Genomic DNA, 57,671 nt, shown 5'->3' on the forward strand with positions numbered 1-57,671 from the left:
CCCCCAACCACCCACCACCCCCTTCCACTCCACCACCCACCCCGGAACCACCCCCACCCTCAACGCCCAATACTGGTACGACAACCTCCGCAACACCGTCCAACTCCACCCCACCATCACCCACCTCCTCAACACCGGACACACCCACTACATCGAAATCAGCCCCCACCCCGTCCTCACCACCCCCATCACCCACACCATCGAAACCACCAACACCAACGCCACCACCCACCACACCCTCCGACGCAACCACGGCAACCACACCCAACTCCTCACCACCCTCACCACCGCACACACCCACGGCCTCACCACCAACCAACCCACCACCAACCAACCCACCAACCACCCACACCCCCACACCCCCCTCCCCACCTACCCCTTCCAACACCACCACTACTGGCTGGACGCCACAGCTGGACCTGGCCTTGAGGACGCGGTGTCGGCGGGGCTGGACGAGGCGTCACATCCACTGCTCGCCACCATCGTCGAACTGCCCGACGGGCAGGGTGTGGTGGCGACCGGGCGCATCGGGACCCAGACGCATGAGTGGCTGGCCGGATACCGGCTGGAGGACAGGCCTGTTCTGCCCTCCGTCGCGATCCTCGATCTGGTGTTGTCCACCGGAGAGTTGCTCGGCCTGGATCACCTCGAGGAACTGACGCTGGACAGGCCCCTCGTCCTGCCCGAAGAGGGCGGCGTGGACCTGCGCGTGCAGATCTCCGGCGCGAACGACGACGGCGACCACCCGGTCAGTGTGCACACGCGGACGGCGGGTGTGTGGACGCGCCGGGCGGTCGGCGTGCTGAACGCGTCGCCCGGCACGGCAGCGGCCGAGCGGAGCGTCGCCACAAAACCGGAGCGTGCGGGCGACGACAGCCTCGAACAGCTGGCAGAGCGGCTCAGCGCGGCAGGGTATGACCACGACGGCGTGTTCCAGAGCACCCGCTCGTTCTCCGCGCCCGGCAACGGCGTCGTCCAGGCCCGGACGGCTCTTCCGGACGACGTCGGCGCAAACGGGTTCGGCTTCCATCCGGCGCTGCTGGCCGCCGCCCTCGACGGCGCGCTGGCGACGTCGTCGAAGGAGACGCTGCTCCCGCTGCGGTGCACCGGCGTGCGGCTGCACACGACCGGCGCCACCAGCGCCTTGGTCCACCTGGCCACCCGCGATGACGGCGGGGTTTTTCTCAGCGCCCTGGACGGGACGGGCCTGCCCCTCCTGACGATCGGTTCGCTCACCACCCGGCCGCTCACCGAGGCGGATCTGGCGCTCCCGTCGGGCGGGCCGCTTCACTCGCCGCTCGCGCTGGAATGGACGGAGCTTTCCGCACCGACCGGCGCGGCGGACGTGCCCATGGTGGAGACCCTGGCCGTGGCAGCCGCCTCCGAGGCGGGGCCCGAGGCCGCGCACGCCACCGCGCTGCGGACGCTGCAGGCGGTTCAGCGGTGGCTCGAGCAGGAGCAGGCCGTCGGCGCCCGTCTGGTCGTGCTCAGCCAGGGCGCGGTGTCCGCGGGGCCCGGCGACCCGATCACGGACCTGCCCGCGGCCACGGTCTGGGGCCTCATCCGTGCCGCCCAGAACGAGCACCCCGACCGCCTGCTCCTGCTGGACCACGACAACACTCGGGCGTCCCTCGGTGCGGTGGACGCGACCGTCCGCACGGCGGTCGCGACGGGCGAGGCCCAACTCGCCCTCCGCGAGGGCCGCTGCCTCGTCCCGCGCCTGGCGCCCACCGCCGAAGGCCGAGCCGAGACGCCCCTCGATCCGGACGGGACCGTCCTGATCACCGGCGGCACCGGCACCCTCGCCGCCCACACAGCCCGGCACCTGGTCACCCGGCACGGCGCCCGGCACCTGCTCCTGATCAGCCGCCGTGGCCCCGCCGCCCCGGACGCCGCCCGGATCCGCGACGAACTCACCGCACTCGGCGCCCACGTCACCATCGCCGCCTGTGACGTCGGCGACCGCGACGCCCTGGGCGCCGCGGTGAAGGACATCCCCGGCGCACACCCGCTCACCGCCGTCATCCACACCGCCGGCGTACTCGATGACGCGACCGTCACCAACCTCACGCCCGAGCAGCTGCTCACCACGCTCCGGCCCAAGATCGACGCCGCGTGGCATCTGCACGAGCTGACCGCGGACGCCGACCTGGCCGCGTTCGTCCTGTTCTCCTCCGCCGCGGGAACGCTCGGCACGCCGGGGCAGGCCAACTACGCCGCGGCCAACACCTACCTCGACGCGCTCGCCCACCACCGCCGCGCCCAGGGCCGTCCTGCGGTCAGTCTCGCCTGGGGGCTGTGGGCGGATGCCAGTGAGATGACCGGCGCGCTCAGCGAGGGCGAGGTCGACCGGCTCAACACGACCGGCCTGCGGCCGCTGTCCGTCAGCGAGGCGCTGGAGCTCTTCGACGCCTCGCTGCGCGACGCCGACCATCCGCATCTCGTTCTGACCCGGATCGACCGGTCAGCGGTGCGGCGGCATGCTCAGGACGGGACACTCCCGGTGCTCTTCGAGCGGCTCGCCCCGGGCCGGCTGCGGCAGGCCGACGCGGGCGGCGCGGCGCTGGCCGGGCGGCTGCGCGGCCTGGACGACAAGCGCCGGACTCAGGCGCTGCTGGATCTGGTGCGCGGGCACATCGCGGCCACGCTGGGGCACGAGTCCGCCGCCGACGTCGCCCCGGGGCAGGCGCTCAAGGAGCTGGGATTCGATTCGCTCACCGCCGTCATGCTGCGCAACCGGCTGTCGGCCGCGACCGGCCTCCGGCTCGCGACCACGCTGGTCTTCGACCACCCTTCGGCCACCGCGATCGCGGACCACCTGAGCGAGCACTTCGGCGAGGAGGGCAGGACGGGGGCAGGGGTCCTGCAGCCCGAGCTGGAACGGCTGGAGACCGCCGTGGCCGAGACCGACCTGGACGACGAGGGACGTGATCGGCTCGAAGCCCGGCTGCGGGCGCTGCTGCTGCGGGTCACCGACTCCCGGACGGCGCAGGACGCGAGTGCCGACGACGACCTGGCGTCGGTGAGCGATGACGAGCTGTTCGACGCGCTCGACGAGGAGCTCGGGCTTGCCGGGCTGGACGAACGATGACACGGCGCGCCTAGGAGGGCCGGCTTTCATGGACAAGCACGAGAAGCTCACCGAGTACCTCCGCTGGACGACCGTGGAGCTGCAGAAGACCCAGCAGCGGCTCGCCGACGTCGAGGACGCCCAGCGGGAGCCGATCGCCATCGTGGCGATGAGCTGCCGGTACCCGGGGAACGTCCGGTCCCCCCAGGACCTGTGGCGGCTCGTCGTGGCGGGCGGGGACGCGGTCTCCTCGTTCCCGGGCGACCGGGGCTGGGACCTGGAGGCGCTGTATGACCCGGATCCGGAGCGGGAAGGCACCTGTTACACCCGGGAGGGCGGGTTCCTCTACGACGCCGCCGCGTTCGATCCCGCGTTCTTCGGGATCAGCCCGCGCGAGGCGCTGGCGATGGACCCGCAGCACCGGCTGCTGCTGGAGACCAGCTGGGAGACGTTCGAGAACGCGGGCATCGATCCCGACTCGCTGCGCGGGAGCCGCACGGGCGTGTTCGCCGGGGTCATGTACGACGACTACGGCGCCCGGCTCATGGAGCGCACTCCGAAGGGGTTCGAGGGGTATCTCGGCACCGGCAGCGCGACCAGTGTGGCGTCCGGGCGGATCGCGTACACCCTCGGCCTGGAGGGGCCGGCCGTCACCATCGATACCGCCTGCTCGTCCTCGCTGGTGGCCATGCACCTGGCGGCGCGCGCGCTGCGCGCCGGGGACTGTGAGCTGGCGTTGGCGGGCGGGGTGACCGTCATGGCCACACCCGGCGTGTTCGTGGACTTCAGCAGGCAGCGCGGGCTGGCCCCCGACGGCCGCTGCAAGTCGTTCGCCGCCGGGGCCGATGGCACCGGCTGGGGCGAGGGGGTTGGGCTGCTGCTGCTCGAACGGCTCTGCGACGCGCGCCGCAACGGTCACCCGGTGCTGGCGGTGCTGCGCGGTTCCGCGGTCAACCAGGACGGCGCCAGCAACGGTCTGACCGCCCCGAACGGGCCGTCCCAGCAGCGGGTGATCCGGCAGGCCCTGGCCGAGGGGCTGCTCACGCCGTCGGATGTGGATGTGGTGGAGGGGCACGGCACCGGCACCGTTCTGGGAGACCCGATCGAGGCGCAGGCGCTCATCGCCGCCTACGGCCAGGACCGCCCCGCGGGCCGGCCGCTGTGGCTCGGTTCGGTCAAGTCCAACATCGGGCACACGCAGGGGGCCGCCGGGGTCGCCGGGGTGATCAAGATGGTGGAGGCCATCCGGCACGGGACACTGCCGGTGACGCTGCACGCGGCCGAGCCGTCCCCGCACGTGGACTGGACTGCTGGGAACGTGGCGCTGCTCACCGAGAACCGCGACTGGCCCGCACTTGGCCGGCCCCGCCGCGCGGGCGTCTCCTCGTTCGGCGTCAGCGGGACCAACGCCCACGTCATCGTGGAAGAGGCGCCCGAGGACACCCGGCGGGAAGCGCCGCTCCAGGCCCCGGCCCGCCCCGTCCCGCTGCTCGTCTCCGCCCGCACCGAGGGCGCGTTGCGGCACGCGGCAGGCGATTTGGCCGCGCGGCTGGGCGGTGAACCCGCCCCGCGTCCGCTGGACGTCGCGTACTCCAGTGCCACCACGCGTGCCGCCCTGGAGCACCGCGCGGTCGTCGTCGGCTCGAACGGCGCCGAGCTGACCCGTGGTCTGGAGGCGCTGGCCCAGGGCGGTCTGCTGCCCGGCAACGTGGTGGTGGACCAGGCCGTTCCCGAGCCGGGCGCTCTGGCGTACCTGTTCACCGGACAGGGCAGTCAGCGGCCTGGTATGGGGCGCGACCTGGCCGCCGCGTACCCGGTGTTCGCGGACGCGCTGGCCGAGGTGTGCGCGGAGTTCGACCGGCATCTGCCCCGCCCGCTGCGGGCGCTGATGTTCGCGGCGAAGGATGATCCGGAGGCAGGCCTCCTCCACCAGACCCGGTATGCCCAGCCCGCGGTGTTCGCCGTGGAGACGGCGCTGTTGCGGCTGCTCGGCCACTGGGGGCTGCGGCCCGGCGTCCTGATGGGGCACTCGGTCGGCGAGCTGGTAGCCGCGCACGCCGCCGGAATGCTCGACCTCGCCGACAGCGCCGCGCTCGTGGCGGCCCGTGCGCGGGCGATGCAGCGGGCCCGGCCGGACGGAGCCATGGTCGCCCTGGAGGCGACGGAGGACGAGGTGCGTGCGACGTTGGCCGGCCGCGAGCGCCAGCTCGCGGTCGCGGCGGTGAACGGGCCCCGCGCCACCGTGATCTCCGGCGACGCCGACGCCGCGCTGGCGGTCGCCGAACACTGGCGGGGGAAGGGCCGCCGCGTCCGGCGGCTCACCGTCAGCCACGCCTTCCACTCACCGCACATGGACGACGTCCTGGAGGAGTTCCGCGAGACCGCTGCGCGGGTCAGCTTCGCCGAACCGGCCATCCCCCTGGTGTCCAATGTCACCGGCGAGATCGCGGACCCGGCCCAGATGTGCTCCCCCGACTACTGGGTGGAGCACATCAGGCGGCCCGTGCGGTTCGCCGACGGCATCCGCGCCCTGCGCTCCGCCGGGGTGACCTCCTACCTGGAGGTCGGCCCCGACACCGCCTTGACCACGATGGCGCGGGAGTGCCTGCGCGAGGAGGACGACAGCGCGGGGACCGCGATGCTGGCGCCCGTGATGAACGCCAGGCGCCCGGAGCCGCAGACCGCGCTCGTGGCGGTGGCCAAGGTCCACGCGGCGGGCCACCGGGTCGACTGGTCCGCCCCGTTCGAGGGCTCGGGCGCGGTCCGCGTCGCGCTGCCGAACTATCCGTTCCAGCACCGCGGCTACTGGCTCAACCCCGGCACCGACGGTGCCGCCGGTCACGAGGGGGGACGGCCCTCGTCCCTGGAGTCCCAGTTCTGGGCGGCGGTCGACGATCAGGACGTCGAAGCGCTCAGCGGGACGCTGAGGCTGTCGGCCGAGCAACGTGCCGCCCTCTGCGCGCTGCTGCCCGTGCTGGCCGCCCAACGGCGCCGGGCGCGGTGGCACCACACCACGATGTGGCGTCCGGTCGCCGAGGTGCCCACCACCACCGGTGCGCGCCGCCCCGTCCTGCTGATCACCGGCGACGGAAGCGCAGCGGGAGGCGAACTGACCGCGCAGGTGGCCGGCGCGGTGGGTGACGCGGCCCTGCGTGTCGTCCTGCCGGCGTCCGCCACCAGTGAGGACGACCTCACCGCGATCGTGCGCGACTCGATCCCCGGCGGAAGGGACATCGCCGTCGTCGTGTCGCTGCTGCCGCTGACCGCCGCGCTGCCCAAGGCGCTGGAGCGGGCCGGGGTGGACGCTCCGCTGTGGGTGCTGACCAGCGGCGCCGTGACGGTCGGGCGGCTCGACCCGCCCGCTGAACCGGAGCAGACTGTGGCCTGGGCCCTGGGGCGGGCACTGGCCCCAGAACACCCGCGCCGCGAGATCAAGCTGCTGGACCTCCCCCGTGTGCTGGACGAACAGACGCGGCGGCGGCTGGTCGAGCTGCTCGCCGCGGCTCCCGCCGACGACCTCCTCGCGTTGCGCGGGACAGGGCTGTTCACCGCGCGGCTGGTGCGGGTCCCCCTGCCGGAGGCGAGCGGCCGGCCCGGCTGGCGGCCGGAGGGAACGGTGCTCCTGACCGGCGGTACGAGCCAGCTGGGCGGGCACATCGCCCGCTGGCTGGCCGAACGCGGTGCCGAACGGCTCGTGCTGCCCGTCCCTGTGCACGAGGACCCGGCGGGTTTCGCCCTGTTGCGCAAGGAGCTGGCGGAACTCGGCGCCGACGTGACGCTGACCGGCCTCGACCCCGCCGACCGCGACGCACTCGCACGCCTGGTCCGCGAAACGCCGCCCACCGCGGTGGTGCACGTCGCCGAGACCACCGTGGAGGGAACCGCGCAGGCGGCCGTGGTCGACGAGGTCACGGCGCAGCTGGAGCTGTCCGCCTTCGTGGTGTGCGTCCCGGGCGTGGGCGCCCTCGCCGATGCGGGGTCCCGTGACACCGTGTCGGCCCACGCGCGCCTGGAGGCGCTGGTCCGGCGGCGTCGGGAGCGGGGCGGTCCCGCGCTGTGGCTGGAGCTGGGGGTGCCGGACTGGGACGTGGCGGCGGAGGCGCTGTCCCTGGCGTCCCGGGCCGGCCTCTGGGCGGTGACGGTGGCCGACCTCGACCCGAAGGCCGCTTGGTGGCTCCGCTCCAGCCGTCTGTTCCAGGAGCTGCCCGAGTTCGCCGGCGCCGCCGGCGCCCGGGCCACCGGGCCGGACCGGACGCTGCTCGACCGGCTCGCCGCCGCCGACCAGGACGAGCGGACCGCGATCCTCCTGCACACCGTACGGGCCCAGGCCGCCGACATCCTCGGCGTCGGTCCGGGCGACAGCCTCGCCCCGGACGCCGACCTGCTCGCCCTTGGCCTGTCGTCCTTCGCCGCGCTCGAACTGAGCACCCGGTTGCGCACGGCGGGCCTGGAGGTGTCGCCGAGCCAGATCTTCGACCACCCGACCCCGGCCCGACTCGCCGCGGCCCTGCGCCCGCAGTCCTAGATCCCGGCCCACCCACCCGGTCCTCACCGACCACCGACTCCTCAAGGGGACACTCCTATGCTTCACGACGTCGTCATCGTCGGCGCCGGACCCGTCGGACTCATGCTCGCCTGCGAGCTCCGCCTCGCGGGCACGGCAGTCGTCGTCCTGGAAGGCCGCTGTGAACCGGACGCGCACGCGCCGGGCGTGGCCATCAACGGCGGGGTCATCGAGCTGCTGGAGATGCGCGGGCTGATGGACGCCTGCCGCGCTGACGGCTTCGAGTTCCCGATGGCCCACTTCGCGCACATCTGGCTGGACCCGGCGCAGCTCGCCGGCCGCTACCCGTACAACTTCGCGATGCCGCACTCCCGCCTGATCCACCACCTCACCGAACGCGCGCGGTCGCTCGGCGCGGACCTGCGCTTCGGGCACCGCGTGCACGGCGTGGCCCAGGACGCGGACGGGGTCGATATCCGGTTCGAGGGCCCGGACGGTGAGGGAGTGGTGCGCGGCCGCTACCTGGTCGGCTGCGACGGTGTGGACAGCGTGGTCCGCCAGGCGGTCGGCATCGAGTTCGCGGGAGAGGAGCGGCCCTTCCACGGGACGGTCGCCGACTTCTCCATCGAGCCGGACAGCGTTCTGGGCCAGCACATGGGCGCGAAGGAGTATCCCGCCGGGCTCTTCGCGGTGAGCCCGATCGGCGCCGGCATGGTCCGGGTGCTGACCGGCGAGTTCGGCGTCGAGCCCCCCAGCCGGGTCGGCGCCCCGCCGCTGGCCGAGATCCAGGCCGCCGTGCGCCGGCTCGCGGGTGTGGAGTTCACCAGTGGCGAACCGGCCGGGGCCACCCGGTGGTTCGATGTGACGCGGCTCGCCGAGCGCTACCGCGCGGGGCGGGTCTTTTTGGCGGGGGAGGGAGCGCACACCCACTTCCCGCTGGGCGGGCAGGCGCTCAGCACCGGCATGGACGACGCGGTGAATCTCGGCTGGAAGCTCGCGGCGGACCTCGCCGGGTGGGCGCCGGAGGGGCTGCTCGACACCTATGAGGCCGAGCGCCGTCCGGTCGCCCAGCGGGCGTGCCTGACGGCCCGCGCGCAGGTCGCGCTGCTCAACCCGCTGACGGAGCTGCGCGAGGTGTTCGCGGAACTCGTGCGGTTCCCGGACGTCAACGAGTACTTCGTGAGGATGGTCGGGGGCACCGACACCCGCGTCCCCTTCGAAGGGGATGATCCTCATCCGCTGCTGGGCCGCCGGATACCGGGGGTGGCCGCCGCGGTCCAGGCCGTTCCCGAGCTGGCCGGGGCGTGGGCGGCCGGCCGGGGCGTCCTGCTCGACCTGAGCGACGGCCCCGGAGACGGCGGTGTGGACATCACCGGCTGGACCGACCGGGTTTCCCTGATCCGTACGAAGCCGCTCGCCAACGTCGAGGCCGAAGCGGTCCTGCTCAGGCCGGACGGCCGGGTCGTGTGGGCGGCGCGGCCCGGGGACGGCGGCGAGGGTCTCGCCGAGATCCTCACGACGCGCTTCGGCGCCCCGGCCACCGCATAGAAGTGATCACTTAGGGCTGCTTAAGCCGCGCCGTGCAGCATGGCCCTGGCAGCTGAAAAGAGGACGAGGCATGACCGTCTACCTTCACTCGGCCGGGACAGTGCTGCCCGGCCCGGCCATAGGCATCGCGTCTTTGGCCAAGAAGTTCAACCTGCCCTCCGTGTGGGAGCAGTGGGTGGAGTCCTTCATCGACACCCCGGCCCGGCACTACTCGGTCGACCTGGACTCCGGAGAGCTCCGGTTCTCCCTCGCCGATATCGCCACGACCGCCGGGGAGCGGGCGCTCGCCGCCGCCGGGACCGCGCCGTCCGAGGTGGATCTCATCATCATGGGCACCTCCTCGCCCGACATGCTCATGCCCGCCACGGTCAACGTCGTCGCCGACCGGCTGGGCATCAACGACGTGGCCACGTACCAGCTGCAGTCGGGATGCGCGGGCGCGATCCAGGCACTGGACGTGGCGCGTCGGCTGCTGGGTTCCGGCGAGCACCTCACCGCGCTGGTGATCGGCGCCGACTCCTGCGCCAAGCACCTCGACCTCTCGGTGGACGTCAGCTCACTGCCGCCCGACGAGCAGGTCAACGGCGTGCTGTTCGGCGACGGCGCCGGGGCGGCCGTGCTCGGCACCGAGCCGGGGCCGCACGGAGTCGAGCTGCTGCGGACACAGGTGCGGTGCGTCGGGCTCGGGCGCAAGCCCGGCCAGACCCTGAACTGGTTCGGCGGGGCCGACCGCCACCTGGACCGGCCCGCCGCCGTCGAGGACTACAAGGCGGTCCAGGACGCGGTCCCGCCCCTGGCCGTCGAGGCGCTGGAGGAGATGCTCCACGCGCTGGACTGGGACCGGGGCGAACTGGACTACGTACTGCCGCCGCAGCTGTCGGGACGCATGACCGACGCGATCCACGCCCGGCTGGATGTGCCGGACGCCCAGGAGGTCAGCTGTGTCCGGGAGACCGGCAACACCGGCAACGCCCTGCCGTTCTTCCAGCTGGAACGGCTGCTGCCGCGCATGATCGCCGGTGACCGCGCGGTGGGCGTCGCGATCGAGTCCAGCAAGTGGATCAAGGCCGGGTACGCGCTGGAGAAGGTGGCCGCGTGACGCTGGCCGAACTGCACACATCAGGACGGCTGGCTGCCTCCTATCCGCTGGTCCAAGGCCTGCTGGCCGATCTCGACGACGAGGAGCTGGACAGGGCCGGACGCCTCCTCGCCCGGCTCGACCCCGCCGAGGTACTGGACGCGCACCCGGCCACCCCGGTGCTCGGGGTCGCGGTCACCGGGCACCGCACGCTCGGCCCGCTGGTCGCTCCGCTCACCGCACAGCTGGCTCGCCACGGCCTGCTCATGCGATCGCACCTGTCCGACTTCGACGCCTACGTCTTCGACCTCGGCGACCCGAAGAGCACGCTGTACGAGGCCGAGCCCGACCTTGCCCTGTGCGTGCTCGACCCCGACATGGTGTTCGACGAGGTACCGGTGCCGTGGACGGCAAAGGACGCCGAACGGGCCCTGGAGGCCCTGGTCGCCAGGGTGCGGGGCCTCGCGGCCGCCTTCGACCGGCAGGCCGGGGCCACCCTGGTGCTCAACACCCTCCCGATGCCCCGGCGGTTCACCGCCCAGCTCGTCGACCACCGCTCGCGCGCCCATCTCGGCGCGGCGTGGCGCACGGCCAACATCCGGCTGCTGGCACTGGGTGAGGAGATTCCCTCGGTGATCACAGTGGACCTGGATCCGCTGCTGGCCGATGGCATCCGAGCCGAGGACGCCCGGCTCGGCCGCTACGCCAAGACCGGCCTGTCCCCCGCCCTGCTGGCCCAATACGCCCGCGAAGTCGGCCACATCGCCCGCCATCTGACGGGGCGCACCAAGAAGGCGCTGGTCTGTGACCTGGACGGCACGCTGTGGGGCGGGGTGCTCGGCGACGACGGGCTGGAGGGCATCGAGGTCGGCGAAGGGCTGCGCGGGGAGGCGTTCACCGCGTTCCAGAACGTGGTCAGACAACTGGGCTCCCAGGGCGTCCTGCTGGCCGTGGCGAGCAAGAACGACCCCGAGCCGGTCGAGGAGGCGCTGCGCCGCCACCCCGGCATGGCCCTGCGCCCCGACGACTTCGTCCAGGTGACGGCGAACTGGCGGGCCAAGCCCGACAACCTCCGCGACCTGGCGCAGGACCTCAACCTCGGCGTGGACTCCTTGGTCTTCACCGACGACAGCGCCTACGAGTGCGGGCTCGTCCGGCACGCGCTGCCCGGCGTCGCGGTCGTCCGGCTGGACGAGGAACCCGCCCGGCACATCGAACGGCTGCTGCACGACGGGTGGTTCGACACCCGCGAGCTGAACGCCGAGGACCGCGCCCGCCCCTCCCGGTACCGGGAGGAGAAGGTCCGGCACACGTTCCTCAGCTCGTTCGACTCGATCGCCGACTACCTGCGCGAGCTGGACGTCTGGGTGCGGCTCTCGCCGGTGGCCGAGGAGGAGATTCCCCGGGCGGCGCAGCTGACCCTGCGCACCAACCAGTTCAACGCGACCGTGCTGCGGTGCCGGCCGCCGCAGGTGCGTGAGGCCGCCGCCGGTCCTGGCCGGCGCGTGCTCGGCATCCACGCCGGGGACCGCTTCGGTGACCACGGCATGGTCGGGGTGATCTTCACTCGCGAAGCGGGCGACACCGTGCGCATCGACAACTTCGTCCTCAGCTGCCGGGTGTTCTCCCGCGGCATCGAGACGGCGTGCCTGAGCGCGGTGCTGGCGGATGCGAGGGCCGCCGGATCGCGCGCGGTCGAGGCGGTCTACCGGCCCGGCCCGAAGAACTCGGCGGTGCGGGCCTTCTACCCCGACCACGGCTTCGCCCTGTCCGGCGAGGAGGACGGCGTCCTCACCTTCCGGCACGACCTGTCCGACCCCGCCGGCCTCGTCGCGCCGCCCACGCACATCCGATTCACCGAGTCTCTGGGGGAGAGCCGTTGACCACCATCGACAGTTTCCTGGTCCTGGTCCGGGACGAGATCGGGCTGGACGTCGGGCCCGAACACGCGCACGTGCCGCTCGACCAGGTCCCCGGCTGGGACTCGTTGCACCTGCTGGTCCTGCTCACGGCGCTGGAGCGGCAGACCGGGCGGTCGATCTCGCTGCCGGAGGTGCTGGAGGCCGACAGCCTCCACAAGATCCACGAAGTGGCGGTGCGGGCATGACGATCAGGCCGCTCGCCAAGGAGCGACGCCCCACGCTGTACTTCCTCCGGGAGATCAGGCCGTTCGCGCCGGTCCACCTCGACACCGAGGTGGACATGACCCGGATCAAGGCCCACCGGACAAGGGCCCGTGAGGCGGGCCGCCACTACTCGTGGCTGAGCTATGTGCTGCTGGTGGCCAGCCGCGCCCTGGCGGCCCACCCGGAGGCCAACGCCGCGATCCGCGGGGGCTTCCGCCCGAAGATCGCCCGGTTTCCCTCGGTGTACGGCAAGTTCACGATGGACCACACCGTGAACGGGCAGCGGGTGGTGCTGTCGGCCGTCCTCCCGCACCTTCAGGTCACCGGCCTGGACGAGATCCAGCGGCAGGTCGACCACTACGTACGCGGTGACGCCGAGCAGCTCCCGGAGTTCGCCGGGGCCCGCCTGATCCAGCGTCTGCCCCTGCTGATCGGCGGCGCGGCGTACCGTTCACGCATCCGTCCGCTCCGTACCCGGGCCGCCACCATCGGATCGTTCGCGGTCACCTCGCTGTCGCACAGCGCGGTGGACGGGTTCCACTCCACCGGCGGGTCCACCGTCACGCTGGGCCTGGGCCGGATCGCCGACCGGCCCGTGGCGCGCGAGGGTGAGGCGGTCGTCGCGCCCGTGATGCGGCTGAACCTCACCTTCGACCACCGTGTGATCGACGGCGCCGAGGCCGCGGACCTGCTGACGGACATCAAGAAGTCCATGGAGGACTTCCGGGAGGACACGCCCGCGGGGGATCTTGGCACCAATGACGTGGGCGAGCTGAAGCAGTTCGTGCTGGCCCACACCAAGGGGCAGAAGATCCTCGGCCACGAGGACGTCCTGGCCCGCATCCGCACCGACGGAGACGGCGACGGCTCGTGGACGGCGGAGTGGTCCCGGTCCGCGGGGGAGCTGGAACGTCAAGGGCAGCTGCTGGACTCCTGCCGTCACTACGCCATGGCCCGGTTCCCGTTCGTGGACGGCCCCGCCCGGCGGCAGGCGCTGGAGGATGCCGTCCGGACGTTCGAGCAGTGGCGCCGTGCGGACCAGGACATCGAACGGCTGGAGCTCGATCTCCCGGAAGGGCGCGTCGTCGCGTGGGCGACCGGTCTGTCCGACGGGGTACGACGGCCGGTGATGGTCGTCAGCGGCGGCATCGTGACGGTCAAGGAGGCGTGGGCGCCGACGCTGGCCGCCATCCGCCGGCTCGGTATGGCCGGGATCATCACCGAGATGCCCGGAGTGGGCGAGAACACCCTGCGCTATGACAAGGACAGCTGGCAGATGCTGTCCCGCCTGCTCGACCACGTGAGCGACCGGGCCGACACGGCGAACTCCCACATGCTGGCGCTGAGCTTCAGCGGCCACATGGCGCTGCGCTGCGCGCTGGAGGACAGCAGGATCCGGGCGGTGCTCACGGCCGGAGCGCCCGTCCACGACTTTTTCTCCGACCGACAGTGGCAGGCCAGGTTGCCTAAGCTCACCGTGGACACTCTGGCGCATCTGACGGGTGAGAAGCCGGGGGCCGTGCTCGAGCGGATACGGGAGTGGGCGCTGCGGCCCGAGGAGCTCCGCGCGCTGGACATCCCGGTTCGCTACGTCGCCTGCGCGCGGGATGAGATCATCCCGGGATCGGATGTCGCCCTGCTCCGTGAGCACGTCCGCGACCTCGAGATCCTCACGCACGACGACGTGCACGGGGCTCCGTCTCACGCCGCCGAGACGCAGCTGTGGCTGATCCGGTCGCTGCTGCGGACCGTCGGCGGGAGAGCCCCCATGGCCGCCGTCATCGGCCTGCTCTACCGCCTGGCCCGGCTGCGTGCCTCTTCCCCGGGGTGAGATCCCGTGGGCTGGCGGTCTGCTTCTGGCGGCCGCCGGTTCAGCGGGCCGGTTCGGGCAGGCCCAGGGAGGTCTTCTCCAGCGCGAGGCGAATCGAGTCCGACAGCGGTGTGTCCTGCCCCGAGTCGATCCAGAACTCGATCGCCACGCGGACCGCGCTGACCACGGTCGCGGCCATCAGCCGCGGGTAGATGTCGGCGTCGGCGTCCACGCCCAGGCGTTCGGCGATGCCCGCGGCCAGCGCCGCCTCGCGCGCCGCGTGCACCTTGAGGTACTCGCTGCCCAGCGGGGAGGCCGCCACAGCGAGCCGCACCTTGCTGACCAGGTCCCGGTCGCGCGTGTCCCCGGCCATGAGGGCGCTCAATGTGGCGTTGACGACCGCGGCCCACAGCGGCTCGTCGCTCGGGCGTTCCCGGAGGTACTCCTGGATCGCCGCGGACCGGTCGAGGTCAACGCCGTAGATCGCCTCGTTCTTGCTGCGGAAGTAGTTGCTGAACGAGCGCGTGGACATCCCGGCCCTGGCCGCGATGTCCTCGACCCGGACGTTCTCCCATCCGCACTCGACCGCCAGGCTGAGGGCGGCTTCGCTCACCGCCCGACGCACGGCGGCGGTCTTGCTCTCGCGAACCGTTGGTGACACGGCCCCAGCATCCCACAGCTGTGCGGAGTGCGCAGATTCCTGCCCCGTCCGCACCGCGTTATGGTCCACGGTCGCGGCGGCGATGTGTTTTCAGTCCTCTTTTAGGGGGGTGGGGTGGACTGGGTGAAACAGCGTCAGCCATCCACGGGGGTATGCCGTGCGCGTCCTGTTCACTCCGTTGCCCTCCAAGACCCATCTTTACCATCAGGCTCCGCTGATCTGGGCCTTCCGCACCGCGGGGCACGATGTGCGCGTGGCCTCGCAGCCGGCGCTCACCCCGACGACGATCGGCATGGGGCTGCCCGCCGTGGAGGTTGGGGAAGGCTACGACTTCATGGGCGGCATGGTGAAGCTCAGGAGCGGCAACAGTTTCAGCCCGGCGCAGCTGGAGGCGATGTCCCCCGGGGAGAAGAAACGCCTCAGGGACGAGCGGTTCACGCCCGTGGTCGAGCTGGCCACCAGGATGGCGCCCGGCCTCATGGCGTTCGCCGAGCGCTGGCGTCCCGACCTGATCGTCACCGACCCGATCGTGATGGCCGCTCCCCTGGTCGCGGCGGCGCTGCGCATCCCGCTCGTGCGCAAGATCTGGGGTCCCGACATCATCTACGGCCACCCGCTGCAGGGGCAGCCCGTCGACGGCACCGAGCGCGAAGCGTGGCCCACCGGGCTGGGCGAGCTGTTCGACCGGTACGGGGTCGAGGTGCGCAACGACTACCCGCTGCGCACCGTCGACCCCTGGCCGCCCAGCCTCAAGCAGTTCGGCCGCCCCGACGGTCGCGTGCCCGAGCGCTACATCCCCTACAACGGGGCGGGTACCGTCCCGGAGTGGGTGCTTGAGCCTCCCGGGCGTCCCCGCGTGTGCGTCACCTGGGGAACGACCAACAGCGTCCTCGGCGGTGACCCCTCTTTGCTGCCGCGCGTGGTCGGCGCGCTCACCCGGCTCGACATCGAGCTGGTGGTCGCGGTCGCCCCCGCCGACCGGGCGCAACTGGGCGAGCTGCCCGGTAACGTGCGGGTCGCGGAGAACCTGCCCATCAACCTGCTGCTGCCGAGCTGTTCGGCGATCGTCAACCAGGGCGGAGCCGGGTCGGTGCTGACGGCGGCGCACCTCGGGGTGCCGCAGGTGCTCATCCCGGAGACGGCGGAGACGCCGATGATCTCGCTCGCCTTCGCCGGTGGCGGCTCCGCCACTGTTCTCGAGGCCGCCACCGTGGACGCCGACGCGATCGCGTCCGCTGTGACCACCGCCTGCACGGACGAGGTGATCGGGGCGGCCGCCCGGAAGATGCGTGAGGAGATCGCCCAGATGCCCTCGCCCGCCGAGGTCGTCCACACCCTTGAGAATCTTGTCGCGCGCTGACGAGCCCCTGGCCGCTCAGAGCCCCAGCCGGAGGAAACCGTTGCGTATCCTGTTCACTCCCGTCGCCGCCACGACCACCCCCCTCTTCCACATGGTGCCGCTGGCCTGGGCCTTCCGGGCGGCCGGGCACGATGTGCGGGTGGCCGCGCAGCCCGAACTGAGCCAGGCGATCATCGACGTCGGGCTGCCGGCCGTCGAGGTCGGTCACGGCTACGAGATCATGGACGGCGTGCTGCGGTCACGCGGTGGCCGTCGCGTGATCGAGGCGCCGGCCGGCCAGTGGGCCGACAGCGGCCTGGCGGACCCCGTCGAAGCCGGCAGGCCCCCCGCTGACGAGCACGCCGATCTGCGGGACGCGGCCATGGCCCCGCTGGTGGAGGCCGCCGCCCGGATGGCGCCGGATCTGCTGCGGTTCACCGAGCGCTGGCGGCCGGACTTGCTGGTCACCGACTCGATGGTGTTCGCGGTCCCGTTGGTCTCGGCGCTGCGGGGGGTGCCGCTGGTCCGGCAGACCTGGGGCCCCGACGTGATGCGCATGGTCAGTCAGCCGCTTCAGGGCCAGGCCGCTGGCGGCGATGTCCGCGCCGAGTGGCCCACGGGGCTGCCCGAGCTGTACGACCACTACGGGGTGGAGGTCCGCAACGACTATCCGGTCCGCACCGTCGACCCCTGGCCCAGCAGCCTCCAGTTCCCCGGCCTGAGCGGGCGGCTGCCCATGAGGTTCATCCCGTACAACGGCGCGGCCGCCGCCCCGGACTGGGTGCTGGAGCGCCCCGGCCGTCCCCGGGTGTGTGTCACCTGGGGCACCTCCACCGCCGCGCTCGCCGGTGACGAGGCGTTCATGCTGCCCCGGGTCGTCGAGGGGCTCGCCGGTCTCGATGTCGAGGCCGTGCTCGCGATCAGCGCGGATGACCGCAGGAAGCTCGGCGCGCTGCCCTCCAACGTCCGTGTGGCCGAGAACATCCCGCTGCACCTGTTCATGCCGACCTGCGACGCCATCGTCCACCAGGGCGGCACCAGTTCGCTGCTGACCGCGGCCTGCCATGGCCTTCCCCAGGTCATGATGCCGCAGACGGCCGACAATCCGTTCAACGCCGCCAACTTCGCGGCCAGCGGCGCCAGTGTCACGCTCGACGCGGCCGTGACGGGTGCCGGTGAGGTCGCCGCGGCGGTCACCGGGGTGCTCACCGAGCAGACCTGCCGGGTGGCGGCCGAGAAGGTACGCGAGGAGATCGCCCAGATGCCTCCTGCGGCCACCATCGTCCGCTCCCTTGAGGAGCTGGCCCGGACCCAGGGATGAGGAGCAGGGGGGAGGAGGGGTGCCCGAGCGTGTCCGGCACCCCTCCTCCCCCGGTGCTTCCAGGGCGCGCGGGCCGGCCTTGGCCGCGCGCCCTGCGTCAGCCGATGCCCTGCGCGAAGGTGAAGAAGCCGTGCGGGTCGTAGGTGTGCTTCGCTGTGACCAGCCGCGGGTAGTTCTCCGCGTAGTACGCCTGCCGCCAGTCCTCCAGGTCGGGGTCGATGTAGTTCTGGTAGGTCTCATGGGTCGAGTACCGGTCGGTGATGGAGAAGGCACGGTTGATCCAGGCGCGGGCCGCCGTCCGTTCCTGCTCGTTGTCCATCACCGCGGGAAGTACCGTCGCCCAGTCCACCGAGAACCGGGCGTCCCGGTGGACGTACGCGGTCGCGGTCCGTGGCACCTCGGAGGAGGCTCCGCCGAGGGCGAACAGGTGGACGAACCGGATGTGGCCGGCCCGGCGGTCGGCGTCGAAGGCACTGAGGATCTCGTCCACCCCAACGGACGGGATGTCCTCTTTGAACAGGCGTGAGCGATCGATCTGGAAGCCGGCCCTGGGCAGGGTGGCGTCGGGGTTCTGCCCTACCCGGTGGCACTGGGCGACGGTCTTGTCCGAGCACTTGAACCAGGACATCATGCCGTCGCGGAACCCGAGGTCCTGCACGTCGCGGCCGGCCGGAGCGTGGCCGATCGTCGAGATCAGGGCGTCCAGGTGCGGTTTGAGGTCCTCGGGCGAGCCGAGGAAGGTGCCGTCGGTCATCAGGAGCGGCGTGCCCTCGGGGCTCGCGTTGAAGAGCCCGAGCAGGCACCGGCCGCCCAGCTGCCGGGGTGCGCTGGGCAGCCAGCGCTGCCAGCCCTCCACCACGTCCTTGACGTGGTCCCAGGCCCAGGCCAGCGTGTAGTTGACCATCCGGGGGGTGAGGCTGTTGCGTCGTTCGTAGCGGGTGACGATGCCGAAGTTGCCGCCCCCGCCGCCGCGCAGGGCCCAGAACAGATCCGGGTTCTCCTTCTCGGAACAGTTGACCACCTGGCCGTCGGCGAGCACGGCCTGCACGGATTCCAGCGAGTCGCAGCCGAGGCCGAGCGCCCGGGTCTGCCATCCGATGCCGCCCCCCTGCAGGTAGCCGCCCATCGCCACGGTCGGGCAGATCCCGGAGGCGAGCCCGATGCCGTGTGAACCGGCGGCGTCGACGAGGTCGGTGAGCTGGGCGCCGGGGCCCACGACCGTGGTCCGCTCGCCCACCTTGATCCCGTTCAGCTTGGACACGTCGATGACCAGGCCCTTGGTGGTGGAGTACCCGCCGTAGCTGTGCCCTCCGCTGCGCGCGACCGCGGGAGTGCCGTTGTGCTGGGCGAAGGCCAGACACGTCCGGACGTCGCTGACGGTCTCGCAATAGGCCACCGCGGCCGGGTGGACCGCGTCGAACGTCGCCCGGTGCAGCTGCTTGGCCAGGTCATAGCCGCTGTCTGAGGGCAGTACCAGGCGGCCTGTCAGCCTCTTGTGCAGTCGCTCCCATTCGGTGTTCACCGCCAGGGCGCTGCCTTCGGTCCCCACGGCACCGAGGCCGGCCGCGGCCAGCGCGGCCACTCCGCCCTTCAACACTGCTCTTCGTGTAGACACGCATTCCCCCATGCTGCGTTTGGTTTGAGTGGCACTCAGTATGGGGAAGGGGGCTAAATCCGTGCTTGGGCATTCAGGCGCTCGGTGACCAGGCGCACGATCGCCTCCCGGTGGCTGGCCAGGAAGAAGTGTCCGCCTGGGTAGACGCGCAGCTCGAACCCGGCCCTCGTGTGCTGTTCCCACGCGCGGGCGTCCTCGAGCGTCACCTTGGGATCGTTTGCTCCGGTGAGGGCCGTGATGGGGGCGTCCAGCCGTACGTCCCCGGTCAGCCGGTAGGTCTCCGCGGCCTTGTAGTCGGCACGGATCGCGGGCAGCGCCAGCCGCATGAGTTCCTCGTCGCCGAGGGCGCGGGCGTCGGTGCCCTCGAGTTTCGCCAGCTCCGCGAGGAGACGGTCGTCGTCGAGGAGGTGCGCGAGCTGGCCTGCGGGCCGTGCGGGCGCCCGTCGCCCCGAGGCGAACAGCCGGATGGCCTTCGCTTCGGGAACGGCCTCGATCCGGCGCATCAGCTCGAACCCGAGCGTCGCCCCCATGCTGTGCCCGAACAGGGCCACCGGCCGGTCGAGGTAGGGGCGCAGGTTGTCGAAGGCCGCGTCGGCCAGGGCGCCCATTTCCTCGATGCACGGTTCCCTGCGCCGGTCCTGGCGGCCCGGATACTGCGTTGCCAGCACGTCCAGGCGGGCGCCGAGCGCCTGGGCGAGGGGGAGGAAGTAGGAGGCTGAGCCGCCCGCGTGGGGAAGGCACACCAGCCGTATCGGCGCCTCTTCGGACTCCGGCACGAACCTCCTGAACCAGTGTGCCCTCTGGGTGGCGGACACCGTCATCCGTTTCCTCTTCTTCCGTGTCGCTTCAGCTCCGGCCGGCGATCCCGTGTTGGTTTGGGGCCTCTTCCGCGCCTACCAGAGGGAACTGAGGCAGGTCAGCAGGCTCCGTGTCTGGACGTTGAGGTAGTTGGTGTGCAGCCGCATCGCCAGGATCTGACGCAGCGTCATCCAGCGGAAGTCCGGGTGGGGTTCGAGGGCTCCGGGGTCGTCGCATTCGACGACCATGTAGCGGCATTGCGCGTGGTAGAACCGGCCGCCCTCCTCCGACAGCTCCACGTCGTAGCGGACGTTGTCGGTCGCTTTGAGCACGTAGTCCAGGAAGCGGGGGCGCCGTTCGGGCGGTTCGTCGGCGTAGTTGACGGGGCTGCACTGGACGGTGGGGCCGAGTTCGACGACGTCCAGGAATCCCGGCTCGACGGAGGCCTGCATGAGGATGTGCAGCACTCCGTCGATGCGCGCGGTCAGGAAGGCGACGATACCGGTGTCGCAGGGGGCCAGCAGGGGCTGGGACCAGGCGGTGACCTCGCGCTGGCCGCTTTCCACCGAGACGCCGATGACCTTGAAGTGCTTGCCCTCCCGGTGCGCGATGTCGTCCTCGGAGACCTGCCAGTCGCGCAACGCGGACAGCGGGACGCGATCGAGGCGCACGTCGGTCTCGGTCCGCACGTCATTGAGCCAGCTGAAGATTTCGACGCGGGTGTGGCGGCCGTCTGCCTCGCCCGCTTGGAGCGAGCGGCGCAGGTCGGCCGCGAACGCCGGGTCGGGAGCGTCGTCCACCAGGTCCTCCGGCCAGTCGGAGGCCGCTATCGGCAGGCAGGCCAGGACCGTCCGGGAGTCCATGTTGATCAGATTGGGCTCGGCCATCAGCCGCCGGATCTGGCCGAAGGTCAGCCAGCAGAAGTTGTCGCGGGCGGGCACCTCGCCGGTGGTCTCGATGACCATGTTGCGGTTGCGTTTGCCCAGGAACCAGGTGCCCTGCTCGGACTGCAGCACGTCGGTGATCACCCGGCCGCGGCTGGAGCGCAGGAAGTGTTCCAGGTATGGCGTGGACGCCCCGCCGTGCACCTTGCTGTAGTTGCTCTTGGTGGCCTGCACGGTCGGGGAGAGCTGGAGCTGCCGGCGGTTGCCCGGTTCGACCTTGGCCTGCATCAGGAAGTGCAGGACGCCGCCGAACTCCTTGGCCACCAGGCCGAGAATGCCGACCTCGGGCTGGTTGATGAGCGGCTGTTGCCAGGACAGGGGCCGTGGCCCGCCCCGGGTGATGTCCATGCCCTCGACGCTGAAGAACTTGCCGCTGTCGTGCGCCAGGGTGCCGTTGCCCTCGGTGAGGTGCCAGCCCTTCAGCTGGGCGAACGGGACCCGCTCGACCCGCGTTTGGGCCCTCTCCTCGCACCGGGCGAGCCACGCGGCGAATTGCTCGTTCGTCGTCGCCACCCCACCGGTGGCCAGGCCCGACCGCAGGAGACGAGCCCCGTCGCAGAGGTTTCCGGTCCGCGGTCCCGGCTGACTGAGGATGCCACTCATGACTCGCCCTTCCCTGAAACCGCTGCTCCCCTGGGTGCGGGCTCGGCCCGTGCGGAGACCACATCTCGGCCCGGCATATTCTGCCGGCCCTCAGTAAAACGAGCCTTAAATTCTCCGGGCCTCCTATTCGGTGGTGTGCGGGCGCCGCTTTTGGGCTGACGGCTTTTAGAACGGGCCAAGTCCGCTGTAAGCAGCGAGTGCGAACATTTTGGGCTGTGCCCTGTGTCACCGGCACTCGCGGACGGAATTCGTATTGCGGCATCACATGCTGAGGGATTACAGGGAGGCAGCCCGATGAACCCCGACTCGGTTGAGCTTGGTCCGGCGGCGAACGAGGAGCGGCTGCGTGACTACCTGAAGCGGACGACGGCCAATCTCCGCCAGACCCGGCGGCGTCTTAGGGAGGCCGAGGACCGGGAGCGCGAGCCGATCGCGGTGGTGGCCATGGGCTGCCGGTTCCCCGGCGGCATCTCCTCTCCCGAGGAGCTGTGGGACCTGCTGGTGGCCGAGAAGGATGCCGTCACGGGCCTTCCCTCCGACCGCGGTTGGGACGTCGAGGACATGTACGACCCGGACCCTGATGCTCCGGGCAAGTCCTACGCCCGCGAGGGCTCGTTCATCTCCGATGCCTCACGGTTCGATGCGGAATTCTTCGGGATCAGCCCGCGCGAGGCGCTGGCGATGGACCCGCAGCAGCGGCAGATCCTTGAAGTCGCGTGGGAGACGTTCGAGCGGGCGGGGATTCCGCCGTCCTCGCTGCGCGGAACCCGCACCGGGGTGTTCATCGGCAGTGTCGGCCAGACGTACAACATGAGCCTGCTGCCCAGCAAGGAGAAGGTCGAGGGCTACATCCTGACGGGCACGCAGGCCAGCATCATGTCCGGCCGCATCGCCTACTCCTACGGTCTTGAGGGCCCGGCGCTCACCGTGGACACCGCCTGCTCCTCGTCGATGGTGGCCCTCCACCTGGCGATCAAGGCGCTACGCGCCGGCGAGTGCGAGCGGGCGCTGACGGGCGGCGTGACCATCATGGCCACCACCGCCTGGTTCACCGAGTTCAGCAGGCAGCGGGGGCTGGCCCCCGACGGGCGGAGCAAGCCCTTCGCGGCCGCCGCCGACGGCATCGGCTGGGGCGAGGGCGTAGGTCTGCTGCTGCTTCGGCGGCTGTCGGACGCGCAGCGCGACGGTGACCAGATCCTCGCCGTCCTGCGGGGGTCTGCGGTCAACTCCGACGGCGCCAGCAACGGTCTGACCGCGCCCAACGGCACCTCCCAGCGGCGTGTCATCGAGCAGGCGCTGGCCGACGCCCGCCTGACCTACAGCGATGTCGACGCGGTCGAGGCGCACGGCACCGGCACCGCGCTGGGCGACCCGATCGAGGCGCACGCGCTGTTGGCCACCTACGGGCAGAACCGGCCCGCCGACCGGCCGCTGTGGCTCGGCTCGGTGAAGTCCAACATCAACCACCCGCAGGGCGCGGCTGGCGTGGCCGGTGTCATCAAGATGGTGCTGGCGCTGCGCAACGGGCTGCTCCCCCGGACGCTGCATGTGGATGCCCCCACGCCCCAGGTGAACTGGGGCATGGGGAACGTCGAGCTGCTCACGTGCGCGCGTGCGTGGCCTGAGAATGGCCGTCCGCCTCGCGCGGCCGTGTCGTCGTTCGGAGTGGGCGGCACCAACGGGCACGTCATCCTGGAAGCCGCCCCGCCGCTGCCGAAGGCTTCGCCCGCACCGCCGGCGGATGCGCAGCCGCCGGTCGTCTCGGCGGGGACACTGCCGTGGCTGGTCTCGGCCAGAACCGAGGCGGCCCTGCGCGGCCAGGCGCAACGGCTCCTGGACTTCGCGGTGGACCACCCGGCCGCCGGGGCGCTGGACATCGGGCACGCGCTGGCCCATGAACGCGATCACCATGAGCACCGCGCGGCCGTCGTCGCCGGCACGCGGGAGGAGTTCCTGGAAGGGCTGCGGGCCCTGGCGGACGGCGAGGCGGCACACAATGTCGTCAGGGGCCGGGGCACCGCCGCCCGGACGGTCTTCGTGTTCCCCGGGCAGGGTTCCCAGTGGGAGCGGATGGCCGTTGACCTGCTGGAGGCCTCCGAGGTCTTCCGCGAGCACGTGCACGCCTACGCCGAAGCGCTCGCGCCCTACACCGGCTGGTCGCTGATCGATGTTCTGCACGGCAGGCCGGGTGCCCCCTCGCTGGAGCGGGTGGATGTCGTGCAACCCGCGCTGTTCGCGGTCATGGGCTCCCTGGCCCGGGTGTGGCAGGCGGCGGGCGTCCGGCTGGACGCGGTGGTCGGCCACTCCCAGGGGGAGATCGCGGCCGCCCATATCGCCGGTGCGCTGACGCTCCAGGACGCCGCGCGGATCGTGGCCCTGCGCAGCAGGGCCCTGCTCGACCTGGCTGGAACCGGCGGCATGGCCTCCGTGCCGCTGCCCGCATCTGAGGTCGCGGCGCTCCTGGAGCTACCGGGCCGGGGGAATCTGAGCGTCGCCGCGGTGAACGCGCCGGGCTCCACCGTGGTCGCGGGAGCGCCCGGGGAACTGCGCAAGTTCGTTGACTCCTGCCAGCACGGCGGGGTGCCGGCCCGGATGATCCCGGTGGACTACGCCTCGCACACGCCCCATGTCGAGGCCGTGCGGGAACGGCTCGCCTCGGACTTGGCGGGAATCGTTCCGCGACCGGCCGACATCCCGTTCTACTCCACCGTCACCGCCGCGCCGATGGACGCCGAGGCGCTCGATGCCGCGTACTGGTACACCAATCTGCGCAGCCAGGTCAGGTTCGAGGAGACCACCCGGGCGCTGCTCGCCGACGGCCATACCCTCTTCATCGAGGTCAGCCCGCATCCGGTGCTCACCGTCCCGGTCCAGGAGACCATTGAGGACGCGGGGGTCTGGGCCCACGCGCACGGCACGCTGCGCCGCGACCACGGGGACCGGGTGCGGCTGCTCACTTCCCTGGCTGAGGCCCACGTCAACGGTGCGGCGCCCCACTGGGCGCGGATCGTTGCCGGGGCGGCGGCGGCCCGGCTGGACCTGCCGACCTACGCGTTCGCCGGGGAACGGTACTGGCCCGATGTCGCCGAGGCGGCCGGGGACGTGCGCTCGGCGGGCCTGGGCTCGGCCGACCACCCGCTGCTGGCCGCCGAGACGATGCTGGCCGACGGTGTGGGCCACTTGTTCTCCGGACGGCTCTCACTGAAGACGCACGGCTGGCTCGCGGGCCACGTCGTGCACGGCACGGTGATCGTCCCGGCCACCGCGTTCTCCGAACTCGCCCTCCACGCCGCCCACCGCGTGGGCTGCGTGCAGGTGGCGGAGCTGACACTGCAGGCACCGCTGCCCCTGCCGGACCGGGGAGCGGTGCAGATCCAGGTGATCGTCGGTGCGGCGGGCCCGGGAGGCGAGCGGCCCATCGGTATCCACTCCCGGGCGCAGGGCGAGGAGCCGGTATCCGAGGAGATGCCGTGGACGACCCACGCGACCGGCATCGTGAGCCCTGAGCCGATACCGGCGGACGAGCCCGTGGAGACCTGGCCGCCCGCGGGGGCGACACCGCTGAAGGCGGCCGAGGCGTATGCGCGCATGGCGGACATCGGGCTGACGTACCGTTCCGCGTTCCTGGGGCTGCGCGCCGCCTGGCGCCAGGGCGAGGACCTGTACGCCGAGGTCGAGCTCCCCGGCGGTGTCGACACCGCCGGCTTCGCACTGCACCCGGCGCTGTTGGACGCCGCGCTGCACGTCACCGCGCTGGCGGGCGACGACCTCGACGGCCAGACCAGGCTGCCGTTCGCCTGGCGCGGCGTGGCCGTGCACGCCGTCGGGGCCACCGCCGTGCGGGTCCGGCTGCGCCTGGCCGGGCCCGATACCGTCAGCCTGTCACTCATGGACGCCGCCGGAGAGCCGGTGGCGACCGTCGAGGCCCTCACCGTCCGGCCGCTCAGCGCCCAGCAGACCTTGGAGGCCGCCGCGGTACGGCGCGATTCGCTCTACCGCGTCTTTTGGCAGCTGGCGGCCCCGGGCGACGGGTCCCGGGGGCGGGGTGAGTGGGCCGTGCTCGGGGGGCTCTCCTCCTCCCTGCGTGACGGGATCGGCGGCGATCTTCGCGCCGTGGAGGATCTGGATGCGCTGCGCGCCCAGGCCGATGCCGGGGCGGCTCTTCCGGCGCTCGTGCTGGCGTTCGTCCCCTCTCATGAAGGAGACCCGGCCGAGGGTGCCCATGCGGCGACGCGCTGGGCGCACGGGCTCGTTCAGCAGTGGCTGGCCGACGAGCGGTTCGAGAGCAGCCGCCTGGTCGTGGTGACCGAACGGGCGGTCGCCGTCCGCGCCGGTGAACACATCTTGGGCCTGGCCGCCTCGCCGGTGTGGGGGTTCTTGCGCGTGGCGCAGCTGGAGCACCCGGACCGCTTCCATCTCGTTGACCTCGATGGCCGTGAAAGCTCCGCCCGGCGGCTGAGGGAGGCACTCGCGTCGGGCGAGCCGCAGCTGGCTCTGCGGGACGGCGAGGCGCACACCGCACGGCTCGTCCACGCCGGCACCGACGGCCTGCTCTCAGTGCCCCAGGACGGGGCGCTGTGGCGGCTGGCCACGACCGAGCCCGGTACGGTCGAGAACCTCGTCCTGGAACCCAGCGCCGCCGACCGGCCGCTGGGGAGCGGGGAAGTGCGGGTCGCGGTCCGGGCGGCGGGAGTCAACTTCCGCGACGTGCTCCTCACGCTCGGCCTGTATCCGGGGGAGGCGTTCATCGGCAGCGAGGCCGCCGGCGTCGTCACCGAGACCGGTTCGCAGGTCACCGGCCTCAGGCCAGGTGACGCGGTCATGGGGCTGTTCCCCGAAGGAGCCGTCGGGCCGGTCGCGGTCGCCGACCGGCGGGCGCTGACCCGGGTGCCGCGGGGATGGACGTTCGCCGAGGCCGCATCGGCGCCGGTAGCGTTCCTCACCGCCTATTACGCCCTGCACGACCTGGCCGGGCTGCGGTCCGGGCAGCGGCTGCTCGTGCATGCCGCGACCGGCGGTGTCGGCATGGCCGCCGTCCAGCTGGCCCGGCACTGGGGCGCGGAGGTCTACGCCACCGCCAGCGCCCCCAAGTGGGACACGCTCCGTGCGATGGGTTTCGAGGATGCGCATATCGCGGACTCGCGGACCCTCACGTTCCTGGAGAAGTTCCTCGCGTCCACCGGCGGCGAGGGCGTGGACGTCGTCCTGGACTCCCTGGCCGATGAGTTCGTGGACGCGTCGCTGCGGCTCCTGTGTGGGGGCGGGCACTTTTTGGAGATGGGCAAGACCGACGTGCGCGACCCGGCCGAGGTGGCGCAGCGGCACCCCGGTGTCGTCTACCAGGCCTTCGAGACGGTCGAGGCGGGGCCCGACCATGTCGCGCGCATGCTGGCGGACCTGAGCGGGCTGTTCGAGGAAGGGGTGCTGCGTCCCCTGCCGGTGGCGGCTTTCGACGCGCGCCAGGCGCCGCAGGCGTTCCGGCTCATGAGCCAGGCCCGCCACACCGGCAAGCTCGTCTTCACGGTCGCGCGTCCGCTCGCCGCCGGCGGCAGCGTCCTGGTGACCGGCGGAACCGGCACCCTGGGCGCTGCCGTCGCCCGGCACCTCGCCGCCGAGCACGGGGTGCGGCATCTGCTGCTGGTGAGCCGGCGCGGACCCGACGCGGATGGTGCCGCCGCTCTCCAGGCCGAGCTGGCCCAGCTCGGCGCCGAGGCCGTCGTGCGTGCCTGCGACGTGTCCGACCGGGACGATCTGCGCCGCCTGCTCGAGGCGATCCCGCCGGAGCATCCCCTGACCGCCGTCGTGCATTCGGCGGGCGTCACCGACGACGCGTCCGTCACCGCGCTGGAGGCCAGTCAGCTGGGCCCTGTCCTGCGGCCGAAGGCCGACGCGGCGTGGAACCTCCACGAGATGACCAAGGACCTCGACCTCAGCGCGTTCGTGCTGTTCTCTTCGCTGGCGGGCACTCTCGGCAATCCGGGGCAGGCCAACTACGCGGCCGGCAACGCGTTCCTGGACGCGCTGGCCACGCACCGGCACACGCTCGGTCTCCCGGCGGTCTCGCTCGCCTGGGGGCTGTGGGAGCAGGCCAGCGGGATCACCGCCGAGCTGTTCGAGGAGAAGCCTCACGCCGTCGCGCACGACGTGCTGACCACCATGTCCGACGCCCAGGCGCTCGCCCTGTTCGACATCGGCCTCGCCGGCGGGCGGCCCGACCTGGTCCCCGCCGGTCTCAACCTCGCGGCGATCCGGGCGGCGGCCGAGGTGCGCCCGGCTCCGGCCGTTCTCCGCGGCTTCCTGCGTGTGTCCCGCCGGCAGGCGGGCGGCCGGCCGGGCCGCCAGCACTCGCTCCAGCGGGAGCTGGCCGGGCGCTCACAGGCCGAGCAGCGGAGTTTCCTGCTGGAGGTCATCCGGAGCGACATCGGCGTGGTGCTCGGCCATCCCGCGCCGGAAACGATCGACCCCCGGCGGCCGTTCCAGGAGATCGGCTTTGACTCGCTCACCGCCGTCGAGCTGCGTAACCGGCTCAGTGCCGCGATGGGGACGCGTCTGCCCGCGACCTTGATCTTCGATCACCCCAACGCGGTCTCGCTCGCCGAATACCTGCGAGAACAGGTGAGCGGCAAGGTCCAGGCCGCCCCCGTCCGCGCGACGACCGGCGAGGACCCGATCGTGATCGTCTCGATGGCCTGCCGCTTCCCGGGGGGCGTGCGTACCCCCGAGGACCTCTGGGACGTCGCCGACCTCGGCCGCGAGACCGTGTCCGCGTTCCCCGACGACCGCGGCTGGGACCTGGAGAGCCTCTTCGACCCGGACCCCGGCCACCCCGGGACCTCCTATGTGGACCGAGGCGGGTTCCTCGACGAGGCCGGGCACTTCGACGCCGAGTTCTTCGGCATGAGCCCCCGGGAGGCGCTGGGCACCGACCCGCAGCAGCGCGTGCTGCTCGAAACCGCCTGGGAAGCCCTCGAACGGGCCGGGCTTACGCCCGAGTCGCTGCGCAACAGCCGCACCGGCGTGTTCGTCGGCATGACCGCCTACGGCTATCCCGGCGGGCCCTCGCGCACCTCGGACGCGGTGGAGGGATATTTGCTGACGGGAGCGGCGAGCAGCGTCGCGTCCGGCCGCATCGCCTACACCCTCGGTCTGGAGGGGCCGGCGGTCACCGTGGACACCGCCTGCTCGTCCTCGCTGGTGTCCCTGCACCTGGCGGCGCAGGCGCTGCGAAGCGGCGACTGCGACCTCGCCCTGGCCGGCGGCGTCACGGTGATGCCGACCCCGAGCGTCTTCGTCGGGTTCAGCCGCCAGCGCGGGCTGGCCCCCGACGGCCGGTGCAAGCCGTTCGACGCCGCCGCCGACGGCACGGTCTTCTCCGAAGGCGTCGGGCTGCTTTTGGTGGAGCGGTTGTCGGACGCGCGGCGCAACGGCCACCAGGTCCTCGCCGTGGTCCGGGGCAGCGCCATCAACTCCGATGGCACCAGCAACGGCCTGACCGCGCCCAACGGGCCCTCCCAGCAGCGCGTCATCCAGCAAGCGCTGGCCAACGCCGGGCTCACACCGCAGGACATCGACGCCGTCGAAGCGCACGGCACCGGCACCACCCTCGGCGACCCCATCGAGGCACAGGCCCTCATCGCCGCCTACGGCCAGGACCGCCCCGCGGACCGCCCGCTGTGGATCGGCTCGGTCAAGTCCAACATCGGCCACACCCAGCAGGCATCGGGGGTGGCGAGCCTGATCAAGATGGTGCAGGCCATGCGGCACGGGCGGCTGCCCCGGATTCTGCACGCCCAGCGCCCGACCCCGCACGTGGAGTGGGAGGGCGGCGGCGTCGCGGTGCTGACCGAGACGGTGCCGTGGCCCACCACCGGTCGCCAACGGCGCGTCGGCGTCTCGGCGTTCGGCATCAGCGGCACCAACGCCCACATCATCCTGGAGCAGCCGCCCACGGCCGAACCGGCCCCGGTGCCCGCTCCGGCCCCCGGCACACCGGCAGCTCTCACCGCTCACCGGCCCTCGAGTGATGGCGGGCCCCTGGTGCCCTGGCTCCTTTCGGGCCGGTCCGAGGCCGCGCTGCGGGCTCAGGCCGCACGGCTCGCGGAGCACGTCGGGGTGGACGACGACCCCGGCGACGTGGCCTGGGCGCTCGCCACGACGCGTACGGCGTTCGACCACCGCGCCGTCGTCATCGGCCACGACCTGGACACTCTGCGCGCCGGGCTGACCGCTATCGCCCGGGGCGAGCCGCACCCCGCGGTGACGCGGGGGGTGGCCGCTCCCACCCCGGGCAGGACCGTCCTGGTCTTCCCCGGGCAGGGTTCGCAGTGGGCGGGCATGGCGCTGAGCCTGCTGGAACAGTCGCCGGTCTTCGCCGAACACCTGCACGCCTGCGCCAAGGCCCTCGACCAGCACACCGGCTGGTCACTGCTGGAGGTGCTGCACGGCGTCCCCGGCGCTCCGTCCCTTGAGCGGGTGGACGTCGTCCAGCCCGCGCTGTTCGCCGTCATGACCTCGCTGGCCGAGGTCTGGAAGGCGGCGGGCCTGGTCCCGGACGCCGTCGCCGGCCACTCCCAGGGGGAGATCGCCGCCGCGTACGCGGCGGGGGCCCTTTCGCTCGATGACGCCGCGCTCGTGGTAGCACTGCGCAGTAAGATCATCACCAAGCTGGCCGGGACGGGCGCGATGGCCTCGGTGCCGCTGTCCGAGGCCCAGGTCGCCGGCCGCCTCGCCGGGGCCAGGGCCGCCGGCGTGCACCTCGCCGCGGTCAACGGGCCGGACAGCCTGGTCGTGGCGGGGGATACCGACGCCGTGGGCGCGTTCGTGGCCGCTTGCGAGGCCGACGGCATCCGCGCCCGGATCATCCCGGTCGACTACGCCTCGCACACCCCGCACATCGAGGCGCTGCGCGAGGAACTCCTGGAGGCCCTCTCCCCCATCCGCCCCCGCAAGGGCACCGTGCCGTTCTGCTCCTCGGTCACCGGTGACGTCATGGACACCACTGAGCTGAACGCCGAGTACTGGTACCGCAACCTGCGCGAGACCGTCCAGTTCGGCAAGACCACTCAGGCACTGCTTACGGCAGGCCACCGCCTGTTCATCGAGGCCGCCCCGCACCCGGTCCTGACCGTGGGCGTGCGCCAGACCCTCGAGGGAGCCGGCATCCAGGCGGCGGCACTGGGCACCCTGCGACGCGACCAGGGCGATGCCCGCGCGCTGCTGGCCGCCTTCGCCGAGGCCCACACACAGGGGGCGACGGTGGACTGGGCGCGGGTGCTCACCCCGGGGACCGGCTGGGTGGACCTGCCGACCTACGCGTTCCGGCGTGAGGAGTACTGGCTCAGGACGTCGGCCGCGACGGGCGATGTGCGGGCGGCCGGGCTGGGCGAGACCGGGCATCCCCTGGTGACGGCCAGGCTGTCGGTGGCCGGCAGCGACCGGCATGTCTTCAGCGGCCGTATCTCCCTGCGAACCCACCCCTGGCTCGCGGACCACCAGGTCAACGATGTCGCTCTCGTACCGGGGACCGCGTTCGTGGAGCTGGCGCTGCACGCGGCGCGGCAGGTCGGCTGTGACGGGGTGGAAGAACTCACCCTGCTCGCCCCCTTGGTGCTGCCGGGAAGCGGCGGGCTCCAGATCCAGGTCGTCGTGGAAGCGCCCGAGGCGGAAGGAGCCCGTTCGGTAACGGTGCACTCCCGTCCGGACGGTGATGAGGACACCGACTGGACGCTGAACGCCACCGGCGCACTGGCCACCGGCCCGGCAGAGCCCCTGGACGATCTGATGGCCTGGCCGCCCGCCGGAGCCGAGCCAGCCGACGTGGACCTCGTCTACGACCGGTTCACCGCCAACGGCCAGGTGTACGGGCCGGTGTTCCAGGGGCTGCGGGCCGCGTGGGTCGACGGCGGCGACATCTATGCCGAGGTGACGCTGCCCGAGGAGGTCGACACCGAGGGATTCGGCGTCCACCCGGCTCTGCTGGACGCCGCCTTGCACGCCCTGATGGCCCGGCCGCCAAAGGAGCTGGGCGCCACGGCGGTGCTGCTGCCGTTCTCGTGGACCAGGATCACCCTGGGGGCGATGGCAGGCCGGACGCTGCGGGCCCGCCTCAGCGCGGGCGAGGACACGCTGGCGGTGGACCTGGCCGACGGCGCGGGCCGGCCCCTCGCGCGCATCGAGTCGCTCCGGCTCCGGCCGGTCGACCCGGCGCGTCTGGGCGCCGGCCGCAACCGCGTGCCGGTGCTGGCCCCGGAGTGGATCGAGGCCGAACCGGCCACAGCCGCCGCCCCGGCGCTGGCCTTTGTCGGCGACGCCGAGGTCAGCGGCGCGCGGTATGAGCGGTACCCCACCATGGAGGCGCTGCGCGCGGCCATCGCCGGCGGAGTCCCGGTACCGCAGGTCATCGTGATGGCCTGCACCGGCGCGGCCGCGAGCGTCCCCTCCGCGGGGGCGCACGAGGAGACTTCTCACGCCCTGGAGCGGGTCCAGGAGTGGCTCGCCGACGAGATGTTCGCCTCGTCGGTCCTCACCCTGGTGTCCCAGGGCGCCGTCGCGGTCGCCGACCGGGAGGACGTGCCCGATCTCGCGGCCGCGGCCGTCTGGGGTCTGGTCCGGGCCGTTCAGTCGGAGCATCCCTTCCGGTTCCAGCTCTTGGACACCGACGGCCCCATCACCGAGGACCTGGTCGCCGCGGCACTCGCGCTGGGCGAACCGCAGGCCGCCGTGCGGGCCGGGAAGGTCCATGTGCCTCGCCTGACACGGCGGCCGGCGGCTCAGTCGCCGGCGCCGTTCCACCGGGAGGGCACGGTGCTGGTCACCGGCGGCACCGGCACACTGGGCGGCCTGATCGCCCGTCACCTGGCCGCCTCCCACCAGGTCACGCATCTGCTGCTGGTCAGCCGGAGCGGGATCGCGGCCGAGGGCGCGCCGGAGCTGGCGGCCGAGTTGGCCAGGCTCGGCGCGTCGGTCTCCATCGAGGCCTGCGACACCGGTGACCGTGCGGAACTCGCCCGGGTCCTCGCCACGATCCCCGCCGCGCATCCGCTCACGGCGGTCATCCACGCGGCCGGGACGCTGGACGATGCGACGGTGCCCAATCTGACCCCCCAGCGGCTGGGGACCGTCCTGCGGCCCAAAGCGGACGCGGCCTGGAACCTGCATGAACTCACCAAGGACGCGGACCTCACGGCGTTCGTGCTGTTCTCCTCCGCCGCGGGTGTCCTGGGCGCGCCCGGCCAGGCCAACTACGCCGCGGCCAACGCCTTCCTCGACGCGCTCGCCACGCACCGGCGTGCCCACGGGCTGCCCGGCACATCCATGGCCTGGGGCCCGTGGGAGCAGAGCAGCGCGCTGACCCGCGGGCTGGCCGGGAGCGGGCAGCGCGTGGCCGCCCGCCGGGGCCTGGTCCCGCTGTCCACCGCCGACGCGCTCGCCTGCTTCGACGCCGCCCTCGGGGCCGGTCTGGCCGCCGCGGTCCTCACCGAACTCGACATGCGGCATCTGCGCGCGCAGGCCGGGGCCGGCGCGCTGCCGCCGGTGCTGCGCGCTTTGGTGCGCGGTGCGCCGCGCCGGGCAGGTGAGGGCGGCGAGTCGGTCGCCGAGCGGCTGGCGGGCCGCGACCGCCAGGAGCAGCAGGCGATCGTGATCGAGCTGGTGCGCGGCCACATCGCCGCGGTCCTGGGGCACGCTTCACCGGCGGAGATCTCCGCTGACCGCGCCTTTAAGGACCTGGGCTTCGACTCCCTCACGGCGGTGGAGCTGCGCAACCGGCTCGGCGGGGCGACGGGGCTGCGACTGCCCGCGACCCTGGTCTTCGACTATCCGACGGTGCGAGCACTGGCCGAGTACGTGCTGGACCGGGCCGCTCCCCCCGCACCCTCACCCAGCGACGTCGCCCTGCACTGTCTGGACCAGCTGGCACAAGCCCTGACGGCGCTTGCGCCCGGCACCGTCCACGAGCTGGTCGAGCACCGGTTGCGGGAACTGGCGGGACGGGCGAGCGGACCCTCCAAGCCCGTCGCGGACAGCACAGAGATGGCAAATGCCTCGGCCGACGAACTGATGGAGCTGATCGACCAGCGGTTCCGGCAGGCCTAGCGAAACTCGGTGGTGCGCCACGCGGCTACGCGCGCACCACCGGCACCGCCCTGGCCGCCCACGCCCCACCCGGCGGCCCCACCCGGCGGCCCCACCCGGCGGCCCCACCCGGCGGCCCCACCCGGCGGCCCCACCCGGCGGCCCCACCCGGCGGCCCCACCCGGCCCCAGGCCCCCCCGGGGCCTGGGGCCGGGGCCGGGGGCCTGGGGCCGGGGGGCCTGGGGCCCGAACCGGGCACCAGGAGAAAGGCCAGGGGCAGGCCACACCGACGCGGGCCGCGAAACCAAACGCGGGCTGCGAACGCCCCCTGGAGGGAGGGTTCGCAGCCCGCGTCGGTGTCTGCGCGTGCGGTTCTACCGGCCTGCGTCCGCCAGCCCCTTCAGCAGGGGGACGATCTGGGTCGGGTCGGGCCGGGCGGCGTTCTGCTCGGCCAGCGCCCGGGCGGCGGGCCCGGCCACGGTCCCGTTGAGCAGTTCGAGGACCACCTCGGCCACGGAGCCGGCGGTCAGCTCATCCGGCGTGAGCGTCATACCGGCCCCGCTGGCCCGCAGCAGCTCGGCGCCGAGCGGCTGCGCGCTCATCTGCGGCACGACAAGTTGCGGCACGCCATGCGTGACGGCGGCCAACACCGTGCCGGGGCCACCCTGGCTGATGAGCGCGTCGCAGGTCGGCATCAGCATCGACAACGGCATCCAGTCGACCACCCGTACCTGCTCACGCGTCTCGCCCAGCAGTTCCCGGCCAGTCCTGCCCAGGGCCGCCACGATCTCGACGTCCATGTCGGCCAGCGCCTCGATGGCCAGCAGCGGGGGCCGCAGTACCTCCGCTCCCATGAACTCGCTCGTGGTCCCCCAGGTGATGCACACCCGCGGGCGCCGCTTGGGCTCATCGAGCCAGGCCGGTGTGAGGGCCGCGCCGTTGTAGGGCACGTACCGCGCCGCCTGCCGCTTCGCCATCCGTACGGAGAGCAGTTCATCCGGGCAGGGATCCACCACGAGATCGGCGTACTCCGGGCCCAACCGCACATCCCACTTGTCGAGGAAGGCCACCAGGTCCTTCGGCCAGTTGTCGCGCACCGCACGCTCGGAGGTCAGGTCCCCCCACAACTGGTCGGGCATCGGCCCCCAGGTGTGCAGGACCAGCGGAGCGCCGACAGCCTTGGCGATGACCGGCGCGGCGAAGGCGGCGGGGTCCGCCACCACCAGGTCCGGCGACCAGTGCCGAGCGAAGGGGAGAAGGTCGGCCACGACCGCCTCGGCGATCCGGATGTGCGGGACGACGATCTGGTCGATGGTCGGCGCGGCCCCGGCCGCACCACCCTCGCCGCCGCCGATGGAGGCCCTCAGCTCGCTCATGAAGTCAGGCCCGCGGCCGGCCTCAACGGCGGGCAGACCGGCGGCGGTCACATCGCCGGTCAAAGACGGCTGCACCGCCACCCGCACGTCGTGCCCCGCCGCGCGAAGCGCCCACGCCAGCGGAACCAGCGGATACAGGTGCGATCGGAAAGTAGCCGAGGTGAACAGAATCCGCATGACAAGAACCCCTCAAAGTCGCCCGATGGCCGTCAACTGGGACGCCGCCCGATCAGGTGGAACATCCGCGCGGTCAGCGGATACGGCATCCGGCTGGCCAGGGCGATCTCCAGCTCTTCCAGCCGGGCGTAGAACGCCGGGTCGTACTTGATCTCGTTGTCCGCGATGAGGTTGCACACGCTCATCACGCCGTAGTGGCCGATGACCTCGACACCGGCGTCACCGAGGTGGCCGCCGATCTCCTCCGCGGTCAGGACCGACACGTCCTTCCCGTAGACCACATTGGGCTTGACCTTGGCGTCCACGGCACCGCGGGCCGCGGCGAGATCGAGTTCCCGGACGGCGGCCTCCAGCGGTACGGCGCAGGCGTTGGGGCCGACCACGGACAGCAGACCGCCCGGCTTCAGACACTTCACGATCCCCTGGACCACGTCAGCGCGGTCCGGAACGTACTGCAGGAGGTTGTGGCACAGCAGCAGATCGAATTCCTGCCCGGCGAAGAGGTCCGCCACATCGTGCGCGTCACCCTCGCGGACCTCGATGAGACCGGCAACGTCGCGCTTCGCGGCGAGTTCCCGCGCCCCGCGCAAAGACACCGGCGCCACGTCCAGGACCGTGACGTGGTGGCCACGCTCGGCAAGCCGGACACCTTCCCGGCCGTTGCCGCCCGCCACATCCAGCACACGCAGCGGGCCCTCATCCAGATGACGGTCCAGGTTGGCCGCCACGACCGAATAACGAAGCCGCCCCCACGGGGTTTCCTGCCACTTCTGGAAATTGTCAAGGCGCTCATCGAAAACAGCATTGTCGATCGCACTGCCGCTGCCGGTCATACTACCTCCGAGGTCCGGCTGGGTTACCGGTATACCGACTGACCAAGGAGCCGTAATCTACAACGGCCAGCTGAAACCCCTCTAAAACACCGGCCACCAGGAAAGGTTTAGGCCACATTTAGCCGGGTGCACGATACTTGAATTACTCATGCGCGCTGCCCAGTCTTTCCGCGCGCACAGCCCGAAACCCGCCGCTGACCACCGGACTGCATGATCGGGAGACACGTACATGATTAATGTGACCCAGCCCAGCGTCGGCGCGGAAGAACTCGCCGCGATCAGCGCCGTGTTCGACAGCAAATGGCTCGGGTCCGGGGTGCAGACGGAAGAATTCGAGGAGCAGTTCGCCCAGCACCTCGGCGTCTCGGCCAGCAGCCTCCTCTTCCTCAATTCAGCGACGTCCGGGCTCTTCCTCACCATGGAGCTGGCCGGCATCGGACCGGGCGACGAGGTCGTACTGCCCTCGAACGGGTTCATCGCCAACGCCAACTGCGTCATCGACGCCGGCGCCCGCCCGGTGTTCTGCGACATCGACGACTCGGTACTCAACCCCCGCCTCGAGGACATCATCGCCGTACTCACTCCGCGCACCAAAGCGGTGATGGTTTTGCACTACGGCGGCTACCCCGGCGAGGTCGAGAAGATCGCCGCACTGTGCGCAGAACGCGGTATCGCGCTCATCGAGGACGCGGCCGTCTCGGTCGCCTCAAGCGCGCAGGGCCGAATGTGCGGCACATTCGGCGACTTCGGCATCTGGAGCTTCGACTCACGCAAGGTCATCACCACCGGCGACGGCGGCATGCTCTACGTACGGGATCCCGAGGTGGCCCGCAGAGCACGCCGGCTGGCGTACCACGGGCTTGAGGACCGCAGTTCGTTCACCACCGCCGCCAAGTCGCCGCACCTGTGGTGGAGTTTCGACATAGAGGACATCGGGCGCCGTCTCGTCGGCAACGACATGACCGCCGCGATGGGCAAGGTACAGCTGGGCAGGCTCCCGGAATTCGTCGACCGGCGGCGCGCCATAACGCGGCGGTATGACCAGGCGCTCTCCCGTGTCCCGGGCGTCCGTACCCCTCCCCCGCTCCCCGAAGGCCATGTCTCGACCCACTACTTCTACTGGGTCCGGTTCGAGACCAGGGCCATCCGGGACGGGGTGAGCGAGGACCTCCTGGCGAAGGGCATCTACACCTCCTGGCGCTACTACCCCCTGCACAGGGTCCGGCGGTACGGCGGTACGGATGCCGTGTTGCCGGTGACGGAGACCGTCTCGGACACGGCCCTGTTGCTGCCGGCCCACCAGGACCTGCTCGACGAGGAAGTCGACCTGGTCATACAGGAAGTGAGCAAGGCGGTCCAGGCACGGAGCACCAGCACCTGACCACCAGCACCTCCCGGCACACCCTCCGGCCCAAAGGTCCGCCCACGGCATGCCCCCCCCGGGGGGCGCCGTGGGCGGGCCGCGCACGGGCCGCGCGCGGGGCCGGACATCACCAGCATCACCCTGGCCCCCGGGGCCAGGGCCAGGGGCCAGGGCCAGGGCCAGGGGCCAGGGCCAGGGCCCGGGGCCAGGGCCCGGGGCCCGGAGGCCCGGAGGCCCGGGGAGAGTCGCGGTCGCCGCGTGGTGAGTGGCTGCTCGGCGGGGCGCCCGTGGTGCCCGCGGGTCTGCGGGGTGCCCTGGAACCGGTTCCCGGCCCCCGGTGATCCGCCTGAGGTGCGCTACCGGCTGCCCGCACTGCTCGCGGCAGGGAGTGTGCGCGATGACCAGCGCCACTCACCACTCCCCTGCCGCGACAGCCAAGTGGACCCGCCGCCGCGAGCCGCACACACCCGCCCCACCCGGCTCCCCCCTGGACCCGTTCGCCGGACGATACCGCGCACCGGGAGAGCGGACGCCACACGAGGCCTGCGGCAAGGTGAATACGGCCGCCCTGAGCGAGGCCGCGCTCGCCCCGCTGACCTCTTCGGCCCGCACCGGCCGCATTCGACCCCCACCCCGAACGGGCCCCGAACGGGCCCCGAGCGGGCCCCCGAGCGGGAACAGCGCCGCGCCCACCAGGCCGCCGCCGGTGCCGACCAGCCACGCGCGCCACGCCCCCTTCGCACCGCCGCACCATCTAGCCTTCGCACCGCCGCCCCTTCGCACCGCCGCGCCTTCGCGGCTGGCGGCTGGCGGCTGGCGGCTGGCGACTGGCGGCTGGCGGCTGGCGGCCAGGGTCTGGGCGGTGGGCGCCGGCCCGGCGGCAGCCGCGTCGTGTTGACGGCCGTGCGCCACGACGGCGCCCTGGCCGCCGCACTGCGCGAGACCGGCACGAGAACCACCGGCGTCCCCGGATCCGCCCCGCCGGGGGGCTGATCCGGGGATGCGGACGAGAAGTGACCCGTGGTCAGGCGTGGCCGCCCCGCAGGCGCACAACGACCACACCCGCTCCCCCGCCGAAGCCCGCCCGCGGGCCAAAGCCCGCCCGCGACCGCTGTGGCGAGGGCGGCCACCCAGGCCAGCAGGCCCGTGCAGTCGAGGCCGTCACCGTCGGCGGACCGCTCTTCCCTCACCCCCGCCCGCGCGGTCATGACCGGCCTGCGCGGCCTCACCTACAGCAGCACCCTCCACCCCACCGCAGGAGCCCACACCGCCAGCGAACGACCCGGCCCGCCCCCGCCCCGGAACAGGCCTCACCCCCGCCCACGGCATCCCGTGATCAAAACGGAGGCAGCACCTCTCTCCCCCCCCAGGGGGGCTTGGCCGGGCCGCCCGCGCGGGGCCACGGCCTTCCCCCGGCCAACGGGGACAACTGACCCGGATCACGGACCCGGACGCGCTGCCTCTACTTGGTCTTGCGCCACTGGACACAGGTCCAGTCGACCGCTTCGATGGGATCGTCGATGCCGTGCTCCCGGCGGTAGTCGTCCACCGCCTTGCTGCACATCGTGTAGAAGTAGTCGTCGATGATGCAGTAGCCGCCCACCGAGAGCTTCGGGTAAAGAATGTCGAGGGCCTCGTAGGTGGACTGGTAGAGGTCACCGTCCAGGCGCAGGACCGCCAGTTTCTCGATCGGCGCGCTCGGCAGCGTGTCCTCGAAGAATCCGGTCAGGAATTCCACGCGCTCATCGAGCAGCCCGTACCGTTCGAACCTCGCCTTCACCTCGTCGAAGGTGACCTTGAGGGAAACGCCCATCGCGCCGATGATGTCCTGGCTGCGCCCCTTCCACGGGTCCGACGGGTACTTGTCGGTCGGAGGCGGGAATCCGTCGAAGGAGTCGGCGACCCAGACCTTCCGCGTCTTGTCGCCGAACGCCGTGAGGGCAGCACGCATGAGGATGCACGAGCCGCCCCGCCACACCCCGGTCTCGATGAGGTCACCGGGAATTCCCTCCCGGATGACCGTGGCGGTGCACTGCTGGATGTTGTCCAAACGCTCCTGGCTGACCATGGTATCCGCCTGCACGTGCGGCATGATCCCCTTGCCCGCCAGATAGGCCAGACGCGTATCGCTCTCGCTTCCCGAGTCGGTGGTGTACGGGAATGCGGCGCCGTCGTGGAATCGAAGGAGACATTTCTTCAGCAGGTCGAGGTAAGCATCAGGCAGATCCGAAGCAATCGGACCCGCCGTCTTCTCGATCGCCTTGGCTTCCTTGGTCACCATTGCCACCCCTTCTCATACCCCGGCTTGACGCCCATCCCACCAGCTATATCTGAACTCCCCCTAAAACAGGCGATGATGGCTTTGGCCCGGCTCCGCGCGGAGCCGGGCCAAAGCCGTCAACGCCTGTCCTGCCCTCGATCCGTCATTCCCCTGGGCCGGCCGTCACCGGCGCCCGGGGCCCCACCGGACCGGCAGGGTCAAAAGTGCGTCGGCAGGCGCGGGGCATAGGACGACTCAAGCAAGGCGATCTCTTCGCCGGTGAGCTGGATACCGAGCGCGGCGACGGCGTCGGCCAGGTGGTCCGGCCTGGTGGCGCCGACCAGGGGGGCACTGACGACCGGGTTCTTCAGCACCCACGCCATGGCCACCTGCGCCATCGGCACGCCGCGCCCGTGGGCGATCTGCTCCACCGCGCCCACGACCGCCTCATCACTGTCCAGGTACAGCGGACGCCCGTAGGGGTCGGTGGGCCGGTTGGTCCCGGCACGCGCCGTGCCCTTCTCACCCCACGGACGGGCCAGCAGCCCGGCGGCCAGCGGACTCCAGGGCAGGCTGCCCACGCCCTGGTCGGCGAGCAGGCCGAACATCTCCCGCTCTTCCTCACGCTGCAGCAGGCTGTACTGGTCCTGCATGGAGACGAACTTCGTCCACCCGTTCAGCTCGGCGGCGTGCTGCATCTTGGCGAACTGCCAGGCCCACATCGACGACGCCCCGATGTAGCGGACCTTGCCCGCCTTGATGACGTCGTGCAGCGCCTCCATCGTCTCTTCGACCGGGGTCTCAGGATCGAACCGGTGGATCTGGTACAAGTCGATGTGGTCGGTGCCCAGCCGGTCCAGCGAGGCATCCAGCTGTTCGACGATCGCCTTGCGGGACAGCCCCGGCCGGCTGGGCCCCTGCCGCATCGGGAAGAACAGCTTGGTCGCCAGGACGACATCCTCACGCCGGGTGTACTTCCGCAGCGCGCGCCCCACGATCTCCTCCGAGGCACCCATCCCGTAGATGTTGGCGGTGTCCCAGAAAGTGATGCCCAGCTCCACCGCCTGCCGGAAGACGGGTTCGGCACTCTCATCGCCGAGCGTCCACGGCTGGACCGGCGAGGGATCACCGAAACTCATGCAGCCCAGCGCGAGCCGGCTGACCTTCAGTCCGGACGATCCCAGACGCGTGTACTCCATCAGTTCCTGCCTCTTTCTGGCTCATTCTTCCTCGCACCGGCGATGGTGCCGGCCGAGCGGGCGACGGACACCGCCAACTGCTTCGGGCCGTAGAACTCCGAGTCATGGAAGACCGGCTCGCCCACCACCTCCAGCTCGGCGAACTCATCGAGCAGCACATTGAGCGCGACCTCGATCTCCACCCTGGCCAGCGGCCCACCGAGACAGAAATGGATACCGTGACCGAACCCCAGATGCCGGTTCGGGTTCCGGTCGATATCAAAGACCTGCGGATCAGGGAACTGCCGGCCGTCATGGTTGGCCGACAACGTCGAGGCCATCACGATCCCCCCCGCCGGGATCACACCACCGGCGATCTCCACCTCCTGCGTGGAGACGCGGACCGCCCGGTGGAACGGCGGCCGCAGCCGCAGCGCCTCCTCGAACACCGCGGGAATCACCGACCGGTCCCCGCGCAGCCGCACCCCCACATCAGGGTTGTCGCGCAGGCACAGCAAAATGTTCCCCAGCAGCAGCGTGATCGTGATATGCCCGGCCGTCAGCAACAGCCCGGACAACGTGGCGACCTGCACATCCGTCAGACGCCGCCCCTCCAGCTCCGCGGCCGCCAGCGCCCCGATCAGCCCGCCCGAACCATCCACCCGACGCCGCCGGGCCTCAGCAGCCAGGTACTCCTGCAGCTCCCTGTTCGCCTCCGCGAGAGCCTTGGCCTGCCCAGCGGCAGACGACGCCTGCGTCCGCGTACCCAGCAGAGCATCAGCACACGACCGGAAAAACGCCCGGTCACCCGGCGAGACCCCCAGCAGCTCAGCGATGACCGTCACCGGCAGCGGATACGCCACATGCTCCACGAAATCAAACTCATCCCCCGGCACAGAAGCCACCAGATCCCGGGCGATCTCAGCGATCCGCGGCCGCAGACCAGCAACCGTCCGCGGCGTGAACGCCTGACTCACCAGCTGCCGCAGCCGCCGGTGCTCCGGCGGATCCTGCGACGACAGATTGGCACTGACCTCCTCAGGATCAAACCCCGGCATGAACCGGGCGATATTGGACGAGAAACGCGCCGGATCAGCCATCACCGCCTGCACATCCTCATACCGGAAGACGTGATACATACCGCGCGCGTCCACCCACAGCGGCCGCTCCTCACGCATCCGCGCCAGCCACCCCAGGGCCCGCGCACCACCATCGGAGAAAAGCGGCATCTGAACAGGCACGTCGACGGCCATCATGTCTCCTTCGATCAAACCCAGACCGCCCACAGCAAAACCCACCCAGCTAAAGATCACCTGAAACGGGCCACGGCCGACCGCCACCCCCACACGTGCAGTATCTGCACGGAATTGCGCGCCACGCAACCTTGTGGGAGCGTGACGCCGTACCGAAGGCCCCCTCAGCCAGGCCACGCCCGCCCAACGAAGGACAGCCCATGGCACAGACAACGGCCGGTGACCCCCCAGCGGCAGGCAACGAACAACACCTCCCCCCGGAGTTACTCAAGATCGCGGGAGTCGTCCTGCTCGGCATGCTGCTGATGCAGCTCGACGGAACCATGGTCAGCATCGCCCTGGACAAACTCGTCAGGGAACTGTCCGTCCCCGTCTCCACCGTGCAATGGGTGGTAACCGCCTACCTGCTCGCCCTGATGGCCGGCATGCCCATCGCCGGATGGGCCGCGGACCGGTTCGGCACCCGGACCATGTGGAACTTCTCCCTCATCAGCTTCCTCGCCGGATCACTGCTGTGCGGCCTGTCCAACTCCGTATGGACACTCATCGCCGCACGCATCGTGCAAGGACTCGGCGGCGGCATGATGGCCCCCGTCGGCCAGGCCATGCTCATCCGCGCCGGCGGCGTCGAACGCCGCGCCCGACTGGTCTCCCTCATGGCCGTCCCCTCCGTCATCGGCCCCACACTCGGCCCCGTCCTCGGCGGCATCATCGTCGACCACCTCAGCTGGCGATGGATGTTCTTCATCAACCTCCCCCTCGGAGCCCTCACCTTCCTCCTCGCCGGACGGGCCATGCCCAACATCAAAGCCCACACCGGCACCAAACTCGACATCACCGGCGTCGCACTCCTCGTCCCCGGACTCGTCGCCATCGTCTACGGCCTCTCCCAAGCCACCACCACCGGATTCGGCACCACCCACGTCATCGCCGCCCTAACCACCGGAGCGGCCATGGTCACCGCCTTCACACTCCACGCCGCACGCCCCAACACCGACGCCCTCGTCCCCCTGACCCTCTTCAAATACCGCGGCTTCGCCACCTCCAGCGCCCTACTCCTCCTCCTCGGCCTCACCATGGGAGCCGGATTCATCGACCCCCTCTTCCTCCAACAAGTCCACTCCAACACCGCACTCGACGCCGGACTCCTCCTCGTACCCGCCGGCATCGGCTCCGCACTCGCCTCCCTCACCATCGGAAAAACCTTCAACCGCATCGGCCCCCTACGCACCGGCACAGCCGGACTCACCTGCGCCATCACCGGCCGCCTCATCTTCACCCAATTCAACCCCCACACCCCCAACCTCACCATCATCACCGCCATGCTCATCACCGGCATCGGCTTCGGCATGATGATCCTCTCCATGACCACCGCCCTCTACATCGGCCTCCCACCCGAACAACTCACCAAAGCAACCAGCGGATCACGCATCTTCCAACAAATCGGCCTCTCCGCCGGCACAGCCATCACCAGCGTCATCCTCCAACTCCAACTCACCAAACAACACCACACCACCCCCACACCCGACACACTCACCCCCGCCTACAACCACACCTTCTGGTGGACCACAGCCATCCTCACCCTCGCCATCATCCCAACCACCCTCCTCCCCAAACACATACACAACACACCCCCACCAAACACCAAAACATAACCCCCAAAAAACAACCCACCAAACCCCCCAGGATGACCGCCTGCCAGTAGAACACCGCACCAGACAAGGCAACGAAATGAAAAGCCTTACACGCGATCGACCCCGGAAGGCTCAGCAAAAACAACACACCCCAAAGCCTCGCGCAGCACTTCAGCGAAAGACAAAGAACCAGCACCAGCAAGCCAACGCCGGCCGGCCACACGCACAGCCCCAACAACAGAGGCAGCCACAACAGCCGGCCACACCTGCCTCACATCAACACCACAACGCTCAGCAATCGCCGCAGCCAAAGACTCCTCAGCCATACCGAACGCCTTCAACACCTCACCCTGCAAGGCCGGAGTGGACATAATCATGGCCATCCCGGCCCGATCGGGTTCAGGGTCGGCAAAGACATCAACCACCGCCGCGGCGATCGCCTCGTCGAGTGCCTCACCCGCGGGCCTGCACCACAGAGCCCCACCAAGGCGACGAGCTCGATCCCCCTGGAAGACGCAGATCGCTTCCTCTCGGCTGGAGAAATAGTTGTTATACGTCCTGGGCGCAACCCCGGCAGCCTCGGCAATGTCACGCACCCGCACCGAAGCCAATCCGTCAGGGCCCTTCTCCAGCGCCAGACGCAGAGCCGCTGCGCCGATCGCCTCACGTGTGGCCTGCTTGTTGCGGGCCCGCATGTCACGAGGTTCGTACTCGATCACCACTGGTTCAGGGGACCGGCCGGAGCACGCCCGCCAGTCCCGCCCCCTTCCTGCCTCCGATGCCTGCGCGTTGGTTCCGCCACGACGAGCACCCGCTCTCCCGTCGGCCACCCTCAGGAACTGGATACGCCACGCGCACTATATGCGCGCCGCGCATCTCTTGCTAGGGCCTGTCCGGCGGATCATCGTTCAGAGGACGAGTTCCCCGGCTCGGCGGGCCACCTCGTCCGGCGTGAGGTCCTCCAGATGGGTGAGGAAGACCCAGACGTGACCATAGGGGTCCTTCAATATGGCCGTGCGGTCGCCATGGAACTGATCGGTCGGTGGTTGCAGGAGTTCCGCACCAGCCGCGGTGGCTTGTTGCGCCAGCGCATCGACGTCATCGACGAAGACGTGCAGGCCCACAGTGGTGCCGCCGATGGCCGTCGGTGCGCTGAAGAGTGGCCCCTCGGCGTCGCCCAGCATGACGGTGGAACCGTGAATCGTGACTTCGGCGTGCACGATGCGTCCGTCGGGGCCGCCGAGGCGGAACAGCTCGGTGGCACCGAATGCTCGGGTGTAGAAGTCGATCGCGTTCGCGGCGCCATCGACCATGATGTGGGCGACGACAGCGTTGCGGTAGGTCTCGGGAGTGGCGTTCGTGGTCATGGAGACTGCCTCCTTGGGGGCTCTTGCCTATGACCATGAACGTAGAAGCTGAACCATACTTGAGGTCAAGTGTGGTTCAATTGGCGGGCGATGAGGGAGCTGTGCGAAGCCACAGCCTGATCGCTGCGACAGTGATGGTGCCGTGGAAGATGTAGGCGCGTTTGTCGTATCTCGTGGCCACGGCTCGGGAGTTCTTGAGGGCGTTGATCGTTCTCTCGACTTCGTTCCTCCTTTTGTAGATCGTCTTGTCGAAGCCGGTGGGCCGGCCGCCCCTGCTGCCTCGGCTTTGGCGGTTGGCGCGCTGGTTCTTCGGCTCGGGGATGGTGTGCTTGATCTGGCGTCGCCGCAGGTAGCGGCGGTTACGGCGGGACGAATACGCCTTGTCCCCACCGACATGGTCGGGCCGAGTACGCGAGCGTCCGCCATCGAGACGGCCCACTCGGATGCGGTCCACGACGGGGGTGAACTGCGGGGCGTCGCCCCACTGGCCCGGTGTGATCAGCAAGGCCAGGGGGCGGCGTCCGCCTTCCCCGGCGAGATGGATCTTGCAGGTCAGGCCGCCCCGAGAGCGCCCGAGTCCCTCATCGGGGCGGTGCTGCCGGGGCGTTGTTCTTTTCCCGACACCCGCGGGCGTCTCTTGCGGGCTCCGGCGGCGTGCTGGTGGGCCCGGCAGGAGGTGGAGTCCACACTCACCATCGACCAGTCGATGCGACCCTCGGCGTCGGCGTCCGCCAGGACGGCCGCGAAGAGCCTGTCCCAGGTGCCGTCCGCCGACCAGCGTCGGTGCCTCTCGTACACGGTCTTCCACTTGCCGAAACGCGCAGGCAGATCCCGCCACGGCACACCGGTGCGGTTCCGGTACAGGATCCCGTTGATGATCCTGCGATGGCTCGCCCAACGACCGCCCCGCTTGCCGGACTTCGGCAGATGTGGCCTCAACCGGACCCATTCATCGTTCGACAGATCTCCCCGCCCCATGGACATGCCAACGAGCCGACCCCAGAACGGTCACATGATCCGCCGGACAGCCCCTAGTGTCCTACCTTTCACACCAGTTCGGACCACTGGAGCATGTCCTGGTCACCGGAGCACAGCCGCAGTGCCTGGACGGCAAACAAGGAGGCCCAGCAGTTGAGATGGAGATCCTCCGTGTACGGCCGGTAGCGGACCGCGGCCACGGGCCCCTGCCATCGCAGGGAGTCCAGCAGGGTAGCTGTCGCCTTCTCCATGCCCGGTCCGGGGAGTTTGTGCAGTGCGGCGAGCCGCACCGCCTGGGCCAGGACGTCGGACTGCTGGACCGTGCGGGCATCGTGATCGTGGATGGGTACGAAGCCTGGGAAGCCGCCTCCGGGCAGGCGCTGCCGCCATATCCACTCGGTGATACGGCGTGACAGGCTCAAGGATGCCTCGTCGGCGTGGTAGGCGCCCCAGATCCACATCCCTTCCGCGGCGTAGCACAGCGCGTGCAGGCTGGTCTGGTTGCCACTGCGGCAGCCGTCCGTCAGGGTTCCTACGGCCTTCTCTCCTCTGTTGAGTGCGTTCCCGACTATGCGCTCGGCGGCCGTTCGTGCCGCGGTGAAGCCGAGAGCGTCGGCGGAGAGCAGGGCCTGTACGCACTTGAGCAGATGTGCGTGCCCGTTGGTGGACCAGGAGGCTGTGAGCGGTACGTCTGCGGTCCCCGGTATGACGCATGGCAGGGAGCCGTCGTGTCGCGCCTCAGTGACCAGTACCTCCGCGTTGCGGAGTCCGGCGGCGACGGCGGCGGCATCGCCGGTCGCGAGGCCGTATCTCATCAGCCCGTGGGCGGCCATCGCGAGGTCGAAGGTGTAGACCGCTCGTCCGGTCTTCTCCGGACGAGCTGAAAAATCACCGGCCTCGGTGCGAGCTTTGAGCCAGGCACATGCCGCTGCCGCCCGCGCAGCGTGGGCGCCGTCCAGCGGCGTTTGTGCCAGGAATCCCAGGACGTAGCCGGTGATCTCCGGGTACGTCGGCGACAGTTTCCCGTCCTGCAGGTCCCGCCATCCGCAGTAGGCACCCGAGGGGCTTTGGGTGCCGCCTTCACGTAACCACCGCGAGATTGCCTCAGCCGCTTCTTGTGGGGTGGTGTGCCACATCGCCCGCATCACCGCGCTGTACGGCGTGCCGGGCGCCCGGTCGCTCGTCAGGTCGACCGCGTCGCTGAGCACCAGCACGCCGCCGGGCACGACGAGTTCGGCGAGTTGCCTGATCAGGCGGTCGTGCTCGGGCAGGTGCATCAGTACGAAGCGCGCGTGGACGAGCCGGAACTGGTCGGGGACGAAGTCCGGGGCGGTGATGTCGGCCTCCAGCACATCGAGCCCAGGCACGGGCCGCGCGCTGAGAAAACGTACGTCGCGGTCCACAGCGAGCACGCTCGCCACTCCAGCCTCGTCCAGCAGCCGGCGGGAGACCGTGCCCGTGCCGGCACCCACGTCGAGGCAGCGCCACCCCGGGCCGAACCCGAGTGCCCGCAGCCGCGCCATGGTGATGTCGTCGTAGGCGAGGGCGCCGAAGTCGATGCGCTCGCCCTCGCCTGCCTGTTCCGGACGGAATACGGCCTCGCCGTAGCGGCCGCCGCCCGGCGCGTCCCAGCCCGGCGCGTCCCCGCGCGGAGCGCCGGTCACGTCGCGCTCGGCGTGACGCCGAGGGTGTCGTCCTTGATGACTTCCAGCGCCCGGTCGGCGAGGAACCGGAACAGCGGATCGTCGAACGGTCTCATGGGCGGACCTCTTCACGCGGTGGGGCGGTGTCGGGCGGCCCTAACCGAGATCGCCGCCCCACCGATGCTCCACCGGCGGCAGCCCGCCCGGCCAAGGCGCGCAGTGCCTGAGCCGATTGGACCTTGGGGTGTGGCACATGAAGCAGCCGAGTTGGCGAGTGGTGCCAACTCGGCTGAGCAGCCACGTATCAGTAGCTGCGGGCCTCGATCCATTCGTCGTTCTGCTCGGCCAGTACCGTGCCGACCGGCCGGATCACGGCGGGCCGGTCACTGCGGGCAGTGGTGCGGGCGGTGTCATCCCCATGGCGGCTCCCGCGACAGCCCGCCAAAGCCCCGCAAGCCGCTGTGTCAGATGCTCGGGCTACGGCTTCCCCGCCGCCCATCGGCGGCGGCCCTGAACTGATCCCGGTTCCGTGGAGTTCCTGATACCAGGTCTACGGTCCTGGCATCAGGACCGCACACGAACGCCGGGAGGAGGAGCGGGGACGACGGGCAGTTCGGTGCCCGGAGGCCGCAGGGGCGGGACGGTCGGCCGCTCGGGAACGACCGTACCGGTGCGCCGGAACCGGCTCGGGCTGACGCCTCGGATCCGTTTGAACGCTGCGCTGAACGCGAACGCGTCGGAGTAGCCCACGGTGCGGCCGATCTCCGCGACGGTCGCCGCCTCACGTTCGGCCAGCAGGTCCGCCGCGAGCGTCATGCGCCGGGGGGGGGGGGAGGTCAGTGGCGGTTCCCCGACCAGGTCGGCGAACCGCTTCGCCAACGTGGAACGTGACACTCCGGTCCGGTCGGCCAGCGAGGACACCGTCCACGGGGCCGCTGGTTCGGCGTGCAGCAGGCGCAGCGCGTCGCCGACCACCGGGTCCCGCTGGGCGGCGTACCAGGCGGGCGGCTCGCCGCCGGGCCGGTCGAAGTACTCGCGCAGCGCGCACACCAGCATCCAGTCCAGCAGCCGGTCGAGGACCACCTGCTGGCCCGGGGTGTCGGTGGCGACCTCGGCGGCGAGGTGGTCGAGTACGGCGTCGGTCCCGCCGCCGGATACGACGTGCAGCACGACGGGCAGCCCGTCCAGCAGCCTGCGGCTGATCTCGCCGCGTACCGGGTAGGCGCCGACGATCAGCGTCGTCGCGCCGTCGCCGGCGTCGCCGTCGCAGTCGTTCCAGCCGAGCCGGTGCCGGGTCCCGCCCTGCTCGGGCGTCGCGCAGTGCTCGCCGCACGCGATCGGTTCGGCCCGGGTGCCGACCTCGTCGACGAAGGTGAACGGTGCGGGGCCCCGCACGATGACCGTCTCGCCGGCGCGGAGCTGTTCGGGCGGGCGGTGCTCCGGCACGATCCAGCCCGCCCCGCCGAGGACGGTACACAACGTCAGCGGCGCGCCGTCCACGAAGTGCAACGCCCAGGGCGGGGACAGGATCGAGTTGCCGAACAACGAGCCCTGGGCCCGCATCCCGCGGAAGAGGTCACCGAACGCGTCCACCCCACCGAGGTTAGACGATCACACATGCGATCCGGCTTTTCACCTATGTATTCGTCCGAGCAGACGCCGTTGAATCGCTGCCATGAGCAACGACACCACCCTCGTCCTCGGCGCCACCGGCAAGACCGGCCGACGGGTCGCCGCCCGGTTGCGGCTGCGCGGCACGCAGGTGCGCGCCGCCTCCCGATCCAGCCGGACCCGCTTCGACTGGTCCGACCCCGACGGCTGGGATTCGGCCCTGCAGGGCATCACCTCCGCCTACGTGGTACCCCCGCCCGTGCCCGGACCGGTACACGAGTTCGTGGCGCGGGCCGAGGCCGCCGGCGTGCAGCGCCTTGTCCTGCTCTCCGGGCACGGCGCCGACGCCTGGGGCGACTCCACGTTCGGCCTGGACATGCGCTCGGCCGAAGACGCCGTGCGCGGCTCGGCACTGGAGTGGACCGTCCTGCGGCCGTCGAACTTCAACCAGAACTTCGACGAGGACCTCTTCCACGCCCCGCTGGTCGCCGGCGAACTGGCGCTCCCGGCCGGTGCTGTCCCCGAGCCGTTCATCGACCTGGAGGACGTCGCCGACGCCGCGGCCGCGGTGCTGGCCGAGCCCGGCCGGCACGCCGGGCGGATCTACGAGCTGACCGGGCCGCGCGCGCTGACCTTCGAGGAGGCCGTCGAGCTGATCTCCCGGGCGTCCGGACTGCCCATGACCTACAAGCGGCTTTCCCCCGCCGAGTACACCGCGGCGCTGGTCGCGGAGGGGTGGGGCGAGGACGACGCGCACCACGTCGCCGAGATGTTCGTGTTGATGGAGCGCGGGGTGATTGCCGAAACGACGGACGGTATCGCCACCGTGTTGGGGCGAGCGCCCCGAAACTTCGAGGACTACGTGGTGCGGGCCGCGGCAGCGGGAGCCTGGCGGCCATGACCTCTCGGGCGGCCGTCCAGCGGCTGCGCCGGACTCCGGCGGTGGGGGTGTTGCGCGCCGGGGTGGTCTCCCAACGGTTGCCGCCGCGCATCCGGTCCGCGCTGTCAGCCCGCCGTGATCGCGGTGAGCGAACGGAGCGAAACCTCCATCCACCGTCACGCCAGCATCTTCTGAAAGGACCGCAATGAGCACCGCCACCAGCCGGCTGACCGCCGAGGACCTCGAGTTCCTCGGACGCCCCCTGCACGGGTTCCTGTCCGTGGCCGGGGGAACGCAGCCGCCACAGCCCCGGCCAGTGTGGTTCGAGGCCACCGCAGAGGGGACGATCCAGTTCTTCACGGAGCCGGGCTCGCTGAAGGTGCGGCGCCTGCACCGCGACCCCCGCGCCTCGATCGTTGTCGCAGCCCCGGTAGGTGAGCGTGAGCGCTGGGTGTCCGTCGTCGGCCGCACCACGATGGCGGCCGACGGAGCGCACGACCTGTGTTCCCGCCTCGCCGCTCGCTACTGGGACCTCGACGACCAGGCCCGGGCCCACGACCTCGCCATGATGCTGGCCGCTGACCCACTCCGCGTCGTCATCCACCCGGAGACCGTGCACCGCTACGGGCACTGACCTCCAGCCTCAGCTCGCGCCACCGGTACGTCGGACTGCGCAGAGATAGTTGCCAGCGTGCCCAGCGTGCCCTGGTTTCCGCGTACTCTCCGGTGCGCGGCCGGGCCGGTACGCTTGAACGTGGCCAGTCGTCAGGCCACGTTGGTGTCCCGGCCGGTGGCCCTGAGGCAGTTCTTCAGACGGTAGGCCGAGGCAGTCGGTCACGATGTGCCGCTTCCGCCCGTTGCATGCGCGTCCGGGTCAGCTCAGCTCTGGACAGCCGACGGGTCCATCCACACCACTTCCCAGGTGTGACCATCGGGGTCCTGGAAGGACCGGCCGTACATGAAGCCGTGGTCCTGGGGCTCTCCGGCGGGCGCGCCGCCCGCAGCCAGCGCCTTGTCCACCAGCTCGTCGACCTCCGCGCGGCTCGCCGCACTCAGACACAGAAGCACCTCCGAGGTCTTGGTGGAGTCCGCGATCTCCTTGTTGGTGAAGTCCTGGTAGCGCTGTCTGGTGAGCAGCATGGCGACGATCGTCTCGCTGATGACCACGCATGCGCAGTCATCCGTCGTGAACTGCGGGTTGATCGAGTAGCCGAGCTCGGTGAAGAACTTCTTCGAGGTCTCCAGGTCGTTCGTCGCGAGGTTTACGAAGATCATCTGCTGGTACACGGGCCGTCTCCTTCGTCTGTGGCCTTCACAGGGATGGACCGCGTTGTCCCACGGAACTCATCGCTCGCCGAAAGGAATCTTCGAGAGGCTCTCAGGCACGTGACGGCGGCGGCGCACGGGAGACGTGGCCCGGCCGGGACCCTCACCGAGACGTGAGGCGGGGGCCGCCTCGCTGCTCCGCCTTCTCGACGGCCCCGGCACCGCACAGGACCACGGCGTCGCATCGCATTCGAAGCGGCACCCGAGCAAGGTCCCGGATCGCGCGGCGGTTCATCGCCACCACGACTACGGTGAGCAGCCCGACGTACGACGAGGCCTAGATCCGGTCAGGGATGTGCGTGCCAGGGTGAGTGGGTTGGCCAGTGTGCTCACCATGTGCATCGTGCCCGGCGCGCCGCATGGAGGGCACGGTCATGACGCTGCCCCCTACGCGAGGAAGGCGGCGACCACGCCGCTGGGGGCGCCGAAGACGGCCGACAGCGGCCGAGGTCCCGCCCGAGCGCGCCGTCACGGCGTCGCTTCCGCCTCCACCAGCGCTACGCGTGGCTGGCGACCCGCTTCCACAGAGAGACGGCCTTCCTCGACTGGTCCGAGGAGTGGCGGGTCGAGGTCTAGGGCCGACGTATCCGTCCTCTCCTTCGAAGCGCGGCGCGGCGCGCCGCCATAGGGTTGGATGCCATGACCGAAGAGATCCGCCCAGCCGCCCGGCGTGGCCCCTACGCCAAGAGCGCGCGGCGCCGAGCCGCGATCATCAGCTCCGCCACATCCGTCTTCTCCGCGCGCGGCTATCGAGGCGGGTCGCTGCGGGAGATCGCGAAACAACTCGATCTCAGCCTGACCAGCGTCGTGCACCACTTCTCCAGCAAGAGCGCGCTCCTCGTGGCCGTCCTTGAGAACGCCGACTCCGCGAGCGTCGAATCCTTCCGGTCGGACACCCGGACGGAGGGCGTGGCGTACGCTGTGCTGCGGTACGTTCGTCGCAATCTTGAGCGGCCGGAGATGCTGCGGTTGCTGGCCCTCATGGCTGCCGAATCCTCAGCTTCGGACCATCCCGCGCACCAGTGGTTCCGTCACAGGTACGAGAGGGTCATCGCTGCCCTCGCGATCGCCATCCGGCGGGACCGGGACGAAGGCCGCATCTCCAACAGCAGGGACCCCCAGGCGATCGCGGGATCCCTTGTCGCCCTGTGGGACGGCCTCCAGCTCCAGTGGCTCATCGACCCGCGCCTCGACCTCGCCGCCGGGATGACAGCCGCGATGGAAGATCTCCTGGGCACCCAACTCCCCCACAACGCTTAGGGTTTCGGATCACCGTGCGTCCCGCAGGGCCGGGTACGGGGAGTGCCAGTGAGCCTCCGGCCTCGTCGGTCTGGGGCGGCAGGGCGGTGAAACCCCAGCTCATGCAGCAAGCGCCCGTGCCACCGCGCGCGCGGGTGCGGGTGCCACTCGGATACGTACCGGCACGACCGGCGAACGGGCGGGCCATACGCGGTACGTGGTCTTGGCCGGATCCACCAGGGGGTCGCCGAGAGTGGTCCGCCCTTCGGAGTACAGCCTGTCGCATTCGGGGGTGGGGAGGGCGACATAGCAACCTCCCCTCTTGGTGGCGGAGTCGTACGGCTGCCAGTAGCCGTACCGGCGTCGTCCACTTGCGTGCACGGTGAGAAACACCGGAGTGCGGGAGTCGGACACGACGCGGAGAACGCCGGCGCCTGCAACGTCGGACGGGGCCTCGGAACGGGAGCGGGGCTGGTAGAGGGCGGGGGACATCACGATCGCCTTTCCGAGGGGCCTGGACTCAAGATCAACTACCCAATTAAAGCAGTGTTCCGATCTCAGGTACATAACTTCCGTTCGAGCAACGGAGCTTGGGCAAGACTGCCCCGCACCGGCCCGGTGGCACGGGCCCGGGGCACGGGGCAGTCCACGGATCGTCGCACCCCGCTTCAGCGGCATCACCGTAGGGTCCAGCCTATGGACTGGTTGGGGCCGGGTGAGCACGCTGATGGGTGCGGGGATCGGCGTCGGAGCGATCCTTCTCGCCGACCGGCTTCGCCGGCGCCGTGACCGACGCGCCTACACGGCCAACCAGGTCTGACCCGCTCAGGCCCTCCCGGACGTGTTCACAGCTTTTCGAAGGGGTCGTGCTCGGCGAGAAGCTTTTCCACCCGGGCCTGATCGACCCGGCTGACGAGCTGCCCGGCCTCCTGCCGATCCCGGATCACCTTGGCCAGGGTGAAGGCCGACGTCACCAGGTAGAGCACGGCGATGGCCAGGAAGCCGCGCACCCAGGCGTCGGCATTCAGCCGGAAGATGCCGATGGCGGTGGCCGCCATGGCGATGGAGAAGGAGGCGACCGCCTGACCGTAGAACGCGGTCGTGCTCTGGTGCTTGACCGGTGTCTCACTCATGGGCAAAGGATCGGCGGTCGCGATCGGCTCCTCATCCGCTCGGATACTCAGGTACGTACTCAGATTGGGCGCCTGGCTGCTCGGCGGCGAACCGGACTTCTTGGCTGTGGTGCGGCCTGGTTTCCATCGGGCGATGGTGTCGTCGTTCGCGTAGACCTGGCCCCGGGTGTGGACCCCGCGGCGTCACCGGGTCTCTCGCACTGGCCTCCGTACGGCATGAGCCGGTGGCTCGACCGCGCCGCGTTTCATGCTCGGCACACGGGACTGGAGGGTTGGCCCGCAAGATAGAGCGACCGTTCACTTCGGGTGAAGGATCTATGGACCGCTTGGCAAACCTTCCTGATGGAGGAGGCCGGGTCGGGGAGAGAAGCGTCCCACAACCGGGGCTTCCCGTCCTCCCCGCCACTGGCCAGAGTGTTGCCATCCGGGCTGAACGCCACCGACCACACGATATCGGTGTGCCCGGTCAAGGTGGCGCGTAGCTCTCCGGTGGCCACGTCCCACAACTCGATCTTCCCGTCTTCCCCGCCGCTGGCCAACGTACGGCTGTTGGGGCTGAATGCTGCCGACCTCACGATGTCGGTGTGTGCGGTGAGGGTGGTGCGCAGGTTTTCGGTGGCCACGTCCCACAAGCGGATCTTCTCATCCTCCCCATTGGCTACCAGGGTGCGGCCATCGGGGCTGAACGCCACCGACTCCAGGAAGTCGGTGGGCCCGCTGAGGGTGGTACGCAGCTTTCCGGTGGCCACGTCCCACAAGCGGATCTTTCCGTTCACTCCACCGCCGGCCAGAGTGTGGCCGTCCGGGCTGAACGCCAGCGACCGCACGATTTCGCTGTGCCTGGTCAGGGTGGACCGTAGCCTGCGGGTGGTCACATCCCACAGGCGTACCGTCTTGTCGCTGCTGGCGCTCGCCAGGGTGTGGCCGTCTGGGCTGAACGCTACCGAGCGCACGAAGCGGCTGTGTCCGGTCAGGCTGGACCGCAGTCGACCCGTAGTCGGCTCCCACAACCGGATTTCCCCGTCATCCCCGCTGCTTGCCAGAAACCGGCCATCCGGGCTGAACGCCACCGGCCCCACGAAGTCGGTGGGTCTGGTGAGAGTGGTTCTCAGCTTTCGGGTGGCCACGTCCCGCAATTGGATTTTCTTCTCTCCGCTGATGGCCAGAGCGCGGCCATCCGGACTGAACGCCACCGACCGCACGGCACCGGCGTGGCCGGCCGGGGTGGAGCGCACCCTTCCGGTGGCCACATCCCACACCCGGGCCTTCGCATCTTCCCCGCCGCTGGCCAGAGTGCGACCGTCCGAACTGAACGCCACCGACCACACGGGAGCGGTGTGGCCGGTCAGGGTGGAGCGCACCCTCCCGGTGGCCACATCCCACACCCGGACCTTGTCATCCGCCCCGCCGCTGGCCAGAGTGCGACCGTCCGAACTGAACGCCACCGAAGTCACGGCATCAGCGTGTCCAGCCAGGGCGGGCCGTAGCCTGCCGGTGGCCACATTCCACAGGCGTACGGTCTTGTCGGTGCCGCCACTGGCCAGGGTACGGCCGTCCGGGCTGAACGCGACCGCTCGCACGGCGCCGGTGTGGCCGGTCAGGGTGGAGCGCAACCTTCCGGTGGCCACATCCCACACCCGCGACGTCTTGTCGGCACTCCCGCTCGCCAAGCTCCGACCATCCGGACTGAGCGCCACCGACCACACAACATCAGTGTGGCCGGTCAGACGGTGCTGGAGGGGAAGAGCTGCCGCGGCGAAAAGACTGGCGGTAGCCTCCTTTGTCGGGCTGGTTCGATACGCCTGGACCGCCAAGAGCGAGGCCAGGTCAGGGTTGGTGCGCCGAAGCCCGGCCGACTGTGCGGCCAACTGGCGAGAGTGCGCGATGTGCTGGGCGCTGAGGGCTTGGTGGCGCTGCTGTTCGCTGACCCGGTATTGCTGCCAGGCAGCCAGTCCGGCGGTCAGGGCGAGGACGAGCAGGATCGACAAGGCAGTGGTGAATTGGCGTAGGCGCCGGGTCGTGCGGGCGGCTGCTTGTTCTTCGTGGTGGCGGGCGGTGGAGCTGCGCGCGAGGAAGTCCTGTTCCAGTGTGGTGAGGTCGCTGTTGGTGTGGGCTGTGGTGAAGACTTCCTCGACGGTGGCGAGTCGGGTGCCGCGGTACAGCGCACCAGGATCCCGGCCGAGGTCATTCCAGGTCCGGGCGGCTTCGGTGAGCTGGCGATGAAGGCGCAGGCGTTCGCGGGATTCGTCGATCCATTCCCTCAGCCGTGGCCAGGCGGCGATAAGAGCTTCGTGCGCGAGGTGCACCGCGGGGCCGTCGAGCGTAACCAGGCGTGCCTTCACCAGGTGCTCCAGCACTTCAGCGGTAGCGGAGGACCTCTCGGTCTCCAGCTCGCTGACGGGCGCGGGCCGCCGGGTGTCCTGGGCGCCTTCGCCTGGAGTGATCAGGCGCAGCAGGATCCGGCGGGCGCTGGCGGCTTGGCAGGGTGCCAGGCGGGTGTAGAGATCTTCAGCTGTTTGAGCGATAGCACCGTGAACACCGCCGGCAGCATCGTAGAGGCTGAGGGTGAGGGCGCGGCCTTTGCGGCGGTGCCACGTCTCCAGGAGGGCGTGGGACATCAGTGGCAGGGCGCCGGGTTCGCCGTCGACCTCGTCGATGATTCGGGCAGTCAGGGTGCGTTCGACGATGAGGCCTGCGGCCTGGGCGGGTCGGACGATGGCCGCGCGGAGTTCGTCGCGGTTCATGGGCGGGACCAGGAGGGTGGCGTCGCGCAGCGCGTCAGCGAGCGGCCGGTGGCCGGCCAGGTGTCCGAAGAAGTCAGCACGAACCGCGATGACGATCCGCAGCCTGCTAGCCGGGGCAGCGGCGCTCAGGAGGCGGTCGATGAACCGGGCGCGTTCGGCCGGGTCGGTGCACAGGGTGTAGAGCTCCTCCATCTGATCCACTACCAGCCACGTGTCTCCCTTTTCGCCCTCTTTCGGGGTGAGCCGCTGGTCGTGCCTGTGCAGAGGCTGCCCGCCGGGCGTGATGACGCGCAGGGCGGACGGGCGTATGTCCGGGTCGTCGGTGGTGCGCAAGCGGGGGATGAGGCCGGCGCGCAGCAGAGAGGATTTGCCGCTGCCGGAGGCACCGACGATCGCGGTGATCCGGTGGCGGCCGGTCAGGTGCAGCAGGTCCTCGATGAGCTGGTCACGGCCGAAGAACAAGGCCGCGTCGCCCGGCTCGAAGCGGGCCAGCCCCCGGTACGGAGGTTCGGCGTCGTCCTCAGCGCGCGGTTCGGCGGCCTCTTCCGCTGCCACTTGGCGCCAGCGTTCTTCCCATTCCTCCGGGTCGCCGCCGCAGGCCTGCACGTAAGCCAGGACGACCGGGAGAGTCGGTAAACGCTCACCCGCAGCCGCCCGGGAAAGCGTGCTCGCTCCCTGACCGGTGCGCCGCGCCATCGCCCGATAGGTAGGCCCCCCGGCCTCCGCCCGCAGTCTGCGTAAACCGTATGCGAATTCTTGTAACGGGCCTTTGCCCGGATCCAGCGGACGCTCAGGACGCCCCGGCACTCCCGCCCCCTCCCCCGCGCCCGATCGACAGGGCACGGACCGACCGCCAAGCTACGCACACTCCGTGGTGACGGCAACCACCGCCTTTGTGATCGACGGGGCGCGACAAGCCCGGCTGACCGGCGGGGCGGCCTTTGTTGCGAGTGGTGGAAGGGGGGTGCTCATCAATGGCACACACGGTGGACTCAAGGGCATGCCAGGCAGCCAGCCGCAGCGGTCGGCCCACCTGGCATGCACGGGGGCGAGGCCTTACAACAAGGCGCCTCGCAACATCGTCAAGGAGGACACATGAAGGCAGCGCGCTCACGCGTCGCATCATTCACTCTGACCGCCGTATTGCTCGGAGCAGGGATGGCCGCCGCGACCACAGTCTCGGCACG

The 57,671-nt window shown here is 70.8% G+C and carries 31 protein-coding genes and 2 pseudogenes (1 of these 33 running past the window's edge); 16 read left to right on the forward strand and 17 right to left on the reverse strand.

Annotation, left to right across the window (positions count from 1 at the left end; translation table 11 throughout):
• From ACZ6CL_RS37540 to ACZ6CL_RS37570, 7 genes and pseudogenes are all read left to right on the forward strand, one after another.
• The coding region (locus tag ACZ6CL_RS37540; protein WP_468944668.1) for a type I polyketide synthase at nucleotides 1-3,091 on the forward strand (3,091 nt) is incomplete at its 5' end.
• A gap of 46 nt (nucleotides 3,092-3,137) precedes the next feature.
• Nucleotides 3,138-7,595 (forward strand): annotated as a pseudogene (locus tag ACZ6CL_RS37545) (type I polyketide synthase); the annotation flags it as partial.
• Nucleotides 7,596-7,652: 57 nt separating this feature from the next.
• Nucleotides 7,653-9,122: an FAD-dependent monooxygenase gene (locus ACZ6CL_RS37550; RefSeq protein ID WP_468944671.1), complete on the forward strand. Its 1,470-nt coding sequence runs from the start codon at nucleotides 7,653-7,655 to the stop codon at nucleotides 9,120-9,122.
• Nucleotides 9,123-9,192: 70 nt separating this feature from the next.
• Nucleotides 9,193-10,221 carry a 3-oxoacyl-ACP synthase III family protein gene (locus ACZ6CL_RS37555; protein ID WP_468944674.1) on the forward strand — a complete coding sequence of 343 codons (1,029 nt, stop codon included), beginning with the start codon at nucleotides 9,193-9,195 and terminating at the stop codon, nucleotides 10,219-10,221.
• Nucleotides 10,218-12,083: an HAD-IIIC family phosphatase gene (locus ACZ6CL_RS37560; protein ID WP_468944676.1), complete on the forward strand. Its 1,866-nt coding sequence runs from the start codon at nucleotides 10,218-10,220 to the stop codon at nucleotides 12,081-12,083. The genes ACZ6CL_RS37555 and ACZ6CL_RS37560 overlap by 4 nt, the downstream gene beginning before the upstream one ends.
• The gene (locus ACZ6CL_RS37565) at nucleotides 12,080-12,307 is read left to right on the forward strand and encodes an acyl carrier protein (RefSeq protein WP_468944678.1); all 228 of its coding nucleotides are present in this window, start codon (nucleotides 12,080-12,082) and stop codon (nucleotides 12,305-12,307) included. Before ACZ6CL_RS37560 ends, ACZ6CL_RS37565 begins: the two co-directional genes overlap by 4 nt.
• The gene (locus ACZ6CL_RS37570) at nucleotides 12,304-14,157 is read left to right on the forward strand and encodes a 2-oxo acid dehydrogenase subunit E2 (protein WP_468944680.1); all 1,854 of its coding nucleotides are present in this window, start codon (nucleotides 12,304-12,306) and stop codon (nucleotides 14,155-14,157) included. Before ACZ6CL_RS37565 ends, ACZ6CL_RS37570 begins: the two co-directional genes overlap by 4 nt.
• A 40-nt stretch (nucleotides 14,158-14,197) precedes the next feature.
• On the opposite strand, the gene ACZ6CL_RS37575 is transcribed toward ACZ6CL_RS37570, so the two are convergent.
• Nucleotides 14,198-14,797, reverse strand: a complete 600-nt coding sequence (locus tag ACZ6CL_RS37575) for a TetR/AcrR family transcriptional regulator (RefSeq protein WP_468944682.1) — start codon at nucleotides 14,795-14,797, stop codon at nucleotides 14,198-14,200.
• Nucleotides 14,798-14,954: 157 nt separating this feature from the next.
• Between ACZ6CL_RS37575 and ACZ6CL_RS37580 the strand changes: the two genes are divergently transcribed.
• Nucleotides 14,955-16,157 carry a nucleotide disphospho-sugar-binding domain-containing protein gene (locus tag ACZ6CL_RS37580; protein WP_468944684.1) on the forward strand — a complete coding sequence of 401 codons (1,203 nt, stop codon included), beginning with the start codon at nucleotides 14,955-14,957 and terminating at the stop codon, nucleotides 16,155-16,157.
• Between the two features lie 40 nt (nucleotides 16,158-16,197).
• Nucleotides 16,198-17,457 carry a nucleotide disphospho-sugar-binding domain-containing protein gene (locus ACZ6CL_RS37585; RefSeq protein ID WP_468944686.1) on the forward strand — a complete coding sequence of 420 codons (1,260 nt, stop codon included), beginning with the start codon at nucleotides 16,198-16,200 and terminating at the stop codon, nucleotides 17,455-17,457.
• 97 nt (nucleotides 17,458-17,554) lie between these two features.
• Here the strand turns inward: ACZ6CL_RS37585 and ACZ6CL_RS37590 are convergent, their stop codons facing one another.
• The 3 genes from ACZ6CL_RS37590 to ACZ6CL_RS37600 form a co-directional block, all read right to left on the reverse strand.
• A complete protein-coding gene (locus tag ACZ6CL_RS37590) occupies nucleotides 17,555-19,054 on the reverse strand; it encodes an FAD-binding oxidoreductase (RefSeq protein WP_468944687.1) in 1,500 nt (499 codons plus the stop codon).
• Nucleotides 19,055-19,125: 71 nt separating this feature from the next.
• Entirely contained in the window at nucleotides 19,126-19,848 is a 723-nt protein-coding gene (locus ACZ6CL_RS37595; protein ID WP_468944689.1) for a thioesterase II family protein, read from the reverse strand.
• A gap of 117 nt (nucleotides 19,849-19,965) precedes the next feature.
• Nucleotides 19,966-21,417 (reverse strand): NDP-hexose 2,3-dehydratase family protein, encoded by a 1,452-nt coding sequence (locus ACZ6CL_RS37600; protein ID WP_468944690.1) that lies wholly within the window; start codon nucleotides 21,415-21,417, stop codon nucleotides 19,966-19,968.
• A gap of 294 nt (nucleotides 21,418-21,711) precedes the next feature.
• Here ACZ6CL_RS37600 and ACZ6CL_RS37605 point away from each other — a divergent pair, with 294 nt between their 5' ends.
• Nucleotides 21,712-33,510: an SDR family NAD(P)-dependent oxidoreductase gene (locus ACZ6CL_RS37605; RefSeq protein ID WP_468944692.1), complete on the forward strand. Its 11,799-nt coding sequence runs from the start codon at nucleotides 21,712-21,714 to the stop codon at nucleotides 33,508-33,510.
• A gap of 353 nt (nucleotides 33,511-33,863) precedes the next feature.
• Here the strand turns inward: ACZ6CL_RS37605 and ACZ6CL_RS37610 are convergent, their stop codons facing one another.
• Together ACZ6CL_RS37610 and ACZ6CL_RS37615 are read right to left on the reverse strand one after the other, a co-directional pair.
• Nucleotides 33,864-35,042, reverse strand: coding sequence for a nucleotide disphospho-sugar-binding domain-containing protein (locus ACZ6CL_RS37610; RefSeq protein ID WP_468944695.1), 1,179 nt, complete (start codon nucleotides 35,040-35,042; stop codon nucleotides 33,864-33,866).
• Nucleotides 35,043-35,074: 32 nt separating this feature from the next.
• Entirely contained in the window at nucleotides 35,075-35,770 is a 696-nt protein-coding gene (locus ACZ6CL_RS37615; RefSeq protein ID WP_468944697.1) for a class I SAM-dependent methyltransferase, read from the reverse strand.
• Nucleotides 35,771-36,104: 334 nt separating this feature from the next.
• On the opposite strand from ACZ6CL_RS37615, the gene ACZ6CL_RS37620 reads away from it, so the two are divergent.
• Nucleotides 36,105-37,256 (forward strand): DegT/DnrJ/EryC1/StrS family aminotransferase, encoded by a 1,152-nt coding sequence (locus ACZ6CL_RS37620; protein WP_468944700.1) that lies wholly within the window; start codon nucleotides 36,105-36,107, stop codon nucleotides 37,254-37,256.
• Nucleotides 37,257-38,700: 1,444 nt separating this feature from the next.
• On the opposite strand, the gene ACZ6CL_RS37625 is transcribed toward ACZ6CL_RS37620, so the two are convergent.
• From ACZ6CL_RS37625 to ACZ6CL_RS37635, 3 genes are all read right to left on the reverse strand, one after another.
• Nucleotides 38,701-39,519, reverse strand: a complete 819-nt coding sequence (locus tag ACZ6CL_RS37625) for a TylF/MycF/NovP-related O-methyltransferase (protein ID WP_468944701.1) — start codon at nucleotides 39,517-39,519, stop codon at nucleotides 38,701-38,703.
• 197 nt (nucleotides 39,520-39,716) lie between these two features.
• Nucleotides 39,717-40,697, reverse strand: coding sequence for an aldo/keto reductase (locus tag ACZ6CL_RS37630; protein ID WP_468944704.1), 981 nt, complete (start codon nucleotides 40,695-40,697; stop codon nucleotides 39,717-39,719).
• Nucleotides 40,697-42,022 carry a cytochrome P450 gene (locus ACZ6CL_RS37635; RefSeq protein WP_468944706.1) on the reverse strand — a complete coding sequence of 442 codons (1,326 nt, stop codon included), beginning with the start codon at nucleotides 42,020-42,022 and terminating at the stop codon, nucleotides 40,697-40,699. The genes ACZ6CL_RS37630 and ACZ6CL_RS37635 overlap by 1 nt, the downstream gene beginning before the upstream one ends.
• 107 nt (nucleotides 42,023-42,129) lie before the next feature.
• Here ACZ6CL_RS37635 and ACZ6CL_RS37640 point away from each other — a divergent pair, with 107 nt between their 5' ends.
• Nucleotides 42,130-43,584 carry a DHA2 family efflux MFS transporter permease subunit gene (locus ACZ6CL_RS37640; protein ID WP_468944708.1) on the forward strand — a complete coding sequence of 485 codons (1,455 nt, stop codon included), beginning with the start codon at nucleotides 42,130-42,132 and terminating at the stop codon, nucleotides 43,582-43,584.
• Between the two features lie 86 nt (nucleotides 43,585-43,670).
• Here the strand turns inward: ACZ6CL_RS37640 and ACZ6CL_RS37645 are convergent, their stop codons facing one another.
• The 5 genes and pseudogenes from ACZ6CL_RS37645 to ACZ6CL_RS37665 all read right to left on the reverse strand — a co-directional run bounded on the left by ACZ6CL_RS37645 (nucleotide 43,671) and on the right by ACZ6CL_RS37665 (nucleotide 49,144).
• On the reverse strand, nucleotides 43,671-44,285 hold the full coding sequence (locus tag ACZ6CL_RS37645; protein WP_468944710.1) for a TetR/AcrR family transcriptional regulator: 615 nt from the start codon (nucleotides 44,283-44,285) through the stop codon (nucleotides 43,671-43,673).
• A gap of 186 nt (nucleotides 44,286-44,471) precedes the next feature.
• Nucleotides 44,472-44,930, reverse strand: coding sequence for a VOC family protein (locus ACZ6CL_RS37650; RefSeq protein ID WP_468944712.1), 459 nt, complete (start codon nucleotides 44,928-44,930; stop codon nucleotides 44,472-44,474).
• Between the two features lie 76 nt (nucleotides 44,931-45,006).
• A protein-coding gene (locus ACZ6CL_RS37655; protein ID WP_468944730.1) for an IS5 family transposase occupies nucleotides 45,007-45,908 on the reverse strand; the annotation gives its coding sequence in 2 pieces (ribosomal slippage) (nucleotides 45,007-45,518 and nucleotides 45,518-45,908; 903 coding nt in all).
• 1,130 nt (nucleotides 45,909-47,038) lie between these two features.
• Nucleotides 47,039-47,572: pseudogene (locus ACZ6CL_RS37660) on the reverse strand (class I SAM-dependent methyltransferase); the annotation flags it as partial.
• Nucleotides 47,573-48,115: 543 nt separating this feature from the next.
• The gene (locus ACZ6CL_RS37665) at nucleotides 48,116-49,144 is read right to left on the reverse strand and encodes an AraC family transcriptional regulator (RefSeq protein WP_468944713.1); all 1,029 of its coding nucleotides are present in this window, start codon (nucleotides 49,142-49,144) and stop codon (nucleotides 48,116-48,118) included.
• Nucleotides 49,145-49,226: 82 nt separating this feature from the next.
• Between ACZ6CL_RS37665 and ACZ6CL_RS37670 the strand changes: the two genes are divergently transcribed.
• Together ACZ6CL_RS37670 and ACZ6CL_RS37675 are read left to right on the forward strand one after the other, a co-directional pair.
• Nucleotides 49,227-50,063 carry an NAD(P)H-binding protein gene (locus ACZ6CL_RS37670; protein ID WP_307049218.1) on the forward strand — a complete coding sequence of 279 codons (837 nt, stop codon included), beginning with the start codon at nucleotides 49,227-49,229 and terminating at the stop codon, nucleotides 50,061-50,063.
• Nucleotides 50,064-50,247: 184 nt separating this feature from the next.
• A complete protein-coding gene (locus tag ACZ6CL_RS37675) occupies nucleotides 50,248-50,676 on the forward strand; it encodes a pyridoxamine 5'-phosphate oxidase family protein (protein ID WP_104780104.1) in 429 nt (142 codons plus the stop codon).
• A gap of 245 nt (nucleotides 50,677-50,921) precedes the next feature.
• Here ACZ6CL_RS37675 and ACZ6CL_RS37680 read toward each other — a convergent pair whose 3' ends face one another.
• Complete coding sequence (locus ACZ6CL_RS37680; protein WP_468944716.1) at nucleotides 50,922-51,329, reverse strand: VOC family protein; 408 nt, start codon at nucleotides 51,327-51,329, stop codon at nucleotides 50,922-50,924.
• 678 nt (nucleotides 51,330-52,007) lie between these two features.
• On the opposite strand from ACZ6CL_RS37680, the gene ACZ6CL_RS37685 reads away from it, so the two are divergent.
• Entirely contained in the window at nucleotides 52,008-52,628 is a 621-nt protein-coding gene (locus tag ACZ6CL_RS37685) for a TetR/AcrR family transcriptional regulator (protein ID WP_468944717.1), read from the forward strand.
• An 824-nt stretch (nucleotides 52,629-53,452) separates the two neighbouring features.
• Here the strand turns inward: ACZ6CL_RS37685 and ACZ6CL_RS37690 are convergent.
• Complete coding sequence (locus ACZ6CL_RS37690; RefSeq protein WP_468944720.1) at nucleotides 53,453-53,740, reverse strand: YiaA/YiaB family inner membrane protein; 288 nt, start codon at nucleotides 53,738-53,740, stop codon at nucleotides 53,453-53,455.
• Nucleotides 53,741-53,985: 245 nt separating this feature from the next.
• Nucleotides 53,986-57,327: an nSTAND1 domain-containing NTPase gene (locus ACZ6CL_RS37695; protein WP_468944722.1), complete on the reverse strand. Its 3,342-nt coding sequence runs from the start codon at nucleotides 57,325-57,327 to the stop codon at nucleotides 53,986-53,988.
• Nucleotides 57,328-57,579: 252 nt separating this feature from the next.
• Here ACZ6CL_RS37695 and ACZ6CL_RS37700 point away from each other — a divergent pair, with 252 nt between their 5' ends.
• Nucleotides 57,580-57,671: the 5' portion of a hypothetical protein gene (locus ACZ6CL_RS37700; protein ID WP_468944724.1), read on the forward strand. 304 nt of this gene lie beyond the right edge of the window; only the first 92 of its 396 coding nucleotides appear in the window; the start codon lies at nucleotides 57,580-57,582; its stop codon lies beyond the right edge, outside the window.

The sequence above is a fragment of the Streptomyces sp. NPDC041200 genome (genome assembly GCF_055591805.1).

What these genes read in the sequence shown, in the direction of transcription:
- ACZ6CL_RS37550 (WP_468944671.1), top strand. Translation starts at nt 7,653, where the DNA reads ATGCTTCACGACGTCGTCATCGTCGGCGCCGGACCCGTCGGACTCATG.
- ACZ6CL_RS37630 (WP_468944704.1), bottom strand. Translation starts at nt 40,697, where the DNA reads ATGGAGTACACGCGTCTGGGATCGTCCGGACTGAAGGTCAGCCGGCTC.
- ACZ6CL_RS37600 (WP_468944690.1), bottom strand. Translation starts at nt 21,417, where the DNA reads ATGAGTGGCATCCTCAGTCAGCCGGGACCGCGGACCGGAAACCTCTGC.
- ACZ6CL_RS37620 (WP_468944700.1), top strand. Translation starts at nt 36,105, where the DNA reads ATGATTAATGTGACCCAGCCCAGCGTCGGCGCGGAAGAACTCGCCGCG.
- ACZ6CL_RS37650 (WP_468944712.1), bottom strand. Translation starts at nt 44,930, where the DNA reads ATGACCACGAACGCCACTCCCGAGACCTACCGCAACGCTGTCGTCGCC.
- ACZ6CL_RS37640 (WP_468944708.1), top strand. Translation starts at nt 42,130, where the DNA reads ATGGCACAGACAACGGCCGGTGACCCCCCAGCGGCAGGCAACGAACAA.
- ACZ6CL_RS37670 (WP_307049218.1), top strand. Translation starts at nt 49,227, where the DNA reads ATGAGCAACGACACCACCCTCGTCCTCGGCGCCACCGGCAAGACCGGC.
- ACZ6CL_RS37690 (WP_468944720.1), bottom strand. Translation starts at nt 53,740, where the DNA reads ATGAGTGAGACACCGGTCAAGCACCAGAGCACGACCGCGTTCTACGGT.
- ACZ6CL_RS37675 (WP_104780104.1), top strand. Translation starts at nt 50,248, where the DNA reads ATGAGCACCGCCACCAGCCGGCTGACCGCCGAGGACCTCGAGTTCCTC.
- ACZ6CL_RS37570 (WP_468944680.1), top strand. Translation starts at nt 12,304, where the DNA reads ATGACGATCAGGCCGCTCGCCAAGGAGCGACGCCCCACGCTGTACTTC.
- ACZ6CL_RS37610 (WP_468944695.1), bottom strand. Translation starts at nt 35,042, where the DNA reads ATGCGGATTCTGTTCACCTCGGCTACTTTCCGATCGCACCTGTATCCG.
- ACZ6CL_RS37605 (WP_468944692.1), top strand. Translation starts at nt 21,712, where the DNA reads ATGAACCCCGACTCGGTTGAGCTTGGTCCGGCGGCGAACGAGGAGCGG.
- ACZ6CL_RS37625 (WP_468944701.1), bottom strand. Translation starts at nt 39,519, where the DNA reads ATGGTGACCAAGGAAGCCAAGGCGATCGAGAAGACGGCGGGTCCGATT.
- ACZ6CL_RS37685 (WP_468944717.1), top strand. Translation starts at nt 52,008, where the DNA reads ATGACCGAAGAGATCCGCCCAGCCGCCCGGCGTGGCCCCTACGCCAAG.
- ACZ6CL_RS37555 (WP_468944674.1), top strand. Translation starts at nt 9,193, where the DNA reads ATGACCGTCTACCTTCACTCGGCCGGGACAGTGCTGCCCGGCCCGGCC.